Annotated in this window: 56 protein-coding genes, 2 tRNA genes and 1 pseudogene (2 of these 59 cut by a window edge); 25 read left to right on the top strand and 34 right to left on the bottom strand. The window is 50.5% G+C overall.

Annotation, left to right across the window (positions count from 1 at the left end):
* From ABDZ76_RS05380 to cydX, 11 genes are all read left to right on the top strand, one after another.
* A protein-coding gene (locus ABDZ76_RS05380) for a Na+/H+ antiporter subunit C (protein ID WP_184221469.1) crosses the window boundary here: on the top strand, positions 1-112 show its 3' end. Its footprint begins 227 nt before the window's first position; only the last 112 of its 339 coding nucleotides appear in the window; the start codon falls outside the window, past its left edge; it ends in the stop codon at positions 110-112.
* 2 nt (positions 113-114) lie between these two features.
* Positions 115-1773: a monovalent cation/H+ antiporter subunit D gene (locus ABDZ76_RS05375; protein ID WP_343803131.1), complete on the top strand. Its 1659-nt coding sequence runs from the start codon at positions 115-117 to the stop codon at positions 1771-1773.
* Positions 1770-2255 (top strand): Na+/H+ antiporter subunit E, encoded by a 486-nt coding sequence (locus tag ABDZ76_RS05370; protein WP_343802326.1) that lies wholly within the window; start codon positions 1770-1772, stop codon positions 2253-2255. The genes ABDZ76_RS05375 and ABDZ76_RS05370 overlap by 4 nt, the downstream gene beginning before the upstream one ends.
* Entirely contained in the window at positions 2252-2533 is a 282-nt protein-coding gene (locus tag ABDZ76_RS05365) for a K+/H+ antiporter subunit F (RefSeq protein WP_343802323.1), read from the top strand. Before ABDZ76_RS05370 ends, ABDZ76_RS05365 begins: the two co-directional genes overlap by 4 nt.
* The gene (mnhG, locus tag ABDZ76_RS05360; protein WP_343802320.1) at positions 2530-2883 is read left to right on the top strand and encodes a monovalent cation/H(+) antiporter subunit G; all 354 of its coding nucleotides are present in this window, start codon (positions 2530-2532) and stop codon (positions 2881-2883) included. Before ABDZ76_RS05365 ends, mnhG begins: the two co-directional genes overlap by 4 nt.
* A gap of 184 nt (positions 2884-3067) precedes the next feature.
* Positions 3068-3658 carry a GbsR/MarR family transcriptional regulator gene (locus ABDZ76_RS05355; RefSeq protein WP_343802317.1) on the top strand — a complete coding sequence of 197 codons (591 nt, stop codon included), beginning with the start codon at positions 3068-3070 and terminating at the stop codon, positions 3656-3658.
* Positions 3636-5411 carry a thiol reductant ABC exporter subunit CydD gene (cydD, locus tag ABDZ76_RS05350; RefSeq protein ID WP_374844591.1) on the top strand — a complete coding sequence of 592 codons (1776 nt, stop codon included), beginning with the start codon at positions 3636-3638 and terminating at the stop codon, positions 5409-5411. The genes ABDZ76_RS05355 and cydD overlap by 23 nt, the downstream gene beginning before the upstream one ends.
* Entirely contained in the window at positions 5408-7096 is a 1689-nt protein-coding gene (gene cydC / locus ABDZ76_RS05345; RefSeq protein ID WP_343802314.1) for a thiol reductant ABC exporter subunit CydC, read from the top strand. The genes cydD and cydC overlap by 4 nt, the downstream gene beginning before the upstream one ends.
* 87 nt (positions 7097-7183) lie before the next feature.
* Positions 7184-8761 (top strand): cytochrome ubiquinol oxidase subunit I, encoded by a 1578-nt coding sequence (locus ABDZ76_RS05340; RefSeq protein WP_343802311.1) that lies wholly within the window; start codon positions 7184-7186, stop codon positions 8759-8761.
* A 17-nt stretch (positions 8762-8778) separates the two neighbouring features.
* The gene (gene cydB / locus ABDZ76_RS05335; protein ID WP_343802307.1) at positions 8779-9933 is read left to right on the top strand and encodes a cytochrome d ubiquinol oxidase subunit II; all 1155 of its coding nucleotides are present in this window, start codon (positions 8779-8781) and stop codon (positions 9931-9933) included.
* A 49-nt stretch (positions 9934-9982) separates the two neighbouring features.
* Positions 9983-10141, top strand: a complete 159-nt coding sequence (gene cydX / locus ABDZ76_RS05330) for a cytochrome bd-I oxidase subunit CydX (RefSeq protein ID WP_343802304.1) — start codon at positions 9983-9985, stop codon at positions 10139-10141.
* Between the two features lie 78 nt (positions 10142-10219).
* On the opposite strand, the gene ABDZ76_RS05325 is transcribed toward cydX, so the two are convergent.
* The 9 genes and pseudogenes from ABDZ76_RS05325 to ABDZ76_RS05285 all read right to left on the bottom strand — a co-directional run bounded on the left by ABDZ76_RS05325 (position 10220) and on the right by ABDZ76_RS05285 (position 20720).
* Positions 10220-11083, bottom strand: coding sequence for a glucosamine kinase nucleotide-binding domain-containing protein (locus ABDZ76_RS05325; RefSeq protein ID WP_343802301.1), 864 nt, complete (start codon positions 11081-11083; stop codon positions 10220-10222).
* 40 nt (positions 11084-11123) lie between these two features.
* Positions 11124-11882, bottom strand: a complete 759-nt coding sequence (locus tag ABDZ76_RS05320; RefSeq protein ID WP_343802298.1) for an iron ABC transporter ATP-binding protein — start codon at positions 11880-11882, stop codon at positions 11124-11126.
* On the bottom strand, positions 11879-12835 hold the full coding sequence (locus ABDZ76_RS05315; protein WP_343802295.1) for an iron chelate uptake ABC transporter family permease subunit: 957 nt from the start codon (positions 12833-12835) through the stop codon (positions 11879-11881). Before ABDZ76_RS05315 ends, ABDZ76_RS05320 begins: the two co-directional genes overlap by 4 nt.
* On the bottom strand, positions 12828-13790 hold the full coding sequence (locus ABDZ76_RS05310; protein WP_343802292.1) for an ABC transporter permease: 963 nt from the start codon (positions 13788-13790) through the stop codon (positions 12828-12830). The genes ABDZ76_RS05315 and ABDZ76_RS05310 overlap by 8 nt, the downstream gene beginning before the upstream one ends.
* An 87-nt stretch (positions 13791-13877) precedes the next feature.
* Positions 13878-14804 (bottom strand): siderophore ABC transporter substrate-binding protein, encoded by a 927-nt coding sequence (locus ABDZ76_RS05305; RefSeq protein ID WP_343802289.1) that lies wholly within the window; start codon positions 14802-14804, stop codon positions 13878-13880.
* A gap of 93 nt (positions 14805-14897) precedes the next feature.
* A complete protein-coding gene (locus ABDZ76_RS05300; RefSeq protein ID WP_343802286.1) occupies positions 14898-15665 on the bottom strand; it encodes an SURF1 family protein in 768 nt (255 codons plus the stop codon).
* Between the two features lie 172 nt (positions 15666-15837).
* Positions 15838-17490: pseudogene (locus ABDZ76_RS05295) on the bottom strand (DNA translocase FtsK); the annotation flags it as partial.
* A 1326-nt stretch (positions 17491-18816) separates the two neighbouring features.
* A complete protein-coding gene (locus ABDZ76_RS05290) occupies positions 18817-19839 on the bottom strand; it encodes a DmpA family aminopeptidase (RefSeq protein ID WP_343802283.1) in 1023 nt (340 codons plus the stop codon).
* Between the two features lie 17 nt (positions 19840-19856).
* Positions 19857-20720, bottom strand: a complete 864-nt coding sequence (locus ABDZ76_RS05285; protein ID WP_343802280.1) for a D-amino-acid transaminase — start codon at positions 20718-20720, stop codon at positions 19857-19859.
* A gap of 154 nt (positions 20721-20874) precedes the next feature.
* Here ABDZ76_RS05285 and ABDZ76_RS05280 point away from each other — a divergent pair, with 154 nt between their 5' ends.
* Positions 20875-21771 carry a LysR substrate-binding domain-containing protein gene (locus ABDZ76_RS05280; protein WP_343802277.1) on the top strand — a complete coding sequence of 299 codons (897 nt, stop codon included), beginning with the start codon at positions 20875-20877 and terminating at the stop codon, positions 21769-21771.
* Positions 21772-21822: 51 nt separating this feature from the next.
* Positions 21823-23142, top strand: a complete 1320-nt coding sequence (locus ABDZ76_RS05275; RefSeq protein ID WP_343802274.1) for an MFS transporter — start codon at positions 21823-21825, stop codon at positions 23140-23142.
* Between the two features lie 8 nt (positions 23143-23150).
* Here ABDZ76_RS05275 and alkB read toward each other — a convergent pair whose 3' ends face one another.
* Together alkB and ABDZ76_RS05265 are read right to left on the bottom strand one after the other, a co-directional pair.
* Entirely contained in the window at positions 23151-23804 is a 654-nt protein-coding gene (alkB, locus tag ABDZ76_RS05270) for a DNA oxidative demethylase AlkB (RefSeq protein WP_343802271.1), read from the bottom strand.
* 25 nt (positions 23805-23829) lie between these two features.
* Positions 23830-25257 carry an aldehyde dehydrogenase family protein gene (locus ABDZ76_RS05265; protein WP_343802268.1) on the bottom strand — a complete coding sequence of 476 codons (1428 nt, stop codon included), beginning with the start codon at positions 25255-25257 and terminating at the stop codon, positions 23830-23832.
* Between the two features lie 131 nt (positions 25258-25388).
* Here ABDZ76_RS05265 and arsC point away from each other — a divergent pair, with 131 nt between their 5' ends.
* Positions 25389-25739, top strand: a complete 351-nt coding sequence (arsC, locus tag ABDZ76_RS05260) for an arsenate reductase (glutaredoxin) (protein WP_343802265.1) — start codon at positions 25389-25391, stop codon at positions 25737-25739.
* A 60-nt stretch (positions 25740-25799) separates the two neighbouring features.
* Here arsC and ABDZ76_RS05255 read toward each other — a convergent pair whose 3' ends face one another.
* Genes ABDZ76_RS05255 through ABDZ76_RS05245 form a run of 3 tightly spaced genes read right to left on the bottom strand, consistent with a single transcriptional unit; the run spans position 25800 to position 29452 of the window.
* Complete coding sequence (locus ABDZ76_RS05255; protein WP_343802262.1) at positions 25800-27404, bottom strand: ABC transporter ATP-binding protein; 1605 nt, start codon at positions 27402-27404, stop codon at positions 25800-25802.
* Position 27405: 1 nt separating this feature from the next.
* On the bottom strand, positions 27406-28536 hold the full coding sequence (locus tag ABDZ76_RS05250; RefSeq protein WP_343802259.1) for an ABC transporter permease: 1131 nt from the start codon (positions 28534-28536) through the stop codon (positions 27406-27408).
* A complete protein-coding gene (locus tag ABDZ76_RS05245) occupies positions 28529-29452 on the bottom strand; it encodes an ABC transporter permease subunit (protein ID WP_343802256.1) in 924 nt (307 codons plus the stop codon). Before ABDZ76_RS05245 ends, ABDZ76_RS05250 begins: the two co-directional genes overlap by 8 nt.
* A gap of 15 nt (positions 29453-29467) precedes the next feature.
* Between ABDZ76_RS05245 and ABDZ76_RS05240 the strand changes: the two genes are divergently transcribed.
* Entirely contained in the window at positions 29468-29701 is a 234-nt protein-coding gene (locus ABDZ76_RS05240; protein ID WP_343802253.1) for a hypothetical protein, read from the top strand.
* Between the two features lie 66 nt (positions 29702-29767).
* Here ABDZ76_RS05240 and ABDZ76_RS05235 read toward each other — a convergent pair whose 3' ends face one another.
* From ABDZ76_RS05235 to ABDZ76_RS05180, 12 genes are all read right to left on the bottom strand, one after another.
* Positions 29768-31348 carry a peptide ABC transporter substrate-binding protein gene (locus ABDZ76_RS05235; RefSeq protein WP_343802250.1) on the bottom strand — a complete coding sequence of 527 codons (1581 nt, stop codon included), beginning with the start codon at positions 31346-31348 and terminating at the stop codon, positions 29768-29770.
* 509 nt (positions 31349-31857) lie between these two features.
* The gene (locus ABDZ76_RS05230) at positions 31858-32100 is read right to left on the bottom strand and encodes a PepSY domain-containing protein (RefSeq protein WP_343802247.1); all 243 of its coding nucleotides are present in this window, start codon (positions 32098-32100) and stop codon (positions 31858-31860) included.
* 184 nt (positions 32101-32284) lie between these two features.
* Positions 32285-32360: transfer RNA gene (locus ABDZ76_RS05225), tRNA-Phe, on the bottom strand.
* 310 nt (positions 32361-32670) lie between these two features.
* Positions 32671-32880 carry a DNA gyrase inhibitor YacG gene (gene yacG / locus ABDZ76_RS05220; RefSeq protein WP_343802244.1) on the bottom strand — a complete coding sequence of 70 codons (210 nt, stop codon included), beginning with the start codon at positions 32878-32880 and terminating at the stop codon, positions 32671-32673.
* An 8-nt stretch (positions 32881-32888) separates the two neighbouring features.
* Entirely contained in the window at positions 32889-33515 is a 627-nt protein-coding gene (locus ABDZ76_RS05215) for a Maf-like protein (protein ID WP_343802241.1), read from the bottom strand.
* A gap of 110 nt (positions 33516-33625) precedes the next feature.
* Entirely contained in the window at positions 33626-33844 is a 219-nt protein-coding gene (gene infA, locus ABDZ76_RS05210; RefSeq protein ID WP_184221405.1) for a translation initiation factor IF-1, read from the bottom strand.
* Between the two features lie 238 nt (positions 33845-34082).
* Complete coding sequence (locus ABDZ76_RS05205; RefSeq protein WP_343802235.1) at positions 34083-34559, bottom strand: arsenate-mycothiol transferase ArsC; 477 nt, start codon at positions 34557-34559, stop codon at positions 34083-34085.
* A 6-nt stretch (positions 34560-34565) separates the two neighbouring features.
* Positions 34566-35045, bottom strand: coding sequence for a UPF0262 family protein (locus tag ABDZ76_RS05200; RefSeq protein ID WP_343802232.1), 480 nt, complete (start codon positions 35043-35045; stop codon positions 34566-34568).
* A gap of 6 nt (positions 35046-35051) precedes the next feature.
* Positions 35052-36344: a histidinol dehydrogenase gene (hisD, locus tag ABDZ76_RS05195; RefSeq protein WP_343802229.1), complete on the bottom strand. Its 1293-nt coding sequence runs from the start codon at positions 36342-36344 to the stop codon at positions 35052-35054.
* A gap of 85 nt (positions 36345-36429) precedes the next feature.
* Positions 36430-36888 carry a DUF2948 family protein gene (locus ABDZ76_RS05190; RefSeq protein WP_343802226.1) on the bottom strand — a complete coding sequence of 153 codons (459 nt, stop codon included), beginning with the start codon at positions 36886-36888 and terminating at the stop codon, positions 36430-36432.
* 193 nt (positions 36889-37081) lie between these two features.
* Positions 37082-38371, bottom strand: coding sequence for a UDP-N-acetylglucosamine 1-carboxyvinyltransferase (murA, locus tag ABDZ76_RS05185; protein ID WP_343802222.1), 1290 nt, complete (start codon positions 38369-38371; stop codon positions 37082-37084).
* 283 nt (positions 38372-38654) lie between these two features.
* The gene (locus tag ABDZ76_RS05180) at positions 38655-38855 is read right to left on the bottom strand and encodes a hypothetical protein (protein WP_343802219.1); all 201 of its coding nucleotides are present in this window, start codon (positions 38853-38855) and stop codon (positions 38655-38657) included.
* 147 nt (positions 38856-39002) lie between these two features.
* On the opposite strand from ABDZ76_RS05180, the gene ABDZ76_RS05175 reads away from it, so the two are divergent.
* A tRNA-Thr gene (locus ABDZ76_RS05175) sits at positions 39003-39077 on the top strand.
* 211 nt (positions 39078-39288) lie between these two features.
* On the opposite strand, the gene ABDZ76_RS05170 is transcribed toward ABDZ76_RS05175, so the two are convergent.
* From ABDZ76_RS05170 to ABDZ76_RS05145, 6 genes are all read right to left on the bottom strand, one after another.
* Positions 39289-40275, bottom strand: coding sequence for a diaminopimelate dehydrogenase (locus ABDZ76_RS05170; protein WP_343802216.1), 987 nt, complete (start codon positions 40273-40275; stop codon positions 39289-39291).
* Between the two features lie 139 nt (positions 40276-40414).
* On the bottom strand, positions 40415-40981 hold the full coding sequence (locus ABDZ76_RS05165; RefSeq protein WP_343802213.1) for a DUF924 family protein: 567 nt from the start codon (positions 40979-40981) through the stop codon (positions 40415-40417).
* A 60-nt stretch (positions 40982-41041) separates the two neighbouring features.
* Positions 41042-41884, bottom strand: coding sequence for a metal ABC transporter permease (locus tag ABDZ76_RS05160; RefSeq protein ID WP_343802210.1), 843 nt, complete (start codon positions 41882-41884; stop codon positions 41042-41044).
* Positions 41881-42750 carry a metal ABC transporter permease gene (locus tag ABDZ76_RS05155; protein ID WP_343802207.1) on the bottom strand — a complete coding sequence of 290 codons (870 nt, stop codon included), beginning with the start codon at positions 42748-42750 and terminating at the stop codon, positions 41881-41883. Before ABDZ76_RS05155 ends, ABDZ76_RS05160 begins: the two co-directional genes overlap by 4 nt.
* Positions 42750-43697 (bottom strand): manganese/iron ABC transporter ATP-binding protein, encoded by a 948-nt coding sequence (locus ABDZ76_RS05150; protein ID WP_343802204.1) that lies wholly within the window; start codon positions 43695-43697, stop codon positions 42750-42752. The genes ABDZ76_RS05155 and ABDZ76_RS05150 overlap by 1 nt, the downstream gene beginning before the upstream one ends.
* Entirely contained in the window at positions 43694-44551 is an 858-nt protein-coding gene (locus tag ABDZ76_RS05145; RefSeq protein ID WP_343803122.1) for a metal ABC transporter substrate-binding protein, read from the bottom strand. Before ABDZ76_RS05145 ends, ABDZ76_RS05150 begins: the two co-directional genes overlap by 4 nt.
* 790 nt (positions 44552-45341) lie before the next feature.
* On the opposite strand from ABDZ76_RS05145, the gene ABDZ76_RS05140 reads away from it, so the two are divergent.
* The 9 genes from ABDZ76_RS05140 to ABDZ76_RS05100 all read left to right on the top strand — a co-directional run bounded on the left by ABDZ76_RS05140 (position 45342) and on the right by ABDZ76_RS05100 (position 53601).
* On the top strand, positions 45342-46286 hold the full coding sequence (locus tag ABDZ76_RS05140; protein ID WP_343802201.1) for a helix-turn-helix domain-containing protein: 945 nt from the start codon (positions 45342-45344) through the stop codon (positions 46284-46286).
* 213 nt (positions 46287-46499) lie between these two features.
* Entirely contained in the window at positions 46500-46925 is a 426-nt protein-coding gene (locus ABDZ76_RS05135; protein WP_343802197.1) for a DUF2852 domain-containing protein, read from the top strand.
* Positions 46926-47093: 168 nt separating this feature from the next.
* Positions 47094-47855, top strand: a complete 762-nt coding sequence (locus ABDZ76_RS05130) for a M48 family metallopeptidase (RefSeq protein ID WP_343802194.1) — start codon at positions 47094-47096, stop codon at positions 47853-47855.
* Complete coding sequence (locus ABDZ76_RS05125; protein WP_343802191.1) at positions 47852-48478, top strand: YdcF family protein; 627 nt, start codon at positions 47852-47854, stop codon at positions 48476-48478. Before ABDZ76_RS05130 ends, ABDZ76_RS05125 begins: the two co-directional genes overlap by 4 nt.
* A gap of 82 nt (positions 48479-48560) precedes the next feature.
* Entirely contained in the window at positions 48561-49232 is a 672-nt protein-coding gene (locus ABDZ76_RS05120) for a phosphoribosylanthranilate isomerase (protein ID WP_343802188.1), read from the top strand.
* Between the two features lie 32 nt (positions 49233-49264).
* Complete coding sequence (trpB, locus tag ABDZ76_RS05115) at positions 49265-50473, top strand: tryptophan synthase subunit beta (RefSeq protein ID WP_374844590.1); 1209 nt, start codon at positions 49265-49267, stop codon at positions 50471-50473.
* 2 nt (positions 50474-50475) lie between these two features.
* On the top strand, positions 50476-51315 hold the full coding sequence (gene trpA / locus ABDZ76_RS05110; protein WP_343802182.1) for a tryptophan synthase subunit alpha: 840 nt from the start codon (positions 50476-50478) through the stop codon (positions 51313-51315).
* A 42-nt stretch (positions 51316-51357) separates the two neighbouring features.
* Entirely contained in the window at positions 51358-52263 is a 906-nt protein-coding gene (accD, locus tag ABDZ76_RS05105) for an acetyl-CoA carboxylase, carboxyltransferase subunit beta (RefSeq protein WP_343802178.1), read from the top strand.
* A gap of 45 nt (positions 52264-52308) precedes the next feature.
* Entirely contained in the window at positions 52309-53601 is a 1293-nt protein-coding gene (locus tag ABDZ76_RS05100; protein ID WP_343803119.1) for a bifunctional folylpolyglutamate synthase/dihydrofolate synthase, read from the top strand.
* 88 nt (positions 53602-53689) lie between these two features.
* Here ABDZ76_RS05100 and trxA read toward each other — a convergent pair whose 3' ends face one another.
* Entirely contained in the window at positions 53690-54013 is a 324-nt protein-coding gene (gene trxA / locus ABDZ76_RS05095) for a thioredoxin (RefSeq protein WP_184221366.1), read from the bottom strand.
* Between the two features lie 113 nt (positions 54014-54126).
* Positions 54127-56674 carry the 3' portion of a double-strand break repair helicase AddA gene (addA, locus tag ABDZ76_RS05090; RefSeq protein ID WP_343802173.1) on the bottom strand. It continues 983 nt past the right edge of the window, so 2548 of the gene's 3531 nt are visible here — the last part of the coding sequence; its start codon lies beyond the right edge, outside the window; its stop codon occupies positions 54127-54129.

The following is a 56674-nucleotide window of genomic DNA, read 5'->3' as shown; positions in this document are numbered from 1 at the left end:
TGTGCTGACCGCTATTGTTATCGGTTTTGCGATGACGGCTTTATTTCTGGTTGTGCTTCTGGCCTCACGCGGCCTGACCGGCACTGACCATGTCGATGGGCGGGAGAATTGATGATGGATTGGAGCCATCACCTGATCATTCTGCCAATTTTGCTGCCATTAACGACAGCAGCCTTGTTGCTGATGTTTGATGAACGTCGCCGCAAGCTTAAATCCGGCATTAATCTGGTTGCAACCGTGGCATTGCTGGCGCTGGCGCTTTGCCTGCTGCTCAAGGCTGAAAAGCTTGCCCCTGCCGCAGAGGTTTATCTGCTGGGTAACTGGGCAGCACCGTTTGGTATTGTGCTGGTGCTTGATCAGCTCGCAGCGCTGATGATGTTGCTTGGTTCCGTGCTCGGGCTTGCAGCTCTTATTTATGCGGTGGCGCGTTGGCACAAAGCAGGCCCGCATTTCCACACTTTGTTCCAGCTTTTGCTGATGGGCATTAATGGGGCGTTTTTAACAGGCGACCTCTTTAATCTCTTTGTGTTCTTTGAAGTGATGCTGGCTGCATCTTATGGCTTGGTGCTGCACGGCTCCGGTGTGATGCGCGTTAAAGCTGGCTTGCATTATATTGCGGTTAATCTGGTTGCCTCTTCCTTGTTTCTTATTGGTGTCAGTCTGATTTATAGCGTCACCGGATCGCTTAATATGGCTGATCTGGCAGTGCTTATTCCGGATGTTCCGGCAGAAGACCGGATGCTTTTGGAGGCAGGTGGTGCCGTGCTCGGCATTGCTTTCCTGATTAAAGCCGGTATGTGGCCGCTTAATTTTTGGTTGCCTGCAACCTACACGGCTGCTGCTGCACCGGTCGGCGCGATCTTTGCCATTTTGAGTAAAGTCGGCATTTATGTGCTGTTGCGTCTGTCACCATTGTTCTTTGGTGTCAGTGCAGGCATGTCGTCTGGTTTTGGTGATGATGGTATTTATTATGGCGGCATGCTGACCATTGCTTTCGGGCTTATCGGTGTTGTGGCATCGCAGGCTTTGGGGCGTTTGGCTGGCTACAGCATCTTGGTCTCCTCCGGCACATTGCTGGCAGCAATCGGTAGCGGTAATGCCGCGATGACCGGTGGCGCGCTCTTCTATATGGTTTCGTCCACTTTAACCATTGCAGCTTTCTTCCTGCTGATCGAACTGATCGAACGCGGGCAGGATGCAGCGGCCAACGTGTTGGCGGTGACTATTGAAGCCTATGGCGATGAAGAGGAAGAAGAAGAGGAAGACGAGGTCGGCATCGTCTTACCCGGCACATTGGCCATTCTGGGTGGTTGTTTTGCAGTGATCGCTATTTTGCTGATCGGTCTGCCACCATTTTCGGGCTTTATTGCCAAATTTGTGCTGCTGACAGGGATTTTAAATCCTTCAACGTCCAATCCGGCTGTTTCGGATGGTTTGCCTTGGCATAGCTGGTTGCTGATTACACTGATCGTGCTTTCAGGTCTTTCCGCTTTGATTGCCATGACCCGTAGCGGTATCCGCACCTTCTGGGCATCCATGGAAGGGCGTGTGCCGCGCGTGCTGGTCATTGAAGTGGTGCCGATTGCCGGACTGCTGCTCATTTGTCTGTCACTGACCATTTGGGCAGGCCCTGCGATGAATTATATGAATAAAACCGCTGCCGGCCTGCATGATCCGTCGCAATATATTAACAGCGTTTTGCAGGCGCCGCGGGTCATTAAAGAGGGGGATAAGCCTTTCTTGTCCACCACACAGGAGGGAAGTGCACAATGAGGTGGCTTTTCCCCTATCCGGTTTTATTTGCTGCACTTTTGCTCTTTTGGTTATTGCTGAATGATTTTACCATAGGTGCACTGATTTTTGGTTCTATCGTTGCATTTATTGCCTGTCAGGCAATGACAGCCTTGGTGCCGCAAAAGCCGAAAATCCGCTCTTATCGTCTCATTTTGGTGTTGGTCTGGCGCGTTGCGCTGGATATTTTGCAGTCCAATATTGCGGTGACGAAAATCATCCTGTCGCGTCATGATCGCGGTCGTCGGGCTGGTTTCGTGGCAATTCCCTTGCAATTAACTGACCGGATGGGCTTAGCTATTCTGGCTTGCATCATCACAGCAACGCCCGGCACCGCTTGGGTGGATTACCATGCGGCAAGCGGTGAATTACTGATCCATGTGCTGGATCTCAAAGACGCGCAGGAATGGAGAGATTCCATCAAGCAGCGTTATGAAGAACTGTTACTGGAGATTTTTGCATGAGTGCAGTCCTCTTGTTCTGGTCATTGTTGGCCTCTCAGTTCATGCTTGTATGCGCCATGATGTGCGCTCTTTATCGTTTGGTTTCCGGCCCCAGAGCGCAGGACCGCGTGCTGGCCATGGATGCGCTTTATGTGTGCGCTATGCTGTTGTTGCTGACATTTGGTATCCGCACCGGCACCAATATCTATTTTGAGGCAGCTTTGACCGTTGCACTGCTCGGATTTGTTTCCACTGTGGCGATGGCAAAATTCTTAATGCGCGGCGAGGTCATCGAATGACAAATGCAGCCGATCTGCCGCTATGGGCAGCCATTCTCATTTCGCTCTTTTTGTTGCTTGGTTCCGCACTGACCCTGATTGGCACCATCGGCATGGTGCGCTTTAAAAGTTTTTATGAGCGTATTCATGCGCCCACATTGGGCACAACTTGCGGAGCAGGGGGCATTTTAATTGCTTCTGTACTGTTCTTTTCCATTTTGGAAAGCCGGCTGATAATTCATGAAATTTTGATAACAGCGTTTGTAATTGTTACCACACCTGTGACATTGTTATTATTATCGCGGGCGGTCATTCATCGTGACCGAACCGACGATAGCCGGCAATTACCTGAGCCTTCCGACAAAGAATAAGTGAAGTAAAACTGAATAACCGGAGGGAAAGGGGCAGCACAGGAGCCTGAGGGGGGCTGATTGTGCCTGCGACCGATTGTCCGGATATTCAATGTTGCTGTCTGTAACGGTTGTTGAACCGTTCAGATTGCGTTATCTGAATTTCAGTAATTTCTGAAAATTCAGAATTTACGGGAGAAATATTTTGGAATTAACGCCTATTATACAATCCTTCGTGCTGCATTTTGGCGAGATGGGTAGCCGGTGGGGTATCAACCGCACCGTCGGGCAGATTTATGCATTATTATATGTATCCGCCAAACCCTTATGTGCTGACGAGATTGTGGAGGCATTGGGTGTCTCGCGCTCCAATGTTTCTATGGGAATTCGTGAGTTGCAGGGATGGAATTTGGTGCTGCTGCGCCACATCCCGGGTGACCGCAGAGATTTCTTCACCACGCCGGATGATGTCTGGCAGATTTTACGCACCCTCGCCGAAGAGCGTAAGAAACGTGAAATTGATCCGACACTGAGTGTGTTGCGTGAAATTTTGATGGAGCAGCCGACCGAAGAAAACGACCGTTTTGCGCAAAACCGTATGCAGGATATGTACGGCCTGATCGAGCAACTGACCAATTGGTATGACGATGTCAAAAAGCTCGAAACAGAACGCTTGATGACCCTGCTGGCTCTTGGTGCAAAAGTAACCCGTTTTCTGGAAACAACCGATAAGATTGTTTCGCTTGGTCGTGGTCGCTCCGTGCTCAAGAAAGATGGAAAGCAGCGTGAGCCGTAAGGACACAGATAACAAGCTTGAACTTGTAGCGGATGAGACGCAAAACGCGGCAAAAAAAACGCGTAAAGCACGCCGTCCGCGCCGTGCGCAACCGCCCTTATTGAAGCGAGGCGGTTGGCTTCAGGTTTTGGCCGCTTTGATCTGGATACCGCAGGCTGCGATGTTGGCCTATGCGGTCGGCCTTATTGCTAATGCGCAATTTGACAGCCGCATTTATGGGTTGGCTGGGGGCATCTTACTGCTTGGTGTATTACGTTCGCTGCTGGATGCTGCGGGTGGCCGCATGGCCTATCGTGCGGCGCGTCAGGCTTTAACGCAGATGCGCGCCAAAGCCCTTCAGGCTTTAAGTTCCCGCTCACCATTGGATATCAGCCGCCCTTCATCGGGTGAAACTGCAAGCATTTTGGCCGAGCAGGCGGAAATGATGGTGCCTTATCTCTCGCGCTTTGTGCCTATCCGGCAAAAAGTGATGACTGTGCCATTTGTCATTCTCGCTTTTGTCTTATGGTATTCTTGGACATCGGCGCTGATCCTGTTGATTGCAGCACCGCTTATTCCTTTATTTATGGCGCTGATCGGCATGCGTGCGCAAAAAGCCAGTGAAGAACAACTGGTGGAAATGGGCAGCATGAACGGCTTTCTGCTTGATCGTTTGCGCGGTCTGGCAACAATCCGCAGTTTTGGTGCTGTGGATCAAACGGCTCTGCGTTTGCGTGAAAATGCCGAAACTTTGCGCAAAAAAACCATGGTGGTTTTGCGTATCGCTTTTTTATCTTCTGCCGTGCTGGAGCTTTTTTCGGCGCTGGGCGTGGCGATGGTTGCGGTTTATATAGGCTTCCATTTATTGGGGCCGCTCAATTTTGGTGCATGGGGCGATAAGCTTGTTTTAAGTGAAGCTTTGTTTGTGCTGTTGCTGGCACCTGCTTTTTTCGAACCGTTACGTGAATTATCCAATGCCTGGCATGACCGTGCCAGTGGTGAGGCAGCGATTGATGCCTTGGAAAATTTACACATTCATCAGGCACCGATTGTCGGAGCAGGGCTGAAGGCTGATCTTCAGTTTAAACCGCAGTCGCAGTCCCAGTCCATCACGCTGAATGCTATTGATTATAGCTATCAGGCAGAACGTAAGGTTTTGCAAGATTTTCACTTGGCTGTGCAGCAGGGCGAAAAAGTGGCCATTCTTGCACCAAGCGGCATGGGAAAATCGACGATCCTTGCTCTGATTGCCGGTTTGATCAAGCCGCAATCCGGCACGGTGGAAATCGGCGGGCAGGTTTTAACAGATGAAAATGCTGGCCAGTTGCGCGGGAAAATGGTGTGGGTCGGGCAAAAGCCGCATATTTTTGCCGGTTCCGTGCGCTCCAATATCAGTTTGCAGCGTGAGCATGTCGATCAAAGCCATATGGATGCCGCTTTGCAAGTGATGGCGCTGAGCGATGTGAGCAATGTGATGGATAATCACATGCTTGGCGAGGGTGGTATCGGCTTGTCTGGTGGCGAAGCGGTGCGTTTGGCATTGGCGCGCGCAGCCGTTGATCCGGATGCAACGATCATTCTTGCAGATGAACCGACCGCTCATCTTGATCGCGAAACGGCTGATCAGATTACAAAAAGTTTGCTTGCTTTGGCCAAGGGCAAAACCATGTTGGTCGCAACCCATGACGAGACATTGGCGCGTCATATGGATTACGTCATCCGGTTGGATAGTGAGCGGCAAAATTATGCAGATGTCAGGGGGGCAGCAGAATGAGTGGCCTTCGCGCATTACGTCCGATTTTGGCGCTTTATTTCCGTGAGAAGAAGTGGCTGCTTTATGCGGGCATGGTTTTAGCTGGCGTGACCGTGCTGGCAGGTATCTTGCTGCTCGGCCTGTCGGGCTGGTTTATTACCGCCACAGCAATTGCTGGTTTAACGGTTGCCACTGCCGTTGTGTTCGATGTGTTTGCACCTGCTGCCGGTATTCGGTTGCTGGCCATTTTGCGCACCGGTTCGCGTTATCTGGAACGGTTGGTAACACATGATGCCATGCTGGCCGTGCTTGCCTCGTTACGTGAAAAATTATTCCGTTCATGGGCAAAACCACAGGCCGCACATGATTTGCTGCGTCGTCCGGCCAAACTCCTGTTTCGGCTGACAGCTGATATTGATGCGCTGGATTCACTTTATCTGCGCGTGCTGGTGCCTGCCGGTGCAGCAGTCGCCACAGCACTTGTGTGTGCGGTGGCGCTCGGGCTGGTTAATCTCTGGCTTGGATTGGTGGTTGGCATTGCGTTAGCTGTTATCGGGCTTGGTTTGCCGCTAATTATTGCCTTGCAGGCACGCAAACCTATGCGCAAACGTGCCAAGGCCACGGAAGCCTTGCGGGCACGCACCATTGATATGGTGGCAGGGCAGGTCGAGCTGATTATGGCGGGGCGTATGGATGCGCAAACCCATGCCGTGCAATATGCCGATGAACATCTGGCCAAAGCGGATGATAAGATCAACCGTCTTGATGTGATGGCCGGAGCAGGATTTGGCATTGCGTCTGCCGCCCTGCTGGCAGGGGCTTTGGTTGCGGTTTCAGTGATTGCGCAAAACGGCAATGTCAGTGCACCTTTGGCGGTCTTTGTGCTGTTGGTGGTACTTTCAGCTTTTGAACCATTTGCAGCATTGCGCCGCGGCGCAATGGAACTGACGCGTACGATTTTGGCAGCACAACGCGTGGGCCCAAATCTTGAAACGGAAACAGCGGATTTTTATAAGCCGCAGCCCCCTCAGGATGGGTTGGCAGTGGAGTTCAGGCATGTGACTGCGCGTCATGACGGCGCTGCCGTTGATGTGCTGCATGATGTGAGTTTCTCATTGGCTAACCACGAGAAAATCGCAGTTATTGGTGCCAGTGGTGCCGGTAAATCCAGCCTGCTAGCATTGATTGCCGGTGAATTACAGGCACAAAGCGGGCAGGTGTTGGCGTGTGCTTCAACATTGCTGACGCAAAAAACAGAGCTTTTTCAAGATAGCTTGCGCGATAATTTGCTGTTGGCAAATCGCCAGGCGAGTGATGAAGCCTTGGTTCAAGCCTTGCAAGATGCAGGTTTGGGCGAGGTTTTAGCACAATTGCCGCAAGGTCTTTCCTCGGCTTTAGGCGAGGGAGGAACGGGGCTTTCAGGTGGGCAGCAGAGACGGCTGGCTTTAGCGCGGCTTTTCCTGCATGATACACCTGTTTGGTTGCTGGACGAACCGACAGAAGGGCTGGATGAACAAACCAGTCAGGATGTCTTGCAAAGTCTGGCGACTATGGGGGCAGCACGTAGTTTTATCATTGTGACACACGTGAAGCGGGAGGCCATGCTCGCTGACAGACTGCTTGTTATGCAACATGGGCGCATCATTGAAAACGTGTCACGAGAGCATCCGCGTTTTGCAACGCTGATGGATGGACAGCGTGTATAAGAATATTGGGTTCTAAAGACTATAAACTGTTCCACGGGGTGCGTTGTTGCCCCGCTTCAAAGAGGGCCGGTTTTCCGGTGTAAATAGATGGAATTTGATATCGTCTCCCTGTCCAGATTGCAGTTTGCAATCACGGCTTTATATCATTTCTTATTTGTCCCCCTCACTTTGGGTCTTTCTGTCATTCTGGCAATTATGGAGACCGTTTATGTGATGACCGGCCGCCTTGTCTGGCGTCAAATGACGAAGTTTTGGGGTACATTATTCGGCATCAACTTTGTCATGGGGGTGGCAACGGGAATTGTGATGGAATTTCAGTTCGGGATGAACTGGAGCTATTACAGCCATTATGTTGGTGATATTTTCGGGGCTCCGCTTGCCATTGAAGGGCTGATGGCTTTCTTTCTGGAAGCCACTTTTGTCGGACTGTTCTTCTTTGGCTGGGACAAGCTTTCCAAACTTGGCCATTTGATGGTCACCTATCTGGTTGCACTTGGTTCTAACATGTCAGCACTGTGGATTTTGATCGCCAATGGCTGGATGCAAAATCCGGTTGGTTCGGCACTTAATCCGCAGACCATGCGTATGGAAGTCACCGACTTTTTCGCCGTGCTGCTTAATCCGGTGGCGCAGGCAAAGTTTGTCCACACGGTTTCGGCCGGCTATGTCACAGCCTCCATTTTCGTGCTGGGTGTTTCGGCATGGTATTTGCTTAAAGGCCGCTCCACAGAGCTTGCTAAGCGTTCAATGACCATTGCTGCTTCTTTTGGTCTAGCTGCATCGCTTTCCGTTGTGGTGCTGGGTGATGAGAGTGGTTATCTCTCCTCCGAACATCAGAAGATGAAACTTGCTGCCATTGAAGCTGCATGGGACACAGAACCACCGCCGGCATCTTTTACCGCTTTTGGTTTTCCTGATCAGGAAGCCCGTGAAACCCATTATGCCGTGCATATTCCTTGGGTTATGGGTCTGATTGGTACCCGTTCGCTGGATACGGCTATTCCGGGCATCAGCGAGCTGGTGGAAAACAGCAAAAACTATATCCGCAGCGGTATCAAAGCCTATGATGCGCTGGAACAAATCCGTATTGCAGGGCCTAAAGGTCAGGTATCGGAAGAAATTCAGGCGCAGTTTGAAGATAACGGCCAATGGCTTGGTTATGCACTGCTGTTGAAGCGTTATGTGGATGATCCGCGTCTGGCAACCGAAGAGCAGATTGTGAAAGCGGCCAATGACACAGTACCGGGCGTTCTGCCTCTCTTCTGGTCATTCCGTATCATGGTGGGCTTGGGCTTCTTCTTCATCCTGCTGACCGGTACTTTCTTCTATCTCTCCGGCCGCCGCAGGCTCGATCAGCACCGCTGGTTGTTGAAAGTTGCGGTTTACTCCATTCCTCTGCCGTGGATTGCTGCGGAAATGGGCTGGATCGTTGCAGAATTTGGTCGCCAACCGTGGATCATTGAAGGCGTGCTGCCGACGGCGATGGCGGTTTCCAATTTGGGTGCAGCGAGTGTGCTGCTGACCATTGCCGGTTTCGTGGCCATTTATACAGTTCTGATCGTGATCGAAATGGGACTGATGCTGCGTGCGATCAAAGATGGTCCTGCTCCTGACAGTAATCCTGAAGCCATGCTGGCACCTGCCAGTATTGTGCCAGCCGAATAAGGAGGCTGTGTTACGATATGATCTTAAGTCAGTTGATTGATTATGAAATATTGCGGCTGATCTGGTGGGTTCTGCTGGGTGTATTGCTGATCGGCTTTGCCGCTATGGATGGTTTTGACTTAGGCGTTGGCACTTTGTTGCCATTCGTTGCCAAAACCGATGTGGAACGCCGTGTTGTTATCAACACGATCGGCCCTGTCTGGGAAGGCAATCAGGTTTGGCTCATCCTTGGCGGTGGTGCTATTTTTGCCGCTTGGCCACCGCTTTATGCTGTGTCCTTCTCCGGCTTTTATCTGGCGATGTTCATCATCCTGTTTGCGCTTATTTTACGCCCTGTCGGCTTTAAATATCGCAGCAAGAAGCAAAGCCCGCAGTGGCGCAATGGCTGGGACTGGGCATTGTTTATCGGCGGTTTTGTACCGGCACTGATTTTCGGTGTGGCTGTCGGCAATGTGCTTCAGGGCGTGCCGTTCCGCTTCAGCGATCATTTGCAGATTTTCTATGAAGGCAATCTGTTTGGTCTGCTCAATCCGTTTGCTCTGCTTTGCGGATTGCTGTCGGTCGTAATGCTCACCATGCATGGTGCTGCATGGCTGGTGTTAAAAACCACCGGTGATATTGCAAATCGTGCCAGAAGCTTTGGCAGTGTTGCAGCCTTGCTGACGATTGTCTTCTATGTGCTGGCTGGCATCTGGATGTGGTACGGCATTGCCGGTTATCGCATCACCAGTGAAATTGTCACAGATGGCCCGTCCAATCCGCTGTTTAAAACCGCCGTGTTGGAGCATGGTGCATGGTTTACCAATTTCAGCAATTATCCGATTTTGCTGATCGCACCGGTATTGGGCATTCTGGGTGCATTGTCTGTTTTGGTTGCGATGCGCGCTGGTCGTGAACTGATGCCGCTCTTGATGGGTAAATTGTCGATCTTCGGCATTATCTCATCCGTGGGTGTGGCAATGTTCCCGTTCATTTTGCCATCTTCACTCGATCCGAGTGCAAGTCTGACGGTTTGGGATTCATCATCAAGCCAGATGACCTTGTTTAACATGCTGGTTGTGACGGCGATCTTCCTGCCATTGATCCTGTTCTACACATCTTGGGTCTACAAGGTGCTGTGGGGTAAGGTCGATAAGAAGATGATCGAAGACGACAACAGCCACGCATATTAAAATTACAGGCAGAACAGCAGCTCTGTTCTGCCGCTCAGGAGAAATGAAAATGTGGTATTTTTCATGGTTCTTAGGATTACCGCTTGCCGCAGCTTTCGCTGTGCTGAATGCAATGTGGTATGAATTGATGGATGATAAAGAGCGCAAACGCATCAAGGAAGATCCAACCCTTGAGCTGGCGCGCCAAGGTAACAAGCCGCAGCATTAAAGTGCCTGTGTCAGCTTTGGCACATGAAAGTGGTTTGAAAAAAGAAAAAGGTGGCAGATTATTCTGTCACCTTTTTTGTTATCTGAATTTTTTAAGCGCTAATTGCAGTGCGCCATCAAGGGCTTCAGCTTGCGGCGGCACAATCAATGCCTGTTGCTCTGCAGGCAGATATTTTTGATAAAGCGGTGCCAAACCACCCAGCATACTGATTTTATTTGTGCCTTCTGCGATTAGAACACGCAAGGTTTGTGCAATATCACCGGTGGCCTGTTGAATGACACTGAGCGCCACCGGATCGCCCTGATCGGCATAGTTAAAAATGTCCGGCGCAAAAGCAGCATAGGCGCTTGGTCGTGCCGTTTTGGAAAACTCCACCAATTGTGCCGGTTCATTGCCAAATTGCGCCATGACATGTTCTGTCAGTGGGCTTGATGGTGCAATCCGGTCATAGCTCAGCAAAACTTCTTGCAACAGGCTGCGGCCAAGTCTGGCACCGCTGCCTAGATCTGAAAGCTGAAAGCCCCAGCCGCCGCGCCAGCTGATATGATCGCCTGTACGCGTTATATAGGCGCTTCCCGTGCCAAGAATGACCACAGTGCCATCCTGATCACCAAGCGCGCCCTGAAGGGCAATCAGGCCGTCTGAGACGATATCTGAATGTGCAAAAGGCATATTTGCCAAAATAGCATCGCGGGCACTGGCAATATTGGCACCTGCAAGACCGAGAATGGCTGTGCTTTGTGCATAGAGGCTGATGTCTAATTGGGCAGCCTTAAAAGCAGCTTCCACTGCTTCAAGAATATGGCGTGTTGATTGTTCAGGGTCGGTGACAATATTGGCTGCACCGCTGGTGCCGCGGCCTAAAACAATGCCGTTCTGATCCGCCACAACGGCGCGTGATCCGGTGCCACCGCCGTCAATGCCGATGAAAAATTGTGACATGACGCCAGAACCCTTTGAATAGTGGTTTGATTATCTTGCATTAAAGATAATAGACGCCAATCCGCTTGCCGCCAATCATCGCCACATCAATATCCATATCATAAATGTCGCGCAGAATATCGGACTGGATCAGATCATCAGGCGAGCCCTGATGCACGACCTTACCATCACGCATGGCGACGATATGATCGGAATACCAGGAGGCAAAGTTGATATCATGCAGAACCAGCACAATGGTTTTGCCCAGCTCATCGGCTGCTTTGCGCAAAAGCTTCATCATGGCGGCTGAATGTTTCATGTCGAGATTATTCAGCGGCTCATCAAGCAGTACATAATCGGTATCCTGACACAAAACCATCGCCACAAAAGCACGCTGGCGCTGACCGCCGGAGAGTTCATCAAGAAAGCGTTCGCTTAGTTTTTCAAGCCCCAGATAATTGATCGACTGCTCGACATGGCGGCGGTCGTCACTGTTCGGGCGGCCTTTGGTGTGTGGATAACGGCCAAAGGTGACCAGATCACGCACCGTCAGACGTGATGAAATGCTGTTGTCCTGCCGTAAAATCGACAAGCGCTTGGCCAGCACATCACCGGCGGTTTTATTCACATCGAGACTATCAACGGTTACCTGCCCCTTATCCATTGGCAGCAAGCGGCTGACCATGGAAAGCAGGGTGGATTTACCGGCACCATTGGGGCCGATGATCGAGGTGATGCCGCAGGAAGGCAGGGTCAGTGTCACATCGTCAACAACAACTGAGTCATTGTATTTCTTGCTGACATTACTGATTTCGATCATCGTTTATTTCCTCTGATCAAAAGGACGATGAAAACGAGACCGCCCAGAAACTCGATGATGACACTTAAAGCCGTGTTGAATGCAAATACGCGCTCAAGGACAACCTGTCCACCGACAAGGCATAAGATCGCGATCAAAATTGCGACAGGCAGCACAACCACATGGCGGGCAGAACCTGCAATCTGGTAGGCCAGATTAGCAACCAGCAGGCCGAAGAAGGTCACAGGGCCAACCAGAGCTGTAGAAACAGACACTAGAATGGTTATCATCAGCAGGATTTTGTTGACCACTTTACGATAATCAACGCCCAGATTGATGGAAGCTTCGCGCCCCAATGAAAGGACGTCGAAAATATGCAGCATGCGCAGGCCGTAGAGTGAAACCAATGCCACTGCGATGGCTGAAATTGCCAGAATTTCACTGTTGATGGTGTTGAAGCTGGCAAAGAACCGATCCTGCAAAACGGCAAAATCGTTCGGGTCGATCATGCGTTGCATCAGATTGGAAAGACTGCGAAATAAAACACCGAAAACAATACCAACCAGCATCACCAGATGCAGGCTGCGCATACCGCCGGAAAACAACCAGTGATAAAGCACACCGGCAAAAATAACCATCACGCCCACTTCAACGCCAAACATCACATTGGGGCCGAGCCAGCTTAAATGTGTGGTGCCGAAGAAGAAGACAACGACTGTCTGGATCAGAATATAAAGCGCATCAAAGCCCATAATAGACGGGGTGAGGATGCGGTTATTGGTGACAGTTTGAAACAGTACGGTGGAAACGGCAATTGAATAGCCGACCAACACGATGGCTGCGAGTTTGATGCCGCGAAACGGTAAGGCGAAAGACCAGCTGCCTTTAACGCCGAGCGTCATGAAGGCAATGACCGACAAAACGGCGAGTAAGCTTAAGCTGAGAAGAACGAATTTAGGATTTTTCTTAAGCAAAGCGGGACCCTCTGCGCAACAGAAGATAGAGGAAGGCAACACTGCCTACCACGCCCATCATGGTACCGATCGGAATTTCATAAGGATAGCGGATCAGGCGGCCAACAATATCGCAGGCAAGCACCAGTCCGGCACCAAGCACGGCCACCCAAGGCACTGAGCGGCGCATATTGTCGCCAATGGTCATGCTCACCACATTCGGTACGATCAGGCCTAAAAACGGGATCATGCCGACAGTCACAACAACGACAGCGGAAATCATCGAGACGATGGAAAGGCCAAGCGTCATGACGCGGCGATATTTTAGCCCCAGATTGGTGGTGAAATCTTCCCCCATACCGGCAACCGTGAAACGGTCAGCAGCAATATAGGCAATGATGGTGAGGAAGAAAGACAGCCACAGCAATTCGTAACGTCCGCGCAAAACGCTGGAGAAGTCGCCGGTTGTCCAGGCGGAAAGCGATTGCAGCAGTTCGAAACGATAAGCGATGAAGGTGGTCACGGCACTGATAACGCCGCCAAGCATGATACCGACCAAAGGCACAACAAGCACTGAGCGCAGCGGAATAGCGCGCAGGATGCGCAAGAATAGCGTGGTTCCGGCCATGGCAAAAACGGCTGCAACCAGCATTTTACCAAAAACAGGGGTGGCTGGTGCAAAAAGTGTCACCATTAAAATGCCGAGACTGGCAGATTCAACGGTTCCGGCAGTGGATGGTTCGACAAAGCGATTGCGCGCCATCATCTGCATGATGAGGCCGGCAACTGCCATCGACATGCCGGAAAGAATAATGGCGAGGGTACGTGGAATACGGCTGATCAGCAGCACCTGGGTTGCGCGGTCAGTCTGGCTATCGCCGAACAAAGTTTGCAACGAAACATCGCTTACGCCGATAAACAAGCTGATGACAGCCAGAACGGCGACAATGAGAACTGCTGCAAAAAGACCTTTCACGCGGGCAACCTTTAAGTTTTTAAAAGTGTGGGCCTACCGCGGGTAAACGGAAGGCCCAACTTGTTGAGTTATATCAGTTGCAGGCGCTTACGATGCTTTGTCGAAAGCCGCAGTAAGCTGGTCAATGGTTTCATGCAAACCGGAAAGACCGCCACCTACCAGATACCAGTTCAGCGGATCCAGATAGATAACCTGATTTTTCTTCCACGCGGTTGTCTGATTTACGAGGTCATTGTCAAGCACTTTGCTCGCTGCATTGCCTTCTTTGGCACCAACTGCCGCATCACGGTCGATAACGAGCAGCCAATCCGGGTTCTTTTCCAGAACATATTCTGCGGTTACTGGCTGGCCGTGGCTGCCCACGCTCAATTCAGGGTCAGCTGCTTCAACGCCAAATTCGCTATGCAGCATACCAAAGCGGGAGCCCGGGCCATAGGCGCTCATTTTGCCGCCATTGGTCATGATCAGCAGGCCCTTGCCTTTACCGGCAGTTTTTTCTTTAAGAGCGGCAATCGAAGCGTCAAGCTTGGCGATTTCGTCTTTCGCAACATCTTCTTTGCCGTAGATGCGACCCAATGTTTCAACATTGTTTTTAACATCGGTGATGAAGCTGGTGGCATTGACGGTCAGGTCAATGGTCGGTGCGATCTTGGCCAATTCAGGCTGTTTCGGTGCAGAACGGCCGGAAACAATGATCAGGCTTGGTTCAGCCGCATTGACGGCTTCATAGTCCGGCTCAAACAATGTGCCGACTTTTGCATAGGTGTCAGCAGCATATTTGGAGAGATATTTTGGCAGATTGGCTGTTGGCAGACCAATAATGTCAACGCCCAGGCGATCAAGATTGTCGAGTGTTGCCAAATCAAAAGTAATGGTCTTGGCAGGCTTTACAGGAACGGCGGTTTCGCCTTGAGCATGTTTGATGGTGATCTCTTCAGCCTGAGCTGATACGCCAAGAGACATGGCAACAATTGCTGCACCAAAGAGGGTGGAGAGGCGGGTACCGATGGTCATAAGCTTTCTCACTGTCAATCCGGGTCAATCTGAAAATTCAGGAATGTTGTATTGTATAGTCATGTTTGACGAATGAGCAAACCTAAAATGTGACTATTTTTCTCTATCTTTGTAAAACCATGTGAATAGCGTGCCGCCAAGCACCATTAAAGCCAGCGCAAACCATGTGATTGCATAGGATAAATGGCTGTTAGGAAATTTCACTACAGTGAGGCCGCCAACCGGCTGTTTGATGGAGGTTTGAGCAGAGGTATCGGCTTTATCCGCGTCGATAAAATAGGGTGCTACGTGATTAAGGCCTTGTTTGGTTGCAAAGGCTGCAACATCGCGTGAATTCCAGAGGTTCTTTTCCGGTTCATTCGGGCGCAGAAAAAAACCGTCGGGTTCGCTGATGCGCAATAATCCGGAAAGACTGGTTTCACCTGCCGGAATGTTTTTATTGAGCAGGCCTGCTTTATAATCTTCATCGCTGACAAAGCCGCGATTGATGTAAATCACGCCCTTATCTTTTGTTTTCAGCGGCACCAATTGCCAATAGCCGGAGCCTAAAACAGTGAGCGCTTTGACAGCAATCGGCTTGTCTTCCAGATAGCTGCCTTCAGCGAGGATATGGCGATATTCATCTTTTTCTGCGGTTATTGCAGGCCAGTCTTGCGGGGTAGGTGCTGGCACAGCCTGAGCGGCGATACGTGCATCCACACGGGCAATCAGGTCTTTTTTCCAGCTTAACCGCTCCACCTGCCAAATACCGAGGCTCAAAAAGAGCAGAAATAAACAACAGGCAATGATGGTGATGAAAACCAGTGCAAGGCTGCGCTTTTTCGGTGTGGATTGTGAAGTATTCAGCATTTTCGCGGGCATGGAAATATCCTTGGCCTATAGATTAGACATTGATAGGGAAAATGAACAATCAAGCTGGTGTGATAGAGTATTTTAGTGGGTTTTAAAATGCAAAAAAGCGGCTCTGAATTTCAGAGCCGCTTCATGCCACTTGATAAAGACAGTGTTTTAAGCCTGCTTTAAAAGTCCGTTTTTACGCATTGTCGCGATTGCCAACGAGGATTTCGCGTTTGCCGACATGGTTGGCGGCACCAACAAGGCCTTCTTTTTCCATGCGTTCCACAAGGGAGGCGGCGCGGTTATAACCGATGCCGAGACGACGCTGGATATAAGAAGTGGAGCATTTTTTATCACGCATCACCACTTTGACAGCCTGCTGGTAATATTCATCGCCATCTTCTGCCCCAGCACTGGACTGGTCAAATACGGCGCTGTCTTCTTCTACAGCTTCTTCCTCATCTTCTTCTGCGGTTACAGTGGCCAGATAATCCGGACGACCCTGTTCTTTTAAGTGGGACACAACCTTTTCGACTTCTTCGTCGGAAACAAATGGGCCATGTACACGAACAATGCGTCCGCCGCCTGCCATATGCAGCATGTCACCCTGACCGAGTAGTTGTTCGGCACCCATTTCACCCAAAATCGTACGGCTGTCGATTTTTGATGTAACCTGGAAGGAAATACGGGTCGGGAAGTTGGCTTTGATCGTACCGGTGATCACATCAACAGACGGGCGTTGTGTCGCCATGATGAGATGGATACCGGCCGCACGAGCCATCTGTGCCAGACGCTGTACAGCACCTTCGATTTCCTTGCCCGCAACCATCATCAGATCGGCCATTTCGTCGATGATAACGACGATATAAGGCATCGGGGTCAGATCAAGCTCTTCCTGAACATAGACCGGCTCGCCGGTTTCTTTGTCAAAGCCGGACTGAACTGTGCACATGACAGTTTCGCCCTTGCCCTTGGCGCTTGCTGCACGGGCATTGAAGCCTTCTATGTTGCGCACGCCGAGACGAGCCATCTTGCGATAGCGCTCTTCCATTTCGCGCACAGCCCATTTCAGCGCTACAACAGCCTTTTTCGGGTCGGTCACAACAGGGGTGAGCAGATGCGGAATACCGTCATAGATAGACAGTTCCAGCATTTTCGGATCCACCATGATCAGGCGGCATTCTTCCGGCTTAAAGCGGTAGAGCAGCGACAGGATCATGGTATTGATGGCAACCGACTTACCGGAACCGGTGGTACCGGCAACCAGCAGGTGAGGCATTTTTGCTAGTTCAGCAATGATCGGCTCGCCGCCAATGGCCTTACCTAAACCGAGCGGTAAGTGGAAATCAGATTTTTGAAATGCTGCTGATTCAATCATTTCACGGAAATAAACCGTTTCGCGATTGGCATTTGGCAGTTCAATGCCGATGACATTGCGGCCTGGTACCACAGCAACGCGGGCTGAAAGCGCAGACATTGAACGGGCAATATCATCTGACAGACCAATCACGCGGGAGGATTTAACCCCTGGTGCTGGTTCAAACTCATAAAGGGTAACAACAGGACCCGGGCGAACATGGATGATTTCACCGCGTACACCGAAATCTTCGAGCACGCTTTCCAGCAAACCGGCGCTGCGCTCCAGCATTTCCTGTGTGATAACCGTGCCGTCCATTGCAGGCGGTTCCTGCAAGAGTGAGCGCGGCGGGAATTCATATTCACCGGCAACATAATCGACAGCAGTTTGCGGCAATGGGGCTGGCTGATAAGGCGCAGCCGGAGTTGCAATGCGTGCAAAGCTCGGTGCAGCAGGGGAGGGGGCGGATATTTCTTCCGCTTCCATTTCTTCCTCAATCTCGATGTCGTCTGCTTCTTCTAACTCGGCGCTGACTTCGAGCATAACAGGCTGTTCAATTGCGTCTGCTTCTTCAACCACAGGCGCAACTTCGGCAACAACCCCTGCTGCTTCCATAGCTGGCGCTTCTGCAACCGGAGCTTCAACAGTTGCCTCGGCAACGGTTTCCACGGCAGCTGTTTCGGCAATGGTTGCTTCTTCAGCAATCACAGCTTCTGGGGTGGTTGTTACTTCTGCTTGTGTATTGCGTGGCTTGTTCCATTCAACAACACGGAACTGTGCCAGAATATCAACAACTGGTGCTTCAGCTACTTCTTCAACTTTGACGTCTTCGACAGGTTCTGCAACGACAGCTTCAGCAACAGGTGCGGTTTCAACCGCAGCCGGTGCAAGAGGTGCATCACTCAGGCTTGAAAAATCAAAACCTTCAAAGAAAGCAAAGTCCGAAAGGAGCTGCGTTACATCTTTACGAACCGGTGTTTCTGCTGGCTCGCTGATGATGGAGGCAGGGGCTGAAACTACAGTGGCGGTCACTGGTGCAACAACCGGCTCTTCTTCTGCAACAGGTGTTGCTGCAATGGTGGTTGCCTGTACCGGCTCGGCAGCCTGCACTGGCGCAGCAGGTGCAACTTCATGGCTTTTCACGGCCGCATCCAGATGTGGTGTCTGCACATGCGAAGATGTCGTGGTTGCGGTTGGTGTGGTGACAGGGCTTGCCGGTGTCGCGGCCAAACCTTGTGAAACACTTTCCTGCAAGCTTGCAACGGCCATTGGCTGCTCAACAGGTGTGGCTGAGCTGACACTTGTATCCACCGCCTGTACCGATAGAGCAGAGTTGCGCGAATTAATGTCGGGCAGTGTTTCACCGCGACGACGTGCAAGTTCAGCTTCCGGTGTGCGGGTAAAACGCACATTCTGGCCAAGGGCAAAATGCGCTTTCCACGCCGGATCAATCTGGGCAGCAGCCGTCGCCGGACCGCTGGTGCCGCGGATATCCTGCTGCGCGTTTTCGCGGGTCTGATGTGACGCAGATGCGCTTTCGGCGCTGTCTGTTGTCATTGGGGAAAAATTACTGCTGAGATTACGCATGACACCTGAACCAACTCGTATGTAAGCCTTAGAACGTGCCTTAGTAATAGAAAATGAAGGTTAACAACCTCCTTCCACAGCAGTAACTATTTAACCCTCAATCAAGCATAAAGCCCGCAAATGCGGGCTTTAACGTGGTGAAAAATTATTTTAACGGCGCGAAACAGACATATAAAGAGAAGAAAAGAACTGTCTTTACGATTCTGCTTGGCGGTGAAGATAAATGAAGTGTTAAGCTTCCAGCCAGTTACGCAAAGAAAGACGGCTGTTTCCGGCGCGCCCTGTCATTGCATCAGCGGCGCACATCGAATTTAGCACTGATTCTTGTGTCGCTTCGGTGGCTGCACGGAAAAGCTGATCGATGCGATTCTCATTCAAAGCCTGAATAGAAATCAGATCGCTTTTCTCATCATGGTCAAATGTCACGGCAGTGCTGAAACCAACAGCAATGTCGCCGCTGCCATGTCCCCAGAAAGCACCAAGACGCGCAAGACCGGCACCGCAGCGTTTGGTGACGCGCTGTAACTGGCGGTGTTCGAGCGGAATGTCGGTGGCAAGAATGAGAATGACTGAGCCTTTTTCAGCCTCAGCCTTAACGCGCGGATCAGGACGACGACCATCCGGCAAGGTCAGATCACCGGCGCGGCCAAAATTGGTCAGTGCCAGCACGCCGACATGATACTCATTGCCGTCTAGTTTAATGATGCGGGACGCAGTGCCGATACCGCCTTTAAAACCAAAGCAGGTCATGCCTGTGCCTGCACCGACATTGCCTTCGGCAACATGCGTGCCTGCATTTTTCAGTGCCAGACGTGCATGGTCTTCGGTCACTGCGAGCGCCTGAATATCATTGAGCGGGCCGTCATTGCATTCACAAACAACCGGATTAACGGTTGCGGTCGTGCGGCCGATATCAGGGTTTTTGGCAATCGCATCACGGATCAGCGCATTGGCACAAGTGCCAACCCCGAATGTATTGGTGAGCAGGATAGGGGTTTCCAGTGAGCCCAGTTCATTGATCTGAACAAGGCCGGTGCTTTTGCCAAAGCCATTGATGACTTCGCTGGCAGCCAGCACTTTGCGGCGATAAAGATTGTCGCTATGGGGCAAAATGGCGGTGACACCGGTGTTGATGTCACCGTCTTTTATTGTGTGATGTCCAACGAGAACGCCCGGCACATCCGTGATTGCATTCATTGCCCCTGTCGGCATGGTGCCACAGAGAATATTAAAATCACGGATACGTGCATTCATCGTCTTCAATCCTTTTATCAGATAATTGGTTCTGAGCCGGTGCGGGCCAGTTCCATGTAGATTTCCTGTAAGCGCAGGGTCAGCGGGCCCGGCCTGCCGTCAGCAATCACATGTTCCTGAATACGGATAACCGGTGTGACAAAGCTTGAGGCGCTGGTGAGAAAAGCTTCTTTCGCATTGAAAGCTTCTTCAGGTGTGAAAAGGCGTTCTTCAACAGTCAGGTTCTGTTCTTCGGCAATCTTCAACACGGCCTTACGGGTGCAGCCCGGCAGAATTTTGTTGGAGTTCGGGCGGGTGATCAGCACATTGTCTTTGGTGATGATGAACGCGCTGGAAGAGCCGCCTTCGGTAATGTGGTTGTCTTCAACCAGCCACACATCCTGATAACCGGCATCATGTGCGGTTTTCTTGGCCAGAACCTGTGCCAGCAGCATGGTGGTTTTGATGTCGCGGCGTGTCCAGCGGTTGTCAGGTGCCAGATCAATGGCGATGCCGTTTTTTGCGCCAGCGCTGTTGGTGATGTTTTTCACCTGAGTCAGCATGACAAAGTTAGGCTTCATGTCTGCGGCATAGCCGAAATCACGCTCGGCGGTGCCGCGGGTGATCTGGATGTAAACCACGCCTTCGCGCAGATTATTGCGGCGGATCAATTCAGCCTGTAACTTGATGATGTCTTCTTTTGGCATCGGCATCGGAATGTCGATTTCGCCCAGAGAGCGTTCCAGACGGGTCAAATGCAGATCATTATCAACCAAGCGGCCTTCAACAACGGCGCTGACTTCATAAATAGCGTCGGCAAAAAGAAAACCGCGGTCAAAGATAGAAATTTTCGCGTCCTGTTCGCTCACGAACTGGTCGTTGATATAAATTGTTCTGGTCACAAGGAACACTCCGGTGGGGGGCATGAAAAAAAGCAATAAGGTAATTTAAGCAATTAATGCTGTGACGGCTATTGCTTTGTTTTGCAATTCTTATGCAAGAAATGCATAAGGATGATGGTGTTCAAATTCTCTTCGATGAAGGGCAGGTTGTTAAATGGAACTGAAATGGCTGGAGGACTTTACAGTTCTCGCTTCGACTTCCAGTTTTACTCGCGCCTCAGAATTGCGCCATGTGACGCAATCTGCATTTAGCCGGCGCATCAAACAGCTGGAAATCTGGCTTGGTGTCACCTTGGTGAACCGCGCAACCTTTCCAGCTGAACTGACCAAAGAGGGCAAAGCCTTTTTGCCTGTGGCACAGGAAACATTGCGCAATTTTTATCGCACCCGTGCGGCATTGCAGCCCAATGGCGATGAGCTGAAGATTATCAGTTTTTCCGGTCTGCAAACTCTGACCGTTACCTTCTTTCCGATATGGCTGCAAAAGTTGCAAGAGCAGATGGGGCCGATCCAGTCGCGCCTTTGCCCGGATCGCGGTGGCATTGAAGAAAATGTCGAAACGCTTTCTGATGGTGAAGCCGAATTTTTGCTGACCTATGCGCATGAAAATGTGCCGTTTCAGCTCGACACCAGCCATTATGCTTATCATGGCTTAGGTGAAGAGCGTTTGCTGCCGGTTTCAGCCCCTCATCCTGATGGTTTGTTGCTCGATAAAGCGATGGCGGATGGCACCGAACTGCCATTTTTAAGCTATGGCGATACGTCGTTTTTTGGCACGGCCTTGGAAAAACAATTCACGCAAGTGCCGGATTTCAAGCGCCGCGTTGTGCATGAAAACACCATGTCAGTCGGCTTGAAAGCGATGGCCTTGGCCGGCTGGGGTGTTGCATGGTTGCCGGAAAGTCTGATTGCGGCAGAGCTTGCCAATGGTCAACTGGTGCTGGCAAGCAATGATGAACAATGGCAGATCACCTCGGAAATCCGCATTTATCGCCATTTAAAAACATTGTCGCCACGGGCTGAAACCCTCTGGCAAAACATTATTAAATAACTTATCGGAACATCATTATCGGTGCACAAGGCAGGCGAGGAGCCATCAATCGTGACCCCAGTTAAGCAAACAATCGAACAAACATTGGATCAGGCGGGCACAGGGCGTTTCCAGCGCCATTTGCTTGGTGTATTCGGCCTTGTCTGGGCAGCAGATGCCATGCAGGTGCTGGCGGTTGGTTTTACCAGTGCCTCCATCGCGCTGACCTTTGGCCTTACTTTGCCGCAAGCTTTGCAAACCGGCACTTTGTTTTTCTTAGGTATGCTGATTGGGGCGGCCGTCTTTGGCCGTCTGGCGGATAAATATGGCCGCCGCCGTGTACTGCTCATCACCGTTGCATGTGATGCGGTGTTTGGTTTGTTATCTGCCTTTTCGCCAAGTTTCGGCATTCTTTTAGGGCTTCGTTTTCTCACCGGCATGGCCGTTGGCGGCACTTTGCCGGTTGATTATGCGATGATGGCTGAGTTTCTGCCGAGTAAAACCCGTGGTCGCTGGCTGGTGATGCTGGAAGGTTTCTGGGCCGTTGGCACAGTAGTGATTGCTCTTGCCGCATGGGGTGCCAGCCTTGCAGGTGTTGAAGACGCATGGCGCTATATTTTCATCGTCACGGCTGCACCTGCCATTATTGGCATCTGGTTGCGCATCTGGGTGCCGGAATCTCCGATGCACTTGATGAAAAACGGCGATACAGAACAAGCAAAACATGTGATGAACCGTGTTTTGCGCACCAATGGCAAGCCGGAACTTGATGCCAATATACAGCTGACTGCACCGCAACTGGTCAGCAATGAAAGCCTGTTTTCACCTGCTTTACGCCAGCGCACGCTCACCACGCTTGCGATCTGGTTTTTGGTGTCTGTTTCTTATTATGGCATTTTCACATGGATTCCGGCCAAGCTTTCCAGCGATGGTTTCGGTTTTGTGCGCGGTTATGGTTTCTTGGTTATTGTCGCATTGGCGCAATTGCCGGGCTATGCACTGGCAGCTTACGGCGTTGAAACATGGGGGCGTCGCAATACGCTGATCGCTTTTCTGTTTATCAGTGCTGCGGCCTGTTTCCTCTTTACCGTTGCCGGTAGTTCGTTCCTCGTTGGCATGTCCATTCTGGTCATGAGCTTTGCGTTGCTTGGCACATGGGGCGCACTCTACGCCTTTACGCCGGAACTCTACCCGACTGCATTGCGCGGCAGTGGAATGGGGGCTGCCGGAGCCATGGCGCGTCTTGGCGGTTTGCTCGCACCATCCGTGCTGGCATGGGTGATCAGCCAGAGCTTTATCATGGCGGTGGGCATGTTTGCTGCGCTGTTGCTGGTCGCGGCAATTATCGCCTTCTTTATTGATGTGGAAACCAAACAGCAGGCGCTGACTTAAAAAATCAGTCAGAGTGCTTTTCTGAAGGTTAAATTGATGCGCGAGCGCCTGAAAATCGGGTGCTCGCCTTCTTTAAGCGGTAAAATACCGTGATAATAAAGCCGTGAAGCACCACCCCATACAACCACATCACTGTGGTGGAGCGGGTATTTGGTAATTTTATCCTGGCGGCTTAATCCACCAAATTGAAAAATAGCGGGCAATCCTAGCGAAACCGACACAATCGGATGACGCAGGTCTTGTTCGTCTTTGTCCTGATGCAGTGATAATTTACTCGCAGGCAGATAACGGTTCATCAGGCAAACATCAGGCGTAAAATCAGCGTAACCCGCTTCTTTGGCTGCTTGCTGAGCCAGTGTTAAAAAACTCTGCGGCATGGCAGGCCATGGTTGTTGTGTCATCGGATCGATCGGATCATAGCGATATCCCGTGCGATCAGAAACCCATCCGGCTTTGCCGCAATTGGTCATGGCAACTGACATTTGATAGCCGCCCGGTGTCACCAAATGACGAAATGGCGAGATATCCACCACCTGCCGCAATGCGGTTAAAATATCTGCTTCATAGGGGCTTGCAAATTGGCGCAATAAAACAGCACCCTCCGCCATATGTTCTACTGGCGGAAGGGCTGGTGCCTGATTTGCGAATAAATCAAATGTCATGAATGTTAAGGGCGCTGGTTGATCTTCAAGCTTCCTCGTAACCGAGAATGCCTTTGATTTCCAAAAACTCCATCAGGCCGAATAAGCCGTATTCGCGGCCATTGCCGGATTGTTTATAGCCGCCGAAAGGTGCCGCACTATCCCATGCCGGACGATTGATCCGCACGGTGCCGGTGCGAAGCTTTGGCGCAATGGCGCGTGCTTCTTCCAGATCACCCTGAATATAAGACGCAAGTCCGTATTCGGTGTCATTGGCCAATTCGATAGCGTTTTCAACCGTGTCATATTCGAGAATGGAAAGCACAGGGCCAAAGATTTCTTCACGCGCGATGCGCATATCTTGTTTAACGCGGGCAAAGACGGTCGGACGCACATAATAGCCGCTATTAAGTTCTGCCGGTCTGCCGGTGCCACCAGTTACCAGTTCCGCGCCTTCATCAATGCCGGACTGGATGAGGTCTTGGATCTTGTTATATTGCACTTCGCTGACCACTGGCCCCATGGTGGTGTTTGGATCAGACGGCGCACCCACGCGCACTTTTTCCGCAGCCACTTTGGCAAGTGCAATCACTTCATCCATTTTTTCTGAAGGCACATACATGCGTGTCGGCGCATTACAAGACTGGCCGCTATTGTTAAAGCAATGGAAAACACCAGCCGGAATGGCCTTTTTCAAATCAGCACTGCGCAGCACGATATTCGGTGATTTTCCGCCCAGTTCCTGATGCACACGCTTGACGGTTGGTGCCGCACTTTGCGCGACAATCACACCAGCGCGCGTGGAACCGGTGAAGGAAACCATGTCGACGTGCTTGTGCTCTGCCAGCACCTGCCCGACACTTGGGCCGTCACCATTGACCAGATTGAACACGCCCTTAGGCACGCCTGCTTCATGCATGATTTCAGCAAACAGAATGGCGTTTAACGGAGCAATTTCCGAAGGTTTCAGCACCATGGTGCAACCGGCTGCAATAGCAGGTGCAACTTTGGAGGCAATCTGGTTGATCGGCCAGTTCCAAGGGGTAATCATCGCCACAACGCCCACCGGCTCATGGGTGATTTTGGTCTGTCCCTGCATATAATCGAAATCAAACTCTTCGAGTGTTTTGATCATCTGCGCCAAATGGCCGGTGCCGGTGCCAGCCTGATCGCTGATTGCCATATCCAGTGGTGCGCCCATTTCTTGCGAGATAATTTTGCCGAATTCTTCAATACGGTTATTATAGGCAGCCAAAAGGCGCTTCAAAATATCAAGGCGCTCTTGTTTGGTGGTTTGTGAAAAGCTTGTGAAGGCGGCTTTTGCAGCCGCAACGGCCTTGTCAGCATCAGCTTTGCTGCCAGCGGAAATAGTCGCAAAGACCTGCTCGGTGGAAGGATCAATCACATCAATCGTGGCAGGCACGACCGGATCAACCCATGCGCCGTCAATGTAGAATTTTTTTGCGTTTTGCATGGGGTGAGCTCCTGTACCGGTTATGATTTGTTTGTGATAAGCAAAGATCAAATATGTTAGCTATAGACATGGGGGCTATAGCGGTTCACGTCAACCGCAATCATAAAGAGCTTATGTGAAACGGAGAAGAAATGTCAGTTATCATTTATCATAATCCGGCTTGCAGCACATCCCGTAATGCACTGGCGGCAATTCGTGAAAAAGGCATTGAACCGCAGATTATCGAATATTTGAAAACACCGCCAAGCCGCGATGAATTGAAAGCCGTGATTGCAAAATCGGGTGAGCCGGTACGCCATTTTCTGCGTGAGCGCGGCACGCCCTATGGGGAGCTTGGTCTTGGCGATGAAAGCCTGTCCGATGACGCATTGCTGGATGCAATGATCGCGCATCCGGTGCTAATTAACCGCCCTATTGTGGTCAGTGATAAAGGCGCAGTTCTTTGCCGCCCGCTGGAGAAGGTTTTTGAGGTGCTGCCGTAATTAAAAAAAGGCGGTCTCTGATGAGGCCGCCTTTTATTTTTTTGTTCTGCAACTGAGGTTTTAAGTGCCGAAGCGCTTTTCGCTTAAAGCTGCCTGCATCAGCGTTTTGGTGTAAGCCTCACGCGGATGATCAAACACTTGCACCGTGTCGCCCTGCTCAACGATTTTGCCGTTTTGCATGACAATCACATAGTCAGACACGGCACGCACCACCGCCATATCATGGCTGATGAAGAGATAAGACAGGCCATATTGTGTTTGTAAATCACGCAGCAATGTCACCACTTGCTTTTGCACCGAGCGGTCAAGCGCACTGGTCGGCTCGTCCAGCACAATGACGCGTGGCTTCAAAATCATCGTGCGGGCAATCGCAATACGCTGTCGCTGACCGCCGGAAAATTCGTGCGGATAGCGGTTACGCATCGACGGATCCATCCCCACTTCCAAAAGGGCTGCACAGGCACGTTCATCCCGCTGTTTGGCGTTCAGTGACGGCTCGTGGATCAGCAGACCTTCGGTGATGATACGGCCGATGGTCATACGTGGCGAAAGCGAGCCGAAGGGGTCTTGAAACACCAATTGCAGTTCACGGCGCATCGGCCGCATGTCCTGCGGATCAAGCGGCAGCTCTTTGCCTAAATAGGCAATTTTGCCGTCTGCTTTAAGAAGGCGCAAAATGGCGCGGCCGAGTGTCGATTTGCCGGAACCGGATTCGCCCACCACGCCGATGGTCTGCCCCTCTTTCAAGGTCAGCGAAATATCGTTGACGGCTTTAAGCACTGTGTTTTCTGAGAACCAACCTTTTTTGAGGTCAAAGCTCACCGTGACATTGTCGGCTTGCATCAAAACCGGTGCATCCGCTGGTGGCGGGTTTTTGGTGCCTTCCGGCTCGGCATCAAGCAGCATTTTGGTGTAGTCATGCTCAGGCGCGCGGAAGATTTTCTGCGTTTCCGCAGATTCCACCACTTCGCCGTTGCGCATCACATAGACCTTGTCGGCAAAGCGTTTGACGATGCCCAGATCATGGGTGATGAAGACAATTGCCATGCCGAGGCGTTTTTGCAAATCCGCCAACAGCTCCATGATCTGCGCCTGAATGGTCACATCCAGCGCCGTGGTCGGTTCGTCGGCAATGAGGATATCCGGATTGTTGGCAAGCGCCATTGCAATCATCACGCGCTGACGCTGGCCGCCGGAAAGCTCATAAGGATAGCTGTCAATGCGGCGTTCCGGTTCGGGAATACCGACGAGTTTCAACAATTCGATAATGCGCGGGCGGGCAGTTTTCTTGGTATAACCGCCATGGAAACGCAAAGGCTCGGCCAATTGCTCGCCAATGCGGTAGAGCGGGTCAAGCGAAGTCATCGGCTCCTGAAAAATCATGGTGATTTTCGCACCACGGATTTTATTTAAGCTCTGATCGCTCATGCCGATCATGTCCTGACCGCGATAAAGTGCCTGACCACTGGTTTCACCATTTTTGGCAAGCAAGCCCATGATGGCCATGGTGGTCTGGCTTTTACCGGAGCCGGATTCACCGACAATGGCAATGGTTTCTCCGGCCTTCACATCCAGATCAATGCCGCGCACGGCTTCTACCGGCCCGTCATTGGTTGAAAATGTAACGCGAAGGTCGCGGACAGTCAGAATGCTATCTTGTGTCATATCAACGATCCTTCGGGTCTAAGCTGTCGCGCAATCCGTCGCCAAGGAAGTTTAAGGCAAACAGAATGAGGGTGAGGGTCAGAGCCGGCCAGATCAGCTGCCAAGAAGCACCACGCATATTTTGCGCGCCTTCTGAGATCAGCAAACCAAGCGAGGTCATCGGATCCTGCACGCCGAGGCCAAGGAAGGATAACAGGCTTTCTAGCAAAATGGCTTTTGGTACCAGCAGGGTCACAAACACGATCACAGGGCCCAGAGCGTTGGGGATGATGTGACGGGTGATGATGCCGCGCCGTGTGGCTCCCAGAGCTTCTGCGGCTTGCACAAACTCCTGTCGTTTGAGGCTCAGCGTTTGTCCGCGCACAATACGCGCCATGTCCAGCCACTCAGTGGCACCAATGGCAATGAAGATGATGAAAATCGACCTTCCGAAAAACACCAGCATGAGGATGACGAAGAAAATGAAGGGAAGCGAATAAAGAATATCCACAACGCGCATCATCACATTATCGACGCGTCCGCCCAAATAACCCGAAATCGCACCATAACCAACGCCCAGCACCAAAGACATGATGGAGGCAAGAAGGCCGATCGCCAGCGAGATACGTACACCGATCATGGTGCGCGATAACATATCACGTCCCAGATTGTCGGTGCCGAGCAGAAAGTAATTGCGTGCTACATTGAGTGTCAGTGTGCCGCTTAACCCATCAGGAGCCAGTTCGATTGTCGGCTTGCTGAAGAGGTCAGAACGCTCAAAGTAGCGCAACACACGTTCATCTGTTTCACGCTGTGCGGTGAAAGGCACGGTAATATTGCTGCCCGATAGCTCCGGCTCTGCCGATGCTTTCAGACGGGCGCGCGCCATTTCTTTTTCAAGGCCGGGCAAGACGGTGTCTGCACGCGGATAAGCTTCAAGGCTTGGCGCAACACGCACGAATTGCGGGTAGATTTTGTCATAAGGATGGGGGCTCAGCATCGGTCCGAAAATGCTGGCCAATGAGAGAACAGCAAGCACAATCGCGCTGGCAACAGCGGCTTTGTTTTTGCGCAGGCGAATCCATGCATCCTGCCAGAGAGAGCGTCCGGCAATCGCAGGGGCATGAGCGGAGTTTACAGATAAATCAGTCATAACGCACCCGTGGATCAAGCCATGCATAAATGAGATCGACAATGAGATTGAAGAGCACAACGAAAACGGCAATCACAACAACGGTTCCCATGACCAGTGTATAATCGCGTCCGAGTGCGCCCTGCACAAAATAACGGCCGATACCCGGAATGCCGTAAATCGTTTCAATCACTACAGAACCGGTGAGCAGTGAAGCAGCTGTTGGTCCCAGATAAGAAACCGCTGGCAGCATGGCGGCACGCAAGGCATGAACACCTACCACAATGCGTGCAGGCAGGCCGTAGGCGCGTGCTGTGCGCACATGGTTGGCACGTAATGCCTCAATGGTCGCGCCGCGCACCAGACGGGCAATGACGCCCACTTGCGGCAATGCAAGGGTGATAACCGGTAAGATCCAGTAGGTAACATCTGCCGATGACCAGCCACCAGCCGGAACCCAGCCCAAAATCACGCCGAAAAACAGGCTGAGGATTGGGGCAACGACAAAGTTTGGTGTGGTGATACCAAAGGTTGCGATGGCAACGATGGCATAATCGAATTTCGAATTTTGTTTGAGTGCTGCGACACAGCCAAGAATGGTGCCGATAACAGCGGCCAGTGAAAGGCCGAGCGCGCCAAGCATAATGGAAACAGGCAGACCGGCTGCAAACAGATCATTGACGCTAAAGTCGCGACGGGCAAAACTTGGTCCTAGATCACCTTGTAAGAGATTGCCCAGATAAATCAGATATTGCTGCCATAATGGCGCATCCATATTATAGGCTTTGCGTAAGTTTGCCATGATCAGCGGATCAATTGGCCGCTCCAGATCAAAAGGCCCGCCCGGTGCTAGCCGGATCATAAAAAATGTGATGGTGACGATAATTAAGACAGTGGGTATTGCGCCAGCAAGTCGTCGGAGTGTGTAATTTAACATCGGTTTATTCCTTGCATGAACGCACCCTTCAATTTTTTAAACGTCAGCCCGAAGGCGACCGTTGTTCGTCTTGTGCTCGTTGAAATTATCATGCCAGCCATCAACGCCTTTTTGATCAGGATTACAAAAACCGAAGATGGAATGCGAAGAGCCGGTCAGGTGATGATGATAAAGGCGGTTATTGCCTTTGCACCTGTGATCAACGGCGATATCACTGCGCTTATTTTAAAGCATTTGGTCGCTGGCTAATAATTTCTAATTGAAAATAAGAACTCACGGCTGCGAAGATTGTCTCTTCGCAGCCGTGAAATGTGATTAATCCTTCAAGGACAGCCAGCGTGTTGCATGCGCATCCATCAGATTATCTTCATAACCTTCAACATTGTCTGCAACGAGCGCGCGGGATGAGTAGTAAAGGATCGGAATAACCGCAGTTTCTTTGAGCATCAGACGCTCTGCATCAGCCAACACTTCTGCACGGGCTTTCATATCCGTGGTGACTGCTGCTTTAGCAATCAGCGCATCATAGTCTTTGTTTGACCATTTCGAATAGTTGAAGCTGATGCCGGTGCCGGTCAGGAACAGGAAGTTCTGAGGGTCGTTATAGTCACCAATCCAGCCAGCACGTGCGATATCGAACGGACCATCTTCACGAAGGAAGTTGAAATAGGTCGCACCTTCGGTTTCGTTGAGCGAAGCCTTGATACCGATATTGCTGAGCATATCAGCAATGGCAGCCATGGTGTTTTTGTTGTTTTCAGAGGTGTTGTAGAGGAGTTCGATAGACAGCGAACCCGGTGCAACGCCTGCTTCTTTCAGGAGTTCTTTTGCCTTGTCTTCACGCTCAAGCATGTCGTCTTTGGCAAATTCGAGCTGAACGCCGCCTTCAACATAGTTGTTGATGCCAGGAGGTACGACCGAATAACCCGGCAGCATAGTGTTTTGCCAGACCTGTTCGGACAAGAATTCACGGTCGATTGCCATAGAAATGGCTTCACGCACACGCGGGTCTTTCAGCTTGCTGTCAGCGGTTTTGCCTTTGATCGGCAGATAATAAGAGCCGAGATAAGGGGCAATACGGAATTCCTTGGCCAGATTTTTCTTTACATAGTCAATCTGTTCAGCCGGAACGTCCGAGCAAGCCTGCACTTCTTTGGCTTCGAAGCGACGCATACAGGATGCGCGGTCTTCAAATGGAATCCAATTGACCGTATCAATCTTGACCTGATCCGCATCATAATAATGCGGGTTCTTTTTCATGACGATTTTGTCGTTCGGCTGGAAGCTTTCCAGCATAAAGGCACCATTGGTGACCATTTTGCCAGCGGCTGTAAACTTGTCGCCGTTTGCTTCAACGCTCTTCTGGTGCATTGGCAGACCGGTTTGGTGGGTCAGCAGTTCCAGAAAGTAAGGGGTCGGTGCATTGAGGGTGATTTTCAGCGTGTGATCATCAACAGCTTCAACGCCTAACTCTTCGAGAGGCTTCTTGCCACCTGCAATCTCTTCAGCATTTTTGATCGGGAACAGCATGCTGGCATAGCCCGCAGCGGTAGCCGGATTCATAATGCGGCGATAAGCAAAGAGGAAATCACCGGCAGTGACCGGATCGCCATTGGACCATTTGGCATCATCACGCAGATGGAAGGTGTAAACCAGACCGTCTTCGGAAATATCCCAGGATTTTGCCGTTCCGGCAACCGGAATACCTTTTGCATCCTGAATGACAAGACCGTCATAGAGGTCTTTCATGATGCGGCCTTCAGAGACCGTTGATGTGCGATGATGGTCAAGCGTTGCCGGATCGGTATCATTACCGCGGTTGAAAACCACTTCGGCATTGGCGATGCCACTAAACGCAAAAGCGCAAACGCTCGCCAGTAAAATCTTCTTAAACATTAAACCTCCCCTCGGAAAAAAGCTTTAGACGTCCATGATATTATGTTCTGAAACCCTGACAAGAGGGGGACTATTGTCAGTTTGTTTAATGGGAAGTTTGCAACCATAGGTTGCTTTACGTGGGTTGAAAAATAGTTCTGTTTGCAAAATGCTGCATTGAAAACTGACGCGCTGAAACAGGGGCTAATTTAAACTTTTTTAAAAATTCAAAATAAAGCTTTGATTTTTAAAGCCAATTTTGACGAGCGTGCTCATATTAAATTTGAGCGTACAGAAATGGCTGATTTTTACCTTAAAACTTTAGTTGCATATCCGATTGCGAGTGTTAACCATCCGGAAAGGCCACATTTTCAGTTGGTTTTAGCCGGAAACAACTATTTCCGGCTAAAAGATATAAAAAATATTTTTCATTTTGACGGATTATTATGAAGAATCCAGTTTTTTTAGAATAATATTAGGGTGAGCTGTGGATTTTTTTGGATTAAAAACCCTGTATTTTACCGCAGCTTTTATCTCGGCACGATTGCGCCGGTTTTAGGGTCAATACGGACTTCGACTTTAGCACCAGTTTTCAAATAATATTCGATTTCATAATAGCCTTTTCTGTCCCAATCGACTTCATCAACATAAGCAAAATCACTGTTCTGTTCGATTTCGGCAATGATTTGCGACAGCTTTTTGCCTTCTGGTTCGGCGGCCATCAAGCTTGTGGCGGGAAGAAGCAAAAACAATGAAATGAGAAAAGTGCGCATTATGACCTCCGGCTTTATCCGGATAAGTGTAGCATTGAAGTGGCGCTTGTCAGCATCAAAATATGTTTCAGCCCTACACTGCTATCGAGCGCAATCGGACTTCAAAATAAATGCAGAGCGCATAACAAAGCAGATGCAATAAGCGCAATATCTTGAAAGTTTAATTTTGAAGGGGGAAGATGAATGGTGCCCGGAGACGGACTTGAACCGCCGACACACGGATTTTCAATCCGTTGCTCTACCAACTGAGCTATCCGGGCATCCCGTTCCTGCAAGCTGAGTTGCCGGAGAAGCGAATGAGTTATTCGCTGGAATGGGTGGTTTATAGCAGCAAATTTTTGTCTGTCCAGTGGGACTTTATAATTTTTCGGCTTTTATGCGGTGGATTTCACGAATTAACAGCCTAAGCCTTGAAAATCGTATAAAAAACAGAGGCTTCAGCGCTTATTTGGTTGTTTTTACCATCAACAAGATGGGGCTGATGGCTTTTTATTGCAAAATATTTCACGTGAATCATTAAAATGTATGGCTGATTCACGGCTAAAAATGCTGGAAAAAGAAAAAGGCGGATTATTCCGCCTCTTCATCATCCTCTTCGATGCGTGGTCCGGGAATCACATAAGTGCCGGAAAGCCAGCGATTGAGATCCACATCGCGGCAACGGGACGAACAAAACGGATAATGTTCGCGCGAGGATGGTTTTTTACATTCAGGGCAGGGACGCGTCGGGCGCAAAGGCGTCACATTCGATTCGCTGCCGTTTTTGCTGTTTTCACTCATAGCGGCTGTTAAACCTTGCCTGTATTCCAGTGATTATAGACCGGATAATCACCACTTGCCAGCAGGCTTACCGTTTCATTCAACGGCAGGCCAACCACATTGGTATAAGAACCAACCAGTTTGACAACAAAGCTTCCGGCAAGCCCCTGAATGGCATAACCGCCTGCTTTACCACGCCATTCGCCCGAAGCCAGATAGGCATCCAGATGCGTGCGGGTAAGACGTTCAAAGCGGACACGGGTTTCAACGATTGTCTGACGCAATTTGCCGTTTGGCTGAATAAGGCAGACGCCGGTGAAAACCTTGTGCGAACGGCCGGAGAGAAGCCGCAGACATTCGCGCGCTTCATCTTCCAGTTCAGCTTTGGGCAGCATGCGCCGACCAACGGCAACCACCGTATCGGCGGCCAGTATGAAACTGGCACCATAGGCTTCATCGCCACGCAATTGTTCGGCTGCTTTTTCAGCCTTTTCGCGTGACAAGCGCCGTGCGAGCGAGCGCGGATGCTCGGCGCGCAATGGTGCCTCATCAATATCGGCCGGATGGATATGGTCCGGCGTAATGCCAGCCTGCGCCAAAAGCTCAATCCGGCGCGGGGAACCTGATGCGAGTACCAACTTATGCTGAGCGCTCATAAGGAGAAACTTTCTTGTGAGGATCGGCTCGTGAGATAATGGCCAGACATAGACCAGTCAGCCTTATACCGGTTAAACTGATACCAGCTCTAAAGCTTTGTAAGCCTTGCTTACTTAAAGCGGTAGGTAATACGACCTTTGGTCAGGTCATAAGGGGTCATTTCAACCAGCACTTTATCACCGGCCAGAACGCGGATGCGGTTTTTGCGCATACGGCCAGCGGTGTGAGCGATGATTTCGTGATCATTTTCGAGTTTAACGCGGAACATTGCGTTTGGCAGCAGTTCAGTAACTACGCCCGGAAACTCGAGGACTTCTTCTTTCGCCATGCGATACCTGTTTCTTTTCTTAAAACTTATGTTTGATAGTCGTTAAAATAAACCGTCAAAGGCGGTTCATCGGGATTTGCGCGGAACCTATATGATTAGGACGCGTTTGTGAACAACTGAAATGCGCTATAAGCGCATCCTGAAAAGTGTGTAACGGTTTTCAGATAAGATGCGTGTGGGAAAATAAACAGAGCATTTTTTTGCAGTGGTTCATCTTCATCAATATAAATGCTCTGGATTATGCGAAACGCTGTTCGATTTGTTTTTTTAAACGATCACGAACATCACGATAAGCGACCAGTATTTGCTCTCTGGAGCCGGTCAGTAATGTCGGATCAGGCGTTGGCCAATATTCAACATCAACTGAAAATCCGCGCATTTTTTCCAAAACCGTGTGATGCGCCAGAGGTGTCAGTGTTATGATAAGGTCAAAATAGCCGTCTTCCAGTTCATCCAAGTTGCGGGGCTGGCGGTTATCAAGCGATATACCTTCTTCAGCCAGAACCGCATCCACAAACGGGTCGCGCTCTCCTTTTTTCACGCCGGCAGAAGCAATATAAGCGCTTTTGCTCAACATACGGCGTGTTAAAAGCTCGGCCATTGGCGAACGGATAGAGTTTTTGCCGCAAACGAAAAGAATGGAAGAGGGCAGACCCAGTTTAAGGGGGGGGTCTACGTCTTCTGCGGGGCTTGATACATCTTCACTGGCGATCATGCAAGTTTACCCCCGCCAATGCAGCACGCAAACCAGCGTGAACAGCCGGCGCGCGGTGATGAAATCAACCTCAATCTTGCCTTCGAGACGGGATTGTAATGTTTGCGAGCCTTCATTGTGCAGACCTCTGCGCCCCATATCAATGGCTTCAATCTTGCTGGGCGTGGCAGAGCGGATGGCTTCATAATAGCTTTCGCAGATCATAAAATAATCGCGCACAACGCGCCGCAAAGGGGTGAGCGACAAAATATGCGTGGCAACAAGTTCTCCGCATTCCCTTGAGATGGTAAAAATCAGCCGTTTTTCAAGCAGCGAAAGCCGCAATTTGTAAGGGCCGCCGATCTCGTCACCCACGGGACGGAAGCTGTTTTCTTCAATCAGATCAAAAATAGCGACGGCACGCTCATGCTCAATGTCAGGCGTGGAGCGTCCAATGGACTCATCCAGCTCAACATCAATCAATCGGGCTTCACCGCCGCTGGTCATATGTCCTCAAAGATTCAATCTGATTGCAACCGATTGTGCGTGGGCATCAAGGCCTTCGGCACGGGCGATATCAATAGCAGCAGGGCCTAATGCGCGTAGCTGTTCAGGCCCGAGCTTTAGAATAGAACTGCGTTTGACATAATCAAGCACAGAAAGGCCTGATGAGAAGCGGGCAGAGCGGGCTGTCGGCAACACATGGTTACAGCCACCGACATAATCGCCAATGACTTCCGGTGTATATTTACCAATGAAAATAGAACCGGCATTGCGGATTTTATCCACCAGCTCTTCAGCATTTTCGGTGGCAATTTCCAGATGTTCGGCTGCAATACGGTTGGCGAGCGGAATGGCTTGTTCAAAGTCATCCACCAGAATAACCGCGCCATAATCACGCCAGCTTGCGGCTGCCGTTTCGCTGCGTGATAAAGTTTTAAGCTGACGCTCAACCGCTTCATCAACTGCTTTGGCCAATGCTTCATCATTGGTCATCAGGATGGATTGTGCGGCAGTGTCATGCTCGGCTTGTGCCAAGAGGTCGGCGGCAATCCAGTCCGGATTATTATCGCTGTCGGCAATAACCAGCACTTCGGAAGGCCCCGCGATCATATCAATGCCGACGGTTCCGAACACAATGCGCTTGGCGGCAGCCACATACGCATTGCCGGGGCCGACAATCTTGGCAACCGGTTTGATGGTTTCGGTGCCATAGGCAAGAGCGGCAATCGCCTGTGCGCCGCCGACGCGGTAAATTTCAGATACACCGGCAAGGCGTGCCGCGACCAGCACCAGCGGGTTTAAAATCCCGTCCGGCGAAGGCACAACCATGACGATACGCTCAACACCTGCAACGCGTGCAGGCACGGCATTCATCAAAACCGAACTTGGATAGCTTGCAGTGCCGCCCGGTACATAAAGGCCGACAGCTTCAATCGCTGTCCAGCGCGAGCCGAGCTCTACGCCCAAAGCGTCCGTGTAGCGGTCATCTTGCGGCATCTGGCGGGCATGGTGGGCTTCGATGCGGTCACGCGCCAGTTTCAATGCTTCAACGGTCGAGGCCGGAGCAAGTTTGAAAGCTTCGTCGATTTCTTCGCTGGTAACGGCAATGCCGGTTTTATCCAGATCGATACGGTCGAAAGTTTTGGAATAGGAAATCAGCGCTTTATCGCCGTCACGACGCACATGATCCACAATTTCGCGTACCACCCGATCCACATCGGCGGAAACTTCACGCTTGCTGTTTAGAAATTCAGCAAACTTTTCTTCGAAATCAGGACTGCTTTGACGAAGCGTTTGAACCACGCTGGTATTCCTTCTTAAATTCTTATTGGCATCCGGCTGTGTCTGAACATTTTTTGTTCAGGCATAGCAGTATCAGCAACAGGCCTTAAACACCATGTTTCGGCTTGGCATTTGTTTCCCAGGCAGGCCCCAGATCAGTGATTTGCGCCTCAATACATTCCACGTCAAGGCGAATAGCCGGTTTTGTGCCGTTACGTCCGGCAAAAATCAGCTCCACCGTGCCATGCGGCGCTTCTGTTTCAGTGAAACTGATGGAAAGCAGGGAAAGCACATCCTGATCGCTGTCGCGATTGATGCCGACGGTTTTGACACTTAAAACACGGTTGAAATGCAGGCTTGAGCGGCGGCGTTCATAGCTGCGCTTGCCAAAGAGTTTCAGTTTAAAACCGGATTGCGCCCCTTCCCAGACAAAGCGGTTCATGGTGATGATAAAGCGCTTTTCCTGGTGGAGATATTGAATATCGGCAGGTTTGAGCACGGCATCTTGCAGATGCGCGGAAATGATTTGCAGATCTTCTTGATCGAGTGCCATCAATTTCAGCATGATTTTCTACCCTTGAGCTTAATGCTTTTTGTCCTGCTTGCTCTTGTCATGCCACATAACCCTTTGGTTCTGCAATCATCCTTATGGCGCGAAAGTGCTGCCGGCATTTAAAAAGCCAAAAAGAAGGGCGGTCTGAGGTATAATCTGCCTCAAAACCGCCCGTTCTTTTTAAACAGAGCTTTAAAAAGCGTGCTTAACCGCTGATGCGTTCAATTTGCGCACCACAACGGGAGAGCTTTTCTTCCAGATGTTCAAAGCCGCGATCTAGATGATAGACACGGTTGATGATGGTTTCACCCTCCGCGGCAAGACCGGCAATAACCAGCGAAGCGGATGCGCGTAGATCGGTTGCCATGACCGGTGCACCTTTCAGACGTTCAACGCCTTCAACCGTGGCTGTCTGGCCGGAGAGCGAAATTTTCGCACCCAGACGCGCCAGTTCCTGCACATGCATGAAGCGGTTTTCGAAAATGGTTTCGGTGATTTTTGATGTGCCCTGCGCTTTGGTCATAAGACCCATAAACTGCGCCTGCAAATCGGTCGGGAAGCCAGGGAATGGCTCGGTGGTAATATCAACCGGCTTGATGCCGTTGCCATTACGCACTACACGAATGCCTTCCGGCGTGGAGGTGATTTCGGCACCTGTCTGACGCAATGTATCAAGGGCCGAGCTTAACAGCTCTTCTTGCGCGCCCTTCAACAGAACATCACCGCCTGTCATGGCAACCGCCATGGCATAAGTGCCGGTTTCGATGCGGTCAGGAATGACGCGGACGCGGGCACCGGTCAGGTTGGTAACGCCTTGAATGGTAATTGTGCTGTTACCGGCACCGGAAATTTTCGCACCCATGGCATTGAGGCAGTCGGCAAGATTGACCACTTCCGGCTCACGCGCTGCATTGTGGATGATGGTTTCACCTTTTGCCAAGGCTGCTGCCATCAGCATGACGTGGGTGGCACCGACAGATACTTTCGGGAAGGTATATTCTGCACCGATCAGACCGTTTGGTGCGCGTGCCTTGGCATAGCCATTGTCGATATCAATCTCAGCACCCAGTGCAATCAGGCACTCAAGCAGCAAATCAACCGGACGTGTACCAATGGCGCAGCCGCCCGGCAGCGATACATTCGCTTCACCCATACGTGCCAGCAACGGCCCAATGACCCAGAAGCTTGCACGCATTTTGGAAACCAGCTCATAAGGAGCGGTGGTGTCAACAATATTGCGGGCAGTGAAATGGATGGTGCGTGAATAGCCGTTATCCTGATGCTCACGGCGACCATTGACGGAATAATCAACGCCATGATTACCAAGAATGCGGATTAGCTGCTCCACGTCTGCCAGATGCGGCACATTTTCCAGTGTCAGCGTATCGTCGGTCATGAGTGACGCAATCATCAACGGAAGAGCTGCGTTTTTGGCGCCGGAAATAGGAATAACCCCATTAAGCTGATTGCCGCCGATGATTTTAATACGATCCATGCTGTTTAACCTTATGAGCCGCTGGGAAGTCATTATCTTCTCTACACTAAACCGGTAACGCGCCGGTTAATGAAAAAGAATGCCGGTTGTGAGGCTTAAACAATAACTGTGCTTGCGGACGAAACTGAAAGTGCTGGGTACAGAAATGTGAAGCGGATGCCAAGTAGACTTATCACTTGAAAGTGATTCTAGGTCAGCTTTTTGTCCGCATCAAGGGCAGAGCCGTTTTTCGCGTTTCTCAGGATCAAAAGTGAGCTGTGATTCGCGAAGCAACTGATTCTCTTCAAGCTTTTTCATCTTTTTCCGTATTTTCCGGTGTGGATGCAGCTTTGATTCCCTCTTGGCGGCTGTCTTCTGCACCGGCTCTGCGGGCACGAACCTGCGCTTTCCGGCGCTGAAGATTCGCTCTTAATTGCTCGGAGCGGCGTTTTTCCTGTGCTAAACGCTGTTTTTCCTGTTCTGTTAATGGTTTATCTTCACTCATGTTCATTTTTGCTCTGGACTGATCAGTGGGAAAAGGCTATCTGCCGTGCCAGCAAACGCGGATTTCCACAATCTGAAAAAAGAATTACAATTGCTGTCTTGCGGTTTTGGTTCTTATGTGGCAGAAGTCCGCCGCAATCAAGTGTTTGCTGCGGTAGCTCAGTGGTAGAGCACTCCATTGGTAATGGAGAGGTCGGGAGTTCGAACCTCCCTCGCAGCACCAGTTTCCCCCTTTTAAAATTTAAATTCACTGGTGCGCCGCGCGGCTCTCAATCATTTGAGCATTTTCGCGGGCAAAGATTTTGCAATCATCTTTTATTATGATTCTGCGCTGGTCGTTGCCTGCTATTTGCCGGGCATTTTTGATGCGCTTAAAAACAAAAAAGCTCCGGTTCGGTGGAACCAGAGCTTTTTTTATTCACTGCAAAAAAGAATCAGAGCAGTTCAGCGCGCAATTGTGCAGCTGATTTGACCGAGAGAAGGCCAGGAGCGACATCAAACACGGTTTTGGCACCATGCTGGCCGGATTGTGCCATGCGATGCACAGCGCGTGCATAGGTCACCAGAACGCTGGCGGTAAATTCCGGATTGCTGTCGAGCTTCAGGCTATATTCCACCACTTGTGCATTCTGGTCGGAAGTATTGCCGCTGCGAATAACGAAGCCGCCATGCACCATCGCCTGATGGTCGCGTGCCAGTTCTTCAGCCGAGATGAAATTGACGGTGGTGTCGTAATCGGCAAAATAATCCGGCATGGTGACGATTTTTTCACGCACAGTATCGGCATCTGCACCTTCCTGCAAAACAACGAAGCATTCACGCTTGTGCTTTTCACGGGTGGTCAGCACAGGGCGCGAGGCGCTGCGCACCTTTTCGATAGCTTCCGGCACAGGGCGGGTATATTGCACGCCACCAGCAACACCTGACACACGGCGGATTGCATCCGAATGGCCTTGGCTGAGACCATCACCCCAGAAGGTGTAGGTTTCGCCGTCCGGCAGCAGGGCTTCGCTCATCACGCGGTTGATTGAGAACATGCCCGGATCCCAGCCGGCAGAAATCAGCGCGGTTCTTTTGTTCGGCAGTGCAGCAGCATCAACAGCTGCAAAATATTCCGGAATACGTGCATGCGTGTCGAAACTATCCACTGTGTTGAAAAGGGCTGCCAGTTCTGGCCCTTGTTCCGGCAAATCCTGCTTGGAACCGCCGCACAAAATCAAAACGTCAATTTTATCCTGATGGGTTTTCAGCTCATCCATGCTGAAAACCTGCACATTTTCGGTCAGTGGCGATACCTGTGCCGGTGGGCGGCGGGTGTAAATGCCTGTCAGCTGCATATCAGGATTTTTCTTGATGGCTGCTTCAACGCCGCGTCCTAGGTTTCCGTGGCCGGCAATGGCGATCCGGATGAGTTCAGCCATAATGATATATCCTTATAGTTAAGCTTTGGGTGGCTTTTAATCAGTCAAAAAACCGATAGCACATCACGCTCTCAGATCAAGAATTTCTGTTCCTGATCTGAGGCGGAATTGCGATTTTTTAAAAGGGAAAAGTGAAGTTTTAAAAGCCCGAATGGGTTTTAAGAAACTCGGTTTCTTCGCTCGTGTTTTCACGTTTCAATGCCGCATTGCGATGCGGGAAACGGCCAAACTGCGCGATGATATCGAGGTGCTGATGCGCGTAATCCAGTGAATTGGCATTGCCCAGCACTTCATAAAGCGCAACGCTTTTTTTCTGATCATTCAGGTCTTCGCTATGCATCAATGGCAGATAGAAAAAGGCACGTTCTTTCGCGGTTAATTGCTGGTCAAAGCCTTTTTCAATCGCTGCTTTGGCAATTTGGCGGGCTTTGGCATCGCTTTCAAACGCACGGCCGGAACCGCGGAACATATTGCGCGGAAACTGATCGAGAATAATGGTGAGGGCGAGGGCGGAGTGCAGCTCACTGCCCCAAGCATCCAGCGCGCCGTTATGGGCTTGCTCATAAAGAGCTGCGAAGCGTTGTTTGATGTCTTCATCGAGGTCATCACTGCGCACAAACCAATGTTTCTCGACATTTTCCGAGAACCAGAAATCCAGAACATCTTGTGCTGAGGTGTTTTGTGCCGGGGCGCTTTGTGAAGGCATGGTCATCTCCGTTAATCTTTGATGTCGATGCCTTCACTTTGCAATGTTTTATACACGCTTTCAAGACGAGGTGTGTTGTGCCTCGATACGTGCTGCCTTGCGGGTGGCTGATGTAAAGGCTGCGATAAAGCAGATTGCCATCAGCAGAACGATTGTTGGCGCCGGAGCACTGTCGAGGAAAAAAGCCAGATAAACACCAAGGAAGGATGTGCTGAGCCCGACGACAATGGCGACGATTAGCATGGAGCTGAACTTGCGTGTGATCAGGAAGGCAATGGCACCCGGTGCAATCAGCAAAGCAATGGCCAGAATGATCCCGACTGCCGACAAAGCGCCGACAATGGTGAGCGAGATCATGCAGAGCAAGCCGTAATGAAGCAAGCGCACCGGCAGGCCAACAGCCCGCGCATGGGCGGCATCAAAAGCATGCAGCAGGAAATCGCGCCACTTGACCGCTAAAATGCCGGTGACACCCAATGCAATCAGGCCGGTTTCGATGATGTCCTGAAAGCTTACGCCCAGCATATCGCCAAACAAGATGTGGTTAAGGTGAACGCTGGTTTCGATTTTGACATAGAGCACAAGGCCTAAGCCAAACATACCAGAAAACACTACACCCATAACCGTATCTTGTTTGATGCGGCTGTTTTCTTTCAGAAAGCCGGTCGAAATCGCACAGAACATACCAGCGATAAAGGCACCTATGGCGTAAGGAATGCCGATAATATAGGCAATCACCACGCCCGGGAAAACGGCATGGCTGATGGCATCCCCCATCAGTGACCAGCCCTTCAGCACCATGAAGCAAGACAGGATACTGGCAGGAATAGCAATCAGCAGCGAGATGATAAATGCATAGCGCATAAACTCGAACTGAAACGGCATCAAGAGAGTATCAATCATTGGTCAAGCTCCCCTGACAAGCGCAGCGTTTCTGTAGCCCGTTTGCGCGCGGCCAGCATGCCGTGCTTAGGCGCAAAGAAAAATGCGATCAGGAAGATGGCTGTCTGCATGACAACGATGATGCCGCCGGTAGCGCCGTCCAGAAAATAGCTGATATAGGCACCGACAAAGCTGGTGATCATGCCGATCAGGACGGCAATTGTCAGCAAACGCGGAAAGCGGTCTGTGAGAAGATAAGCGGTCGCACCCGGTGTCACCACAAGGCAGATCACCAGAAATGCACCCACTGTCTGCATTGCAGCCACAGTACAAGCTGCCAGCAATGTGAAGAAAATGATCTTCAACAGGGAAGGATTGAGGCCGATAGAACGGGCATGGCTTTCATCGAAGAAAACCACCATCAGGTCTTTCCATTTCACCAGCAAAACAGCGAGCGAAATAAAGCCGATAATCGCAAGCTGCAATGTATCTTCCGGTGTGATGGCCAGAATATTGCCGAGCACAATCGTGTTGATGCTGACTGCTGTTGGTTTAAGCGAAACCATAAACAGGCCAAGCCCGAAGAAGGACGAGAAAATCAGCCCGATAATCGCATCTTCTTTAAGTTTGGTGCGCTGGTTCAAAAACAGCATGGCTGCGGCTGCCAGACCACCGGAGAAAAATGCACCGATGGAAAAAGGCAGACCCAGCATATAAGCGCCGGCAACGCCCGGCACGATAGAATGCGAAAGCGCGTCACCGATCAGCGACCAGCCTTTCAGCATCAGATAGGCAGAGAGAAAAGCACAAACACCACCAACCAAGGCTGATACCCACATGGCATTGACCATATATTGGTAGCTGAATGGCTCAAGCAGCACACTCATTATGCTTTTCCTTTTACCGGCTTACCAGTTGATTGAGACGATGATTTATTTGCGGAAGCTGGCTGTTGCACGGGTCTGTCCTCATGCAGGATCAGCGGTCTTTCATCATCGGTAATAATGCCGAGCGATTTTTCGCCGCCATGATCATCTTGGTTCAGAACCAGATGGCGCAAGACACCGCCAAAGGTTTTTTCCAGATTTTCCTGCGTAAATGTATCTTCGGTAAAGCCATAAGCCAGAACCGTACGTTTCAGCAGTACTGTGCGGTCACAAAACTCCGGTACACTTCCCAGATTATGGGTTGAGACCAGCATGATGCGGCCTTCTTCACGCAGTGAGCGCAGCAATTCGATGATCTGATCTTCGGTCTTGATATCAACACCGGTGAATGGTTCATCGAGCAAAATCAGCTTGCTGTCTTGCGCCAAGGCACGCGCCAGAAAGACACGTTTTTTCTGACCACCTGACAATTCACCGATCTGGCGCTTGCGAAATTCTGTCATATTAACGCGTGCAAGGGCTGCGGTCACAGCTTCATGGTCGGCACGTTTGGGAATGCGCATCATGCCCATATGGCCATAACGCCCCATCATCACGACATCTTCAACCAGAACCGGGAAGTTCCAGTCGACATCTTCGCTCTGCGGTACATAGGCGACCATGTTTTTCTTCAATGCTTTGGCGACAGGTTCGCCAAAGACAGAGATTTCACCGCGCGCCAGATTAACAAAGCCCATAATGGCCTTGAACAGCGTAGACTTACCTGAACCATTAACACCAACAAGTGCGGTGATGGTGCCGGAAGGCAGGCTGAATGTTGCATCTTTAAGTGCGGTGTGGCCGTTACGATAGGTAACAGTGGCATTATCGACTGAAAGTGCCGCCACCGGATTTAATAATCCGGCGGCGGTGTTCAGGCTTGCAGTTGGGAGAGTTTGCGGCTTCATTCTGCAAGCCCTTTGGCGACTGTACCTGAGGTCACTTTCAGGAGGTCAATATAGGTGGGAACCGGACCTGACGGATCGCTGAGTGAATCCACGTACAGTACGCCGCCATATTTGGCACCGGTTTCACGCGCTACCTGTTTGGCAGGCTTGTCGGAAATGGTGCTTTCGGAGAAGACGACGGTAATTTGGTTTTTCTTAACCTCGTCGATCACTTTTCGCACCTGCTGTGGCGTGCCCTGCTGATCGGCGTTGATTGGCCAGAGGTAAAGTTCTTTAAGATCAAAATCGCGTGCCAGATAAGAGAAGGCACCTTCACTGGAAACGAGCCAGCGCTTGTCAGCCGGAATAGCAGCGAGTTCTGCTCTGATCGGATCAATGGTCGCTTTGATCTGGTCTTTATAGGTTTCGGCGTTTTTCGCATAAATATCTTTGTTTGCCGGATCATGCTCCATGAAAGCATCACGGATATTGTCGACGTAAATCAGCGCTGCATTTGGTGACATCCATGCATGCGGATTTGGCTTGCCATTATAAGGGCCTTCTGTAATCCCCATTGGCTCGACGCCTTCTGAGACAACAGCACTTGGAACATTTTTCAGGTTCTGAAAGAATTGTTCAAACCACAATTCAAGACCAAGACCATTCCAGAAAATCAGATCGGCATCCTGTGCCTTGATGATATCACCGGGTGTCGGCTGATAGTCATGAATTTCGGCATTTGGTTTGGTAATGGATTCTACAATCGCAGCATCACCGGCTACGTTTTTGGCGATATCGGCAATCACGGTAAATGTTGTGACAGCTTTAAACTTCTCTTGCGCCCATGCGGAGCCACTGACGAGTGTGGATACCATAAGAGCAGAGAGCGCAGAGATGATCTTGGTTTTCACTGAAACAGTCATACGGCTGGCATTCTTTCTTGCTATTGATTTGCAACTGCGATTATATTTAAGGCAAATGCAAATCAATAGCAAGTAGCTTTTGCAATTAGTCTTCTCGTTTCAATTGCATGGAAGATGACTACGCTCTGTTTGCGCAGCTGTTATCACTGCAAACATCGATGATGCGCTTTACCTGCAATCAATGGGTTCCCGAGCAAATAGGTATTTCCTCTTTTCTAAAAGAAACGGGCGGCGTAAAAGAGTGAAAGAAGTAGAAGAAAGCAGGATGTTAAGTCTAAAAAATGATGACGTATGAAATTTATTATATGAATAAGCATAGTTGGAAGCCTTGCTGAAAAAGAAGAATTCTCTTTGTTCCAGTGCGTGAGATTTTGTACATTAGCAAATTTGAATAAATTCAATCAAAAGTTGTCTGTGAGGACTGTTAAATTTTTCAGTAGACAAAGATATAGATTATAGCATTGTTTTTGTTTATTTATCTTATTTTATATAGGTTTTTATTAACCAAAATTGGGTTGTGGCCTATAGTAAAACGCAGATTATTTACACGTATAAATTGCATTTGAGGAAATAATCATGCTAGCGTGTAAGTGGAATCGTTTTATGGAGAGCAAGTTTTAACCGGCTTGTGCGGCACAAAATGATTTCAATATAAATCTAAGTTCATTTTAAACTTCTTACTCAAGAAGCTGCGAATATATTTTTAAAAATCTAATAAAGTTAATAATCATTGGGGATTTTAATGAGTATGTATTCTATTCATCCAGCTCATAGTGCGGGTTCTCTTGATAAGCGGTTTAGCCAAGAGCGTCAGCCGGAGCGCAATTTTTTGCGCGCAGCCGGTGAGCGCTGTTTGACGACAACCAATGGTAAATTAACCTATGCCGTGACACCGGCGGGATCGGGTTCTGCTAGTTTTGATGATCTGACGGCGATTATTATCATGTCCGCAACACGCGATCTGCATTGGAAAACGGCGACTGGACGCAACGAAACCTTCAATGCACCGGCTGGCACAATTTTAGTCGTGCCTGCCGATACAATGCTTGAAATGTCATGGTCGGTGCAAAAAGAACATCTGGTGGTCAAGCTGGATGTACAAACACTGGAAGCGGCTTGTGAGGGTGAAAAGGCTCTGACGGCTGAGGAGTATTTTCCGGCACCTGCCCGTTTTGTTGATGCCAAATGCTTGCAGGTCGCACATTTATTGCGTGCAGAAATGCAGAAGAACGGCCCGGTTATTGAGCATTATCTGGATGCTTTGAAAACGGTTTTCGTGACACTGCTTTTACAAAATCATTCGGTGCTGCGCCGTAATTATGACCGGCAGGAAATGGGTGGTTTGAGTTATCATTCGATGCGGCAGATCGAAAATTACCTGCGGGATAATTTTTGCAAGAAGATTTCTGTCACGTCGATGGCTAACTTCTTAGGTGTTTCGCCCGGTCATTTTCTGACTTCCTTCAGGGAAAGTTTTGGCCAGACCCCGCATCAATATTTACTGATGCTACGCCTGAATGAAGCCGAACGCCGCTTGCAGGAGACAGATGAAAGTCTGGCGGATATTGCCGATAAGATTGGCTTCTCTTCGCAAAGCCATATGACCACAGCTTTGAAGAAAAACCGCAGCACAACACCGGGTGAATTGCGACGTATGCGTTTTCGCAACCGGACAACGACTGTATAAAAATCAATTATATGAGTGACTTGTAAGATAATAAATGCCGGTTCTTGAATTGCCATATTTCATTGCCCACCTGCGAAATGAAGCGGCCATTCAGGGATCGGCTTTTTATGTGTGGATATGCATCGCATTGGCTTTGAGTAATGTCTTTGGGCGATGTGTAAAACTAGCATGAGGGCACCCAAAAGACAGGCTGTAAAATTTAAGAGGTATGTCATGAAAAATGCTGCATTAATTCGCCCGGCATGGACACCTGTCACGATAGCCTTGATGGTCATCGGTTTTGTTGTCTTCTGGCCGTTGGGGCTGGCTATGCTGGCTTATATCATCTGGGGTGACCGTCTGGATGGTTTAAAAAAAGACGTCAATGCGACGACCGATAATGTCATGAATGCTGCCCGTAAGGGTTTTGGGAATTTTGATGGCGGTTCTGTCTATCGTTCAAGCGGCAATGCTGCTTTTGACGAGTGGCGCGATCAGGAGCTTGCACGTCTGGAAGCAGAGCGTCGTAAGCTTGATGAAGCGAAGGCGGAGTTCGAGCTTCATATGAAAGAATTGCGCCGTGCCAGAGACCGGCAGGAGTTTGAACGCTTTATGGAAGGACGTTCACCGAAGGGTGATATTTCTGCCGATCAGGCGTAATTCAGTAAGATAATTTATAATAACATACTGAAATTGATATGAAAAATGAAACACAGTGCATCTGATGGTGCGCTGTGTTTTTTGTTGTTTCTCATCGTTTTTAACGGAGAAAATCATAAAGCCGCTTTAGCTGCTGAAGTTTTGCCGCGAATCATTTACGGTTATTTTATGGCTTTCTCCTTTTTTCGCGCTGCACCTGCGAAACATTCTGTTGATACAGGCCCTCGCACTCATGAAGTTGCGGGACGGGTTTTGCCATTAAAAATTGTCGAAAACCCGCGTGCCCGCAGATTTACCTTGCGCATTGATGCCGGTGGTAAAGGCTTGCGTGTGACGGTGCCGCCAAAGGTGCCAAGCAGTGAGATTGACCGTTTTATTTCACGCCATCAGGGCTGGCTGGAAAGCCGGATTTGCCAAATTCCGGCGGTGCAAACTGTCCGTGCCGGTGGCGTTTTTCCCTTTCGTGGCGTTGATCATCAGATCGTGCATGAGCCGGACAAGCGCGGGATTACCCATGTGCGGACAGGTGATGACGGTCAGCCGCAATTAATCGTTTTTGGAAATGCCGAGCATCTATCGCGTCGTATTGCAGATTTTCTTAAAAAAGAGATCAAACGCGAAATTGAGATGCTGGTTGCCCAACATACGGCTGCTGTGGGACGCAAAGCCACGGCAGTTCGTTTTAAAGATACAAAAAGCCGTTGGGGATCTTGCACCTCCAAGGGTGTGTTATCTTTTTCGTGGCGGATAGGCATGGCGCCCCCGCCGGTGATTAATTATCTCGTGGCACATGAAGTGGCGCATCTCATTGAGATGAACCACGGTCCGGCTTTCTGGAAATTGTGTCATGAATTATGCCCCGATACCGTGGATTGCCGTCATTGGCTCACACGTAACGGTGCAGCATTGCAAGCCATCGAGTTTTCATGAACGACCAAATTCTCGCTTCTGCAAAAGTGCTCTGGGATTTCCATAGCATTTACGATCCGCTTAAAACTGCTGACCTGATTGTCGGCTTTGGTAGCTATGATTTGCGCGTGGCGGAAAGAGTAGCCGAACTTTTCAATGAAGGTTTGGCGCCGCTGATCGTTTTGACCGGTCACTCCGGCAATTGGACAGAAGGGCTTTATCGGGCCAGTGAAGCCGAAGCTTTTGCGGAAGTTTTGGCCGCAGCCGGTGTGCCTGAAGAGGCGGTAATGCTTGAAAAGGCTGCCACCAATATTGGTGAGAATATTCTCTTTACAAAAGAACTGATGGCACCAGGTGCTTTAAGCGCCATTATGGTGACCAAGCCGCAAACGCAGCGCCGCGTAAGGGCAACGGCAGCCCGTCGCTGGCCGGAAGCCTCCATTATGATGACTGCACCTTTGATCTCCTTTGAAGAGCAGCCGACCGATCAGGTTCCGATGGAATTGCTGATTAATGAGCTGACAGGCGATCTGGCCCGTATTCTCGATTATCCGGCTAAAGGTTTTCAGGTGGCACAGGCCGTGCCGCTCGATGTCCTTGAGGCTTATGAGTTTTTGATCGCGCAAGGCTTCGACAAGCATTGAAACATGCTTTTAAGCAGCCCGTTGTTGAGGATCAGCCTACGAAATGCTCGACAGTTGAACGAATTTATGCAACGTGACGTGCATGAATTTTGATCTTAAAATCTGCGGGCTCAAGACCCCTGAAGCGGTATCGGCTGTGCTTGAGGGTGGCGCAACGCATATCGGTTTTATCTTTTTCCCTAAAAGTCCCCGCCATATCGGTGTGGAAGAGGCTGGCTGTTTGCGTGTGGCGGCACAAGGGCGGGCGCAGGTTGTGGCAGTCACGGTAGACGCCGATGATGATTATCTGGCTGAGATTGTGAACCATGTGCGCCCTGATATTTTGCAATTGCACGGGCAGGAAACACCGGAGCGGGTCAAGCTTCTTAAAGAGCGTTTTGGCCTGCCGGTGATTAAAGCTTTCGCGATACGTAATTTTGATGATCTTGAAGCGATTAAGCCGTATAAAGGGATCGCAGACCGGTTTTTGTTTGATGCCAAACCGCCGAAGGGTTCTGAATTACCCGGTGGTAATGGTGTTTCCTTTGACTGGGAACTGCTGACAAAGCTTGACGGCGATGTAGATTACATGCTTTCGGGTGGGCTTAATGCGGGCAATATTGCGCAGGCGCTGGTTCAGACAGGTGCGCAGGCAATAGATGTTTCGTCCGGTGTTGAGGCGCGCGCCGGTGAAAAAGATGTGCGGCTGATTGAAGAGTTTTTACAGGCGGTAGGTGAGGCCAAAGCAATGGCTGCCTCACAAACCAAAGCCTGAACACAAGTGGAGCGGATACGTTGAGCAAGGCAATGGAACCTAATTCTTATAAGACCGGTCCTGATGAAGAGGGCATGTTTGGCATTTTCGGTGGCCGTTTTGTCGCCGAAACATTGATGCCGCTCATTCTCGAATTGCAGGATGCTTACGCTGCCGCCAAGGAAGATCCTGAGTTTCAGGCAGAGTTGAAAAACCTGTCGGAAAATTATGCCGGTCGCCCGTCCAAGCTTTATTATGCTGAAGGCCTGACCAAGCATTTGGGCGGCGCTAAAATTTACTTTAAGCGCGAAGACCTCAACCATACCGGCAGCCACAAAATCAATAACTGCCTTGGCCAGATTTTGCTTGCCAAGCGTATGGGCAAAACCCGCATCATCGCAGAAACCGGCGCTGGTCAGCATGGTGTGGCATCGGCCACTCTGGCGGCGCGTTTTGGTTTCCCTTGCACTGTTTATATGGGCGCCACCGACGTTGAACGTCAGAAGCCGAATGTGTTCCGCATGCATTTGCTGGGGGCTGAGGTCAAGCCTGTCGCGGCTGGTAACGGCACTTTGAAAGATGCGATGAACGAAGCGTTGCGTGACTGGGTCACCAATGTGGAAGACACTTATTATCTGATCGGCACAGCTGCCGGCCCGCATCCTTATCCGGAACTGGTGCGTGATTTCCAGTCGGTGATTGGTATTGAAGCACGCGAACAGATTTTGGAAAAAGAAGGCCGTCTGCCGGATGTGATTATCGCAGCCGTTGGTGGTGGTTCCAATGCTATCGGTCTGTTCCATTCATTCCTTGATGATTCAAGCGTTAAGATTGTCGGCGTTGAAGCTGGCGGCCGCGGTGTGGATGGCGATGAACATTGTGCATCCATGAATAAAGGCCGTCCGGGTGTTCTGCACGGCAACCGCACTTATTTGTTGCAAAACGAAGATGGCCAGATTTTAGAAGGTCATTCGGTTTCTGCCGGTCTTGATTATCCGGGTGTCGGCCCTGAACATGCATGGCTTCGTGATACAGGCCGTGTGGATTATGTGCCGATTTTGGATGATGAGGCGCTGGATGCGTTTCAGGTAACCACCCGCACGGAAGGTATTATTCCGGCACTTGAATCGGCTCATGCGCTGGCACAGGCCATTAAAATGGCTCCGACAATGAGCAAGGATGAAATCATCATCGTCAACATTTCCGGACGCGGTGATAAAGACGTCCACACTGTTGGCGCTCTTCTGGGCATGGAGATCTAAGCATGACCGCACGTATGGATAGTAAATTTGCGGCTTTGAAAGCTGAAGGTCGTCCAGCACTCATCACTTATTTTATGGGTGGTGATCCGGATTTTGAAACTTCACTGGCTGTGATGAAAGCGCTGCCGAAAGCCGGTGCTGATGTGGTTGAGCTCGGCATGCCGTTTTCTGATCCGATGGCTGATGGCCCTGCCATTCAGGCAGCCGGTCTTCGTTCGCTGGCCGCTGGCCAGACATTGAAAAAGACCCTGAAAATGGCAGAAGAATTCCGCAAAAGCGATGACACCACACCGATTGTGTTGATGGGCTATTATAACCCGATCTATATTTACGGTGTGGATGCTTTTGTGCGTGATGCTAAAGCTGCCGGTATTGATGGTTTGATCGTTGTTGACCTGCCGTCTGAAATGGATGCGGAATTGTGCATTCCGGCATTGGAAGCAGGCTTGAATTTTATTCGCCTTGCAACGCCAACCACGGATGAAAAACGTTTGCCTGCGGTTTTGAAAAACTCTTCCGGCTTCGTTTATTATGTTTCGATGAACGGTATTACCGGTTCGGCTGTTCCTGATACAGCCAAGGTTGCCGCTTCTGTGAAAAATATCAAAGCGCATACAGATTTGCCTGTTTGCGTTGGCTTTGGTGTTAAAACACCTGAACAGGCACGCGCGATCAGCGCCACTGCCGACGGCGTCGTCGTTGGCTCGGCGATTGTCAATGCGGTTGCCGCAAACCTTGATGAAAACGGCAAAGTAACAGGTGATCCTGTTGCTGATGTTTCAAAACTGGTCGGCGAACTTTCTGCAAGTGTTCGTGCCGTCCGCCTTGAAGCTGCCCAATAAGTTACCCATAATAAGAACAAGAAAAACTACGGAAAAGTCACCATGAACTGGATTACAAATTACGTTCGTCCAAAAATCAACTCGATGCTTGGCCGTCGTGAAATGCCGGAAAACCTCTGGATCAAGGATCCGTCAACCGGTGAAATGGTGTTTCATAAGGATCTGGAAAGCAACCAGTGGGTTATCCCTGCTTCCGGCCATCATATGCGTATTCCGGGCAAAGACCGCCTGCGTTTCTTCTTCGATAAAGGCGAATATACTACGCTGGAAACACCAAAAGTACCGGTTGATCCGCTGAAGTTCCGCGATGAAAAGCGTTATATTGATCGCCTGAAAGACTATCGCAACCGCACAGGTCTTGAAGATGCAGTGATCAGTGCTGTCGGCACCATTGAAGGTTTGCCGATTGTTGCTGCGGTGCAGGAATTTGCCTTTATGGGCGGTTCGCTTGGTATGGCTGCCGGTGAAACCATCATCAGAAGCTTTGAAAAAGCTATTGAACTGAAGCGTCCGCTGGTGCTGTTTGCCTCTTCAGGTGGTGCACGTATGCAGGAAGGCATTCTCTCGCTGATGCAGCTGCCACGCACCACTGTGCTGGTTGAAATGCTCAAAGAAGCTGGCCTGCCTTATATTGTTGTTCTGACCAACCCGACCACCGGTGGTGTGACCGCTTCTTATGCAATGCTGGGCGATATCCACATTGCAGAACCGGGCGCTTTGATCGGCTTTGCTGGTCCGCGCGTGATCGAACAAACCATCCGTGAAAAACTGCCGGAAGGCTTCCAGAGCGCAGAATATCTGATGGAGCACGGTATGGTGGACATGGTTGTGCCACGCACCGAGCTGAAAGAAACCATTGCCCGTCTTTTGAAAATGATGATGAAGCAGCCAGCGACAAAATCAGCCGAGACAAAAGAAGTGGCAACCAAAACCGCTCCTGCCGTTTAAGAAGTCATTATCATGAGCAAAGCTGCCGCCGCCATTGAGCGGTTGATGGAATTGCACCCAAAGGGATTCGATCTTTCACTGGATCGGATCCTGCGGCTTTTAGAGCGGCTGGGTAATCCTCATCTCAACTTACCGCCTGTTATTCATATTGCCGGCACCAATGGTAAGGGGTCGACGTCAGCTTTTACACGCGCATTGCTGGAAGCCTCCGGCTTGAGCGTGCATGTGCATACTTCGCCGCATCTGGTCAATTGGCATGAGCGCTATCGCTTGGGCGCGCAGGGCGGCGGGCAATATGTATCTGATGATGTGCTGGCCGAGGCGATTGAACGTGTCGCTGTGGCTAATAATGGTGAATATATCACCGTTTTCGAGATCATGGCCGCTGTTGCGTTTGTGCTTTTTTCCGAGCATCCGGCCGATGCTGTCGTGCTGGAAGTCGGCCTTGGCGGACGCTTTGATGCCACCAATGTGGTGGTTGATCCGGCTGTTTCCGTCATCTTGCCGATCGGTATCGATCATACGGCATTTTTAGGCGACACAATCGAAGCAATTGCCGGTGAAAAAGCCGGAATTATGAAGCGTGGCTGTCCGGTGGTTATCGGTTTCCAGCCAAGTGTGGCAGCGCTTGATGTACTGGTGGATAAGGCAGAACGCTTAAGATGTCCGGTCACAGTTTACGGACAGGATTTCATCGCTTTTGAAGAACATGGCCGGATGGTTTTTCAGGACGAGGAAGGGCTTGTTGATTTGCCTTTGCCGCGTTTGCCTGGGCGTCATCAGCTTTCTAACGCAGCAGCAGCCATTGAGGCTGTGCGCATGGCCGGTTTTGATCTAACCGATAAAGCCATTGAAAAAGCCATGCTGGTGGTGGAATGGCCTGCACGTATGCAGCGTTTAACCCATGGTGCATTGGTTGATCTTGCCCCTAACGGTTCTGAAATCTGGCTTGATGGCGGGCATAATCCGGCCGCAGGGCTTGTCATTGCCGAAGCTTTTGCTGAATTGGAAGACCGTGTCCCGCGCCCGCTTTATTTGATCACAGGTATGATCAATACCAAAGATCCGAAAGGCTTTTTTGAAGCTTTTGCCGGTATGGCGCGCCGTGTCTTCACAGTGCCGATTGGCTCCAGTGACGCGAGCATCAATAATGCCGATCTGGCACTGGCGGCAGAAGCCGCAGGCATTCCGGCAGAGCCGGTTCACTCTGTTGCCAATGCTTTGAAACTGCTGCGTGATGCAAGCACCAATGATGAAGTGCCACCGCGCATTCTGATCGGCGGTTCGCTCTATCTGGCAGGTGATGTGCTGCATGAAAATGGCACGCCGCCTGTGTGATCAGGGCTGTTTGAGCAGCTTTAAAATGAGATCATAAAAAAAGCGGCTTCGTGAGAAGCCGCTTTTTTTAATCTTAAACATCAGCCGATTAAGCAGCTGAATTTTTGATCCAGTCAGCCAAACGGCTTTTAGGTGCTGCACCAACCATATTGGCTGCAACTTCACCGTTCTTGAACATCAACAGGGTCGGGATTGAACGTACGCCGAACTGAGCTGCGAGTTCCGGATTTTCGTCAATGTTGAGCTTGGCGATTTTAACCTGACCTGCCATTTCAGCAGCGATTTCGTCCAATGACGGTGCAATCATTTTGCAAGGGCCGCACCATTCAGCCCAGAAATCTACGACAACAGGCACATCGGCCTGCAAAACGTCGGACTGGAAGTTGCTGTTGTCAATTTTTACGGTTGCCATGGGGCGTTCCTTTTCGATTCTATGTGCCACATTATGTGGTGTTTGATGCGCCTTGCGTCAAGCATATATAGTTTAATTCTCACATCTGTGAACCAATCTCAGATGCGTAAACCTCATTCATCCGCAATTTTCTCAGATTTGTGTTTTGCAAGTTTTGTGATGGCTTGCTCCATTGCCTCTTCCGGCAGTTCAATCAGGATTGGCGCTTCGGTGAAAAGCAGTGCCGCTTCAATTTTATGCTGCGGATAAAGCGGTTTCATCAGCTCGCGGTAAAGGGCAAGCTGCGTGATATAGGCAGAAGGCACCTCTTCAAGCGTCAAAGCAGGCGGGCGATTGGTTTTATAATCAATGATGCGAACGGTTGTATCGCTCACGCTCAGGCGGTCGATAATGCCGGAAACGGCTTGTTCTTTGCCGTTTAAATCGAGCATACCCATTACGGAAACTTCCGTTTTGGAATTGACCTCAAAAACCTCGGCAAAGGCTGGATCATTGAGAATTGTCTCAATCGATTTCCACGCTTTTTCGCGGTTTTCCGCGCTCCAGTCTTTTCCGGCATGTTGCAAATATTGTTGAGCCGAAGACGCTCGCTCATCAACGGGCACATTAGGCAAATGCTGCAACAAAGCATGCATGATAGTGCCGCGCTGGAGCGCAAAAGCGGGGCTGTTGTTTAATGGTTCCAGCACTGGCGATTGATTGCCGATTGGCGGCGCATCTTCCAGTTCAATCAGTGCGGAAGCCCCCGATGGTGTCAGCGGACGGGGCATGCCCTTTTCCGGTGCCATACGGGTGCGGAAAGCCTCCGGTAATGGCGGATAGCTATGTGGCGTAGTTTCTTCCGTTTCATGAAGCGTAATGTCGCCAAGCGGTGTTTTTTGATAGCGCCGCGCGCTTACCCCTTCCACCGGATGCTCAAAAACATCCGAAAGCGGGTTTAAAGCATCATCAACAAGCTTGTGCCATGTCTCACCGCTTTCGCGCACGCCACGATAGCCGCAGACAATCAAACGGTCTTCGGCGCGCGTCATACCCACATAAAGAAGGCGGCGATATTCTTCCTCAGAGCGGGTTTTCAATTCCTCGCGCTGCTCAATCGTGGCACTTGTTTCAAGAGACTTGTTCGGTTGCCATAAATAGCCCTTGCCCTGAAAACCGTCCGGCTCGTGCATGGGAATGGCGATGAGTTTGGGTGCCAGACTACTTGTCCATGCGCTATTGCCCGGATCAACCAGAAAAACAATAGCCGCTTCCAGCCCCTTAGAGGCATGCACAGTCATGATGCGCACTTCATCGCGGCTTTGGTCCAGCTCGCGTTTAATCTCCGGTGTGGCGGCTTCCAGCGTCTCTAAAAAGGATTGTAAGCCCGGCAGTCCGGCACGCTCTGTTGCCAGTGCATAATTTTGAAACTCATCAATAATATCTCCGGCTTCCGGCCCAAGACGCGCCAGCAGCAAACGGCGCGCACCATCTGCACTTAAAATATGGGTATAGAATTCATAAACCGGCATAGTATCGGCCATTGAACGCCAGTGGCTGAGCTTTTTGTGCACTTTGGCAAGTTTGGCATCATCGCGGGAAGCCTGATAGAGTTTTTCAAACAATATCTGACCTTTGGCGCGATCATGGGCAAGCGCAAATAATTTATCATCATCCCAGCCGAAAAGCGGGCTTTTCAACAAAGCAGCAAGCGAGAGATTATCAGCAGGCTGCAACACAAAGCGCCCGATTGCCATCAAGTCCTGAATGGCAATATGAGAGGTCAGGCGCAAACGGTCAGCACCCGCAACAGGCACCAGATTGTTTTTCAGTGCGCGCGAGAGTGCAGGCATGAACTGGTCGCGTTTGCGCACCAGCACCATAATATCTCGCGGGGCGATCTTGCGTCCCTTGCCGGGAATAATCGCACCACTATCAAGCCAATGGCGGATGGTTAAGGCAATCTGGTCAGCAAGCCGAATGGCGGGCGCTGCCAGATGATCGACAGGGGTGCGCCAGTCATCCGGCTCTTCCACCACATGCGGTGTCAGCATATCCCAGATTTCAACGTCACCCGGTGCATCGCTGCGGATGGCGGCATGAAGCGTCGGGGCAGGTTCAAGCCCAAGTCCGCGAAACGCTTCAGGGCGCGAAAACACTTCATCCACCGCACTTAAAACATCCGGCGTGGAACGGAAGGAAAAATTGAGGCTCACTTTTTCAAAAGTAAGCTCGGCACGTTCGGCTTGTTTTTTAACATCTTGGCCGGAGGCGGCAAAATCTTCAGGCACAGCCCCTTGGAAAGAGTAGATCGATTGTTTTTCATCGCCCACAGCAAATAGTGTGCGCCGGACATCACGCTGGCCAAGGCCGGAGAAAAACTCATCCGACAGCATACGGATAACGCGCCATTGGTCGGGGCTGGTATCTTGTGCTTCATCGACAAGCACATGATCAATGCCGCGATCAAGCTTATATTGCACCCATTGTCCCGCACCATCACGGGCAAGAAGCGCCACGGTGCGGGTAATGAGATCATCAAAATCCAGCAAACCGCGGCGGCGTTTCAGCAATTGATAGCGGGACAAAAGCTCGTCGATAATCTGATAGGCAGCAAGATTAAGCCGTACCAGACGCAACAGTTTTATCCGCTCCATCGCCTCATAAATGCGGGTGGACACT

Origin of the sequence: Paenochrobactrum glaciei (genome assembly GCF_039522165.1) — a bacterium.
Lineage (GTDB): Bacteria > Pseudomonadota > Alphaproteobacteria > Rhizobiales > Rhizobiaceae > Paenochrobactrum > Paenochrobactrum glaciei.
Note: the sequence above shows the minus strand (reverse complement) of the source record. Positions and strands in the feature narration are given on the sequence as shown.

What these genes read in the sequence shown, in the direction of transcription:
- ABDZ76_RS05375 (WP_343803131.1), top strand. Translation starts at nt 115, where the DNA reads ATGGATTGGAGCCATCACCTGATCATTCTGCCAATTTTGCTGCCATTA.
- ABDZ76_RS05370 (WP_343802326.1), top strand. Translation starts at nt 1,770, where the DNA reads ATGAGGTGGCTTTTCCCCTATCCGGTTTTATTTGCTGCACTTTTGCTC.
- ABDZ76_RS05365 (WP_343802323.1), top strand. Translation starts at nt 2,252, where the DNA reads ATGAGTGCAGTCCTCTTGTTCTGGTCATTGTTGGCCTCTCAGTTCATG.
- mnhG (WP_343802320.1), top strand. Translation starts at nt 2,530, where the DNA reads ATGACAAATGCAGCCGATCTGCCGCTATGGGCAGCCATTCTCATTTCG.
- cydD (WP_374844591.1), top strand. Translation starts at nt 3,636, where the DNA reads ATGGAAAGCAGCGTGAGCCGTAAGGACACAGATAACAAGCTTGAACTT.
- cydC (WP_343802314.1), top strand. Translation starts at nt 5,408, where the DNA reads ATGAGTGGCCTTCGCGCATTACGTCCGATTTTGGCGCTTTATTTCCGT.
- ABDZ76_RS05340 (WP_343802311.1), top strand. Translation starts at nt 7,184, where the DNA reads ATGGAATTTGATATCGTCTCCCTGTCCAGATTGCAGTTTGCAATCACG.
- cydB (WP_343802307.1), top strand. Translation starts at nt 8,779, where the DNA reads ATGATCTTAAGTCAGTTGATTGATTATGAAATATTGCGGCTGATCTGG.
- cydX (WP_343802304.1), top strand. Translation starts at nt 9,983, where the DNA reads ATGTGGTATTTTTCATGGTTCTTAGGATTACCGCTTGCCGCAGCTTTC.
- ABDZ76_RS05325 (WP_343802301.1), bottom strand. Translation starts at nt 11,083, where the DNA reads ATGTCACAATTTTTCATCGGCATTGACGGCGGTGGCACCGGATCACGC.
- ABDZ76_RS05320 (WP_343802298.1), bottom strand. Translation starts at nt 11,882, where the DNA reads ATGATCGAAATCAGTAATGTCAGCAAGAAATACAATGACTCAGTTGTT.
- ABDZ76_RS05305 (WP_343802289.1), bottom strand. Translation starts at nt 14,804, where the DNA reads ATGACCATCGGTACCCGCCTCTCCACCCTCTTTGGTGCAGCAATTGTT.
- ABDZ76_RS05300 (WP_343802286.1), bottom strand. Translation starts at nt 15,665, where the DNA reads ATGCCCGCGAAAATGCTGAATACTTCACAATCCACACCGAAAAAGCGC.
- ABDZ76_RS05290 (WP_343802283.1), bottom strand. Translation starts at nt 19,839, where the DNA reads ATGAATGCACGTATCCGTGATTTTAATATTCTCTGTGGCACCATGCCG.
- ABDZ76_RS05280 (WP_343802277.1), top strand. Translation starts at nt 20,875, where the DNA reads ATGGAACTGAAATGGCTGGAGGACTTTACAGTTCTCGCTTCGACTTCC.
- alkB (WP_343802271.1), bottom strand. Translation starts at nt 23,804, where the DNA reads ATGACATTTGATTTATTCGCAAATCAGGCACCAGCCCTTCCGCCAGTA.
- ABDZ76_RS05265 (WP_343802268.1), bottom strand. Translation starts at nt 25,257, where the DNA reads ATGCAAAACGCAAAAAAATTCTACATTGACGGCGCATGGGTTGATCCG.
- arsC (WP_343802265.1), top strand. Translation starts at nt 25,389, where the DNA reads ATGTCAGTTATCATTTATCATAATCCGGCTTGCAGCACATCCCGTAAT.
- ABDZ76_RS05255 (WP_343802262.1), bottom strand. Translation starts at nt 27,404, where the DNA reads ATGACACAAGATAGCATTCTGACTGTCCGCGACCTTCGCGTTACATTT.
- ABDZ76_RS05250 (WP_343802259.1), bottom strand. Translation starts at nt 28,536, where the DNA reads ATGACTGATTTATCTGTAAACTCCGCTCATGCCCCTGCGATTGCCGGA.
- ABDZ76_RS05245 (WP_343802256.1), bottom strand. Translation starts at nt 29,452, where the DNA reads ATGTTAAATTACACACTCCGACGACTTGCTGGCGCAATACCCACTGTC.
- ABDZ76_RS05240 (WP_343802253.1), top strand. Translation starts at nt 29,468, where the DNA reads ATGAACGCACCCTTCAATTTTTTAAACGTCAGCCCGAAGGCGACCGTT.
- ABDZ76_RS05235 (WP_343802250.1), bottom strand. Translation starts at nt 31,348, where the DNA reads ATGTTTAAGAAGATTTTACTGGCGAGCGTTTGCGCTTTTGCGTTTAGT.
- ABDZ76_RS05230 (WP_343802247.1), bottom strand. Translation starts at nt 32,100, where the DNA reads ATGCGCACTTTTCTCATTTCATTGTTTTTGCTTCTTCCCGCCACAAGC.
- yacG (WP_343802244.1), bottom strand. Translation starts at nt 32,880, where the DNA reads ATGAGTGAAAACAGCAAAAACGGCAGCGAATCGAATGTGACGCCTTTG.
- ABDZ76_RS05215 (WP_343802241.1), bottom strand. Translation starts at nt 33,515, where the DNA reads ATGAGCGCTCAGCATAAGTTGGTACTCGCATCAGGTTCCCCGCGCCGG.
- infA (WP_184221405.1), bottom strand. Translation starts at nt 33,844, where the DNA reads ATGGCGAAAGAAGAAGTCCTCGAGTTTCCGGGCGTAGTTACTGAACTG.
- ABDZ76_RS05205 (WP_343802235.1), bottom strand. Translation starts at nt 34,559, where the DNA reads ATGATCGCCAGTGAAGATGTATCAAGCCCCGCAGAAGACGTAGACCCC.
- ABDZ76_RS05200 (WP_343802232.1), bottom strand. Translation starts at nt 35,045, where the DNA reads ATGACCAGCGGCGGTGAAGCCCGATTGATTGATGTTGAGCTGGATGAG.
- ABDZ76_RS05190 (WP_343802226.1), bottom strand. Translation starts at nt 36,888, where the DNA reads ATGCTGAAATTGATGGCACTCGATCAAGAAGATCTGCAAATCATTTCC.
- murA (WP_343802222.1), bottom strand. Translation starts at nt 38,371, where the DNA reads ATGGATCGTATTAAAATCATCGGCGGCAATCAGCTTAATGGGGTTATT.
- ABDZ76_RS05180 (WP_343802219.1), bottom strand. Translation starts at nt 38,855, where the DNA reads ATGAGTGAAGATAAACCATTAACAGAACAGGAAAAACAGCGTTTAGCA.
- ABDZ76_RS05170 (WP_343802216.1), bottom strand. Translation starts at nt 40,275, where the DNA reads ATGGCTGAACTCATCCGGATCGCCATTGCCGGCCACGGAAACCTAGGA.
- ABDZ76_RS05165 (WP_343802213.1), bottom strand. Translation starts at nt 40,981, where the DNA reads ATGCCTTCACAAAGCGCCCCGGCACAAAACACCTCAGCACAAGATGTT.
- ABDZ76_RS05160 (WP_343802210.1), bottom strand. Translation starts at nt 41,884, where the DNA reads ATGATTGATACTCTCTTGATGCCGTTTCAGTTCGAGTTTATGCGCTAT.
- ABDZ76_RS05155 (WP_343802207.1), bottom strand. Translation starts at nt 42,750, where the DNA reads ATGAGTGTGCTGCTTGAGCCATTCAGCTACCAATATATGGTCAATGCC.
- ABDZ76_RS05150 (WP_343802204.1), bottom strand. Translation starts at nt 43,697, where the DNA reads ATGAAGCCGCAAACTCTCCCAACTGCAAGCCTGAACACCGCCGCCGGA.
- ABDZ76_RS05145 (WP_343803122.1), bottom strand. Translation starts at nt 44,551, where the DNA reads ATGGTATCCACACTCGTCAGTGGCTCCGCATGGGCGCAAGAGAAGTTT.
- ABDZ76_RS05140 (WP_343802201.1), top strand. Translation starts at nt 45,342, where the DNA reads ATGAGTATGTATTCTATTCATCCAGCTCATAGTGCGGGTTCTCTTGAT.
- ABDZ76_RS05135 (WP_343802197.1), top strand. Translation starts at nt 46,500, where the DNA reads ATGAAAAATGCTGCATTAATTCGCCCGGCATGGACACCTGTCACGATA.
- ABDZ76_RS05130 (WP_343802194.1), top strand. Translation starts at nt 47,094, where the DNA reads ATGGCTTTCTCCTTTTTTCGCGCTGCACCTGCGAAACATTCTGTTGAT.
- ABDZ76_RS05125 (WP_343802191.1), top strand. Translation starts at nt 47,852, where the DNA reads ATGAACGACCAAATTCTCGCTTCTGCAAAAGTGCTCTGGGATTTCCAT.
- ABDZ76_RS05120 (WP_343802188.1), top strand. Translation starts at nt 48,561, where the DNA reads ATGAATTTTGATCTTAAAATCTGCGGGCTCAAGACCCCTGAAGCGGTA.
- trpB (WP_374844590.1), top strand. Translation starts at nt 49,265, where the DNA reads ATGGAACCTAATTCTTATAAGACCGGTCCTGATGAAGAGGGCATGTTT.
- trpA (WP_343802182.1), top strand. Translation starts at nt 50,476, where the DNA reads ATGACCGCACGTATGGATAGTAAATTTGCGGCTTTGAAAGCTGAAGGT.
- accD (WP_343802178.1), top strand. Translation starts at nt 51,358, where the DNA reads ATGAACTGGATTACAAATTACGTTCGTCCAAAAATCAACTCGATGCTT.
- ABDZ76_RS05100 (WP_343803119.1), top strand. Translation starts at nt 52,309, where the DNA reads ATGGAATTGCACCCAAAGGGATTCGATCTTTCACTGGATCGGATCCTG.
- trxA (WP_184221366.1), bottom strand. Translation starts at nt 54,013, where the DNA reads ATGGCAACCGTAAAAATTGACAACAGCAACTTCCAGTCCGACGTTTTG.